Below are 57671 nucleotides of genomic sequence, written 5' to 3'. Positions count from 1 at the left end.
ACAATCTTGATCGCAAGCCTATGGGGTTTGCAATTAGAAAATGAGTTATGGCCCAGCTTATTTGGGTGTGGAGCAATCGATTGGTGGCAAAAGATGGGAGGTTGTCGATTCAGATGAACGCTCTGGTCTGGTCCTTGCCCAGAGGTATGGGCTTCCTGAAATCGTCGGCCGTCTACTAGCAGCAAGAGGAGTGGGCGCGGATCAGGTGGATGATTTTTTAGATCCGCAAATTAGAAGATTATTGCCTAACCCCAGTTCTTTAATGGATATGGATCTCGCCGCTAACTGTTTGGCCGATGCAATACAAAAAGGCCAAAAGGTTGCCGTTTTTGGTGACTATGATGTTGATGGAGCTACTTCTTCGGCACTTCTTAAAAGATTCTGGAGAGCTGTCGGCCGAGATTTAGACATTTACATTCCAGACCGACTTACAGAGGGCTATGGTCCGAATTTGCCTGCAATGCAAAGAATGAAGGAACAGGGCATAGAGTTAGTGATAACAGTCGATTGTGGCATTGTTGCGTTTGAAACTCTCGCAGGTGCTCGCAAAGCTGGTATCGATGTAGTTGTGGTAGACCATCATCAAGCTGAACCGCGGTTACCTGATGCAGTTGCAGTAGTTAATCCAAACCGCCTTGATGATACATCTTCGGAAGGTCATCTTGCAGCCGTCGGTGTAACCTTTTTATTGGTCGTAGCCTTAAATAGGGTTCTTCGCCAACGCGGATGGTATAATGATCGCGCTGAGCCAGATTTATTACAGTGGCTGGACTTGGTTGCCCTTGGCACTGTTTGCGACGTTGTCTCACTCACAGGCGTAAATAGGGCTCTAGTCAAACAAGGACTCAAAGTGATGGGTGCTCGCAGAAATGCTGGTTTGAGAGCTCTTGCTGATACAGTACATCTTACTGAACAGCCGGCTGCGCACCATGCAGGGTTTATCCTTGGCCCTAGAGTTAACGCGGGAGGTAGAGTTGGTGAGTCTTGGCTTGGTGCTGCTCTACTCTCCACAGAAGATGAAGGCAAAGCTGTTGAAATAGCTCAACGGTTGGATGTCTATAATCAAGAGCGCCGCTCCATAGAAGCAGCTTGTCTTCAATCCGCAATTGATATTGTTGTAAGCAATGCCAATAAAAATTTTGCCTATGCTGGCTCTACGGAATGGCATCCAGGTGTAATTGGGATAGTTGCCGGTCGTCTTCGAGAGCGATTTAATCGCCCTTCTTGTGTTGTGGCATATGATGGAGATCACGGTAAAGGCTCGGGAAGATCAGTGAAAGGCTTTGATCTGGGAGCAGCCATTGTGGCAGCACGGCAGGCTGGATTGTTAAGCTCAGGTGGTGGGCATGCAATGGCTGCTGGGTTTGTAATCCAGCGCAATAATGAACAGTCATTCTGTAGTTTTATGACAGAGCGTATTGGCGATCTGCAAAGGGAACTGACTCCAGTTTATCGAATAGATGGCGCCATTCAGCCCATAGGGGCGAATAATGAATTTTTGACTGCCATTGAACGTTTGGCGCCGTTTGGATCTGGGAATCCTCAGCCGAGGTTTGTCCTTCCTAGAGTTCGAATCGTCAAAGCTCAGCAAGTTGGGTCAGACCATGTGAGTTGTATTGTGGCTGGAGAAAACGGTGGTCGGCTAAAAGCAATTTCTTTTCGTAGTCTTGGGCAACCGTTGGGTCAGGCATTAATCCAAAGTAGCGGTAGTCCACTACATCTTTGTGGCACCTTAAAATTAGATCATTGGCAAGGGCGTGAAACTCCTCAACTCACAATTGATGATGCTGCTGCTGTATTTTAGTCATGTTATGAGCGTTCTATTGTTTAAGGTTAGTAGCTGTTCGTGTCATCTCTTCTGCCACAGTAAATGCTCGAACATTGGATGAATAGGCATGTTGATTTTCAATTAGTCGGCTGAATTCAAGTTCCATGCTTGTGGTTGATTCCTCTAGAGAGCCAGGAATGAAACTGCCTTGGTCGGTCGCGTCAGCCTCATATAACTCCGCGTCACCTGAATTTGTTGAGAGGGCATAATGAGTATGGGTTCGAAGGTCCATAAGGTTCGGGCTCGTCACTACTGTAACCGGCAATTTATAGAGGCTCTTACTCTCACCATTACTGAAATTGCCCGAGATTATTCCATCTTGGTTAAAACTTATGGTTTGAAGAGAGCCCTCTACATTGCCATTGCGGGTTATTCGACGTACTATGTTGTTACCCGCGTACTGGGTTACGTTCGATATATCCAACGTAATTGTGGTTGACCCGCCATCTGGATCGGTAAATGTAGGGGTGATATCAGTAGTCGTGTCAGAAGTTAGATTCCCCGAAGCATCAAAGGTGAGTGCCGTTGTCGGTACTACCCCTGTGGTGAGATCACTATTTGCTACCTCGATATCAAGATCCCATGCATTTGTACCAGACTTGGTGAACGTCAACTTCATCGCATTTTCATTGCCATCTTCGTCAAAAACTCCAATTTTACTAGCGTAAGTCGACCCGGTCGCAGCGTCGGCGGCAAGATTAGCATTATACAAGGCAGTGGTGGTGGCATCTGGTTCATACACATGGGCAGTTTCGTCAATCTGCAGTGCAACAAGTGATTCCAAACCCGTGCCGGTCGTAAATGAGGCGCCGTCACTATCAGCAGGCCACCCAAAGACAAATTGACCCGATACGTCGGTTATATAGGTTTCTTCAGTGCCGCTGGTGTCAATCATGGTTAATCCGAATTGCCCGCTACGCGTGAATTGGAATTCGTCACCACCAGATATGTCAGCATTTGTCACAAAGAAACCTTTTCCTTGGATCGCGATATCAAGTGGCCCGTTTGAACTGCTGACTTGTCCAGCTTGATCTATAAATCGCTGCAATACGGGCTTGACGCCCCCAAATGAACCGCGAGCGCCATCACTTTTGCCTGCAATTTGTTCAGCAAATCGGGTGCTTGCAGCTTTATAGCCTGGAGTTCGTGAATTTGCGATATTTTCGCCTATAACATCATATGACTTCGCATTAGAGCGAATTGCCGAAATTGATGGGGAGAAATTACCAAGCAAAGTCATTTGGGATGCCTTAGAATAAACACCACAAGAAGTTCTTTCCAGCGTGGTTAAATTGAACTACCAAGAAAAATCGCAATAATTGTGCCACCCTTATTCACTCACAATGTATGATTATCAATACTATTTTTGCCAAGTCTGATGTTTTTAGACGGAGATAGGAAAAAAAACCGGCAAAATTTGCCCTCAGAGCATTTTTTGCCTACTTTGACACTTTTTAGATAAATATCTCTAAATCCATACTTGACGTTAGAAGCTGCTTAAGACTAAGTAAGTTTGCCCAGATGACCCCATCGTCTAGAGGCCTAGGACACCGGCCTTTCACGCCGGCAACGCGGGTTCAAATCCCGCTGGGGTCACCACTCTTTTTCCCAGAAATCCGGTTCTTTAGGCGTTTTATTTGTAAGAGTGCCCTCAAAGTGCCCTCATAGCTTTTTATTTTTTGTTGCTTAGATGTTCGCTATTAAAATCAGCCATCATCTCAGCATCAGAGTTTGGCATCAAATGTCCGTAGATTTGGTGCGTAATATTTGCTGATGAATGCCCTAAACGACCAGCAACAGTTTGCGATGCTTTGCCTTGTTGCAGTAGGGCACTAGCATGAATATGTCGCAGATCGTGGAAGCGGACGCGCGGTATACGCAACTTTTGCACCTAGTCCCTCATCCAAACGGTTTCGGATTTGTACCGTCATATTGACGATACCTTGATAGAAAATGATAGGCTTTCTCAACACCCTTTGTATTTCTTACGGACACATTCACGGGCAAGGTCTTGTGCTTTGGAGATGTCGGCAGGGGTCATATTTTTAGCAGCGATGTCTCGCACCTTACCACCACCTTCATTCCCATTAGAGGCAGCGATATTTCCCCACATGTGGGCATAGACCCAATCCCGTATGACCCCTTTTCCCAATCCGTACATCATACCCATATTGGTCTGGGCATTGGCAAATCCTTGTTCAGCAGCAAGTTTGTACCACTTCACCGCAGTCTTATCGTCCTGTGGAACACCTTGTCCTTTGTCGTACCTCAAACCCAGACTGTACTGGGCATTGGCATATCCCTGTTTCGCAGCAAGTGTGTACCACTTTGCGGCAGTCTTATAGTTCTTTGGAACACCTTGTCCGTCTCGGTACATCACACCCAGATTGTACTGTGACTTTGCGTGTCCCTGTTTCGCAAGAGGTTTCCATTCACGCACAGCAGTTGCGTAATCACCCCTCTTGTATGCGGCAGCACCCTTTTGGAAATCAGCACTCGCACTCATCCCCACACTTCCAAGAAGGATGGCGAGGGTCAGGCAGAGTGTTGCGGTCAGTTTTCTCATAAGCGCATTGTGCCAAATAACAAACGAGTTGTGTAGGGGAGGGCACCTCCCACCAAACTCAGTTATCCACATCTGCCCGTATTGACAGTTTCGCTGTGTACTGGAGAGTCCCCAGTACACGCATTTGCATTGAAATTGTTACGGGGAGCAAAGAACAATGCCTTTACTTCATTCAAGGGGGACTTCTTACTTATTGGCTGTAGCCTTTATGTTCGGGATTGCCGGAAATGTATCGGCGGCTACCAGTCCAGTCACGTTAAGTGATCTAAGCACTGACCTTAGATTGCTGGTGCTCGGTCTTAAATCAGAGGTAGATCGATTAAGTAAAGAGAACAAAAAACTATCTCAAGAACTTAACAATCTGTAGCTTCATTGTTTTGCCGAAAATTTTGGCGAAGTTCACAGGCAACAAAAAGGTGGTACTCGAAGACGACGACTAAATTTATTCATCTGTCTATATCTCGAGATATTTAGTAGTGGAGGGCCGAATAATGGGCAAAAATGTTCTCTTTATCATATCTGATCAGCATCAGAAAAATGCTCTTGGATGCTACGGGCACGAATTTGTTAAAACACCGAATATGGATAAACTTGCGAGCCGTGGTACGCGTTTTTCAACCGCTTATACTAGTTCACCAGTTTGTGTGCCGGCTCGTGCGGTAATAGCTACTGGGAAATATATTTTTGAAACAGGTTATTGGGATAATTGTTTTGCATACGATGGCTCGGTGCGAAGCTGGCACCACATGCTGAGTGAAAATGGGATGGAGGCAATATCAATAGGTAAACTTCACTTCACTCGCGAAGAAGATCCGTTTGGATTTACTCGTCAAATAAATCCCATGCACATCCACAATGGTGTTGGTGACCTTAGAGGATCAGTTAAACGTCCTATGGCTCCACCGTATACAAAATGGCGAGGGATCGAGAGGCTGGGCCCCGGAGAGAGCACTTACACAAAATACGATGCTGATATAACTGAAACTACATGCCAGATAATTAGAGAAAAGTCATCCAAGATTGACGATAAACCATGGACTATTTTTTCTTCACTGGTCTGTCCACATCCTCCTTATTGTGCACCGCAGGAGTACTACGACCTCTACCCAACTGACATAATGCCGAAGCCCAAATTGATAGATCCCGACTCAGAATTACATCCCTGGATGAGAAATTTGCAACGTAACCGTAACTTCAATGACTTCGTAAATGAGGATATCCGGCGTCGTATTATGGCTAATTACTATGGGTGCATTAGCTATGTTGATGCAAATGTCGGCAAAATTATTGATTGCCTTGATGAATGTGGTTTAAGCGATGACACAATTATTATTTATACTTCGGATCATGGTGAAAACCTAGGAACTCGCCAAATTTGGGGTAAGTCAAATATGTACGAGGAATCAGCTTCAATTCCGTTCTTGATCGCCGGAGGTGAAATCCCGGCGGGTAGGATTAGTAATACTCCCGTAACTTTGGCTGATGTTGCACCAACAATCGTTGATGCTGTTGGCCTTGCACCTTTGATTGAAGCAGAGAGTCTTCGCGGCATCTCACTTATGAATGTTGCCAGACAAGCAGATAATTTAGAACGGGTTGCCTTCAGTGAATATTATGGACCGGGTGCTGATCGTGCGGCATATATGATCCGCAAGGCGAAATATAAGTACATACATTATGTTGGCTACGAACCTGAATTGTTCGATCTAAATACTGATCCAGATGAGCTTATTAATCTTTCTGGACATCCAGAGCATCAGGAGGTTGTAAAAAAATATGAAAGAATTTTGCGACAAATTGTAGATCCAGACGATGCAGATAGGAGAGCTTATTTAGATCAATGTTCATTGATAGAAAAACACGGTGGCCGCAGCGAAATTATTAATAAGGGAGCGTTTCAAGGAAGTCCTGTGCCTGGTGAAAAGCCCATTTTCGTAACTTAATTTTTTAGTCTTCAGAGAGCAGCTCTGACTTCTAACTTTTATGTTACTCTTTTGTCCGGTTTGTCGGCTGATATAGGATATAGGTATTTGTATTTGGGTGGCTTCGGTTATGAAAATGACAGTGCCCTAGCGGCGACTGATGACGCCTATTTTAAAGGCAGACTTGTCCGACTGCAACGCCACGACTTCCGGATGGGTTTGAGATACGCGTTCTAAACGCTTGAGTGCGTCAAAGCTTTTGTGAGGCGAGGAGGCCGTTTTCAAAATTCAATTACGACAATCCGACGACTATACTTTTTTGATAACACAATGATGATGATTGGTGTTCTACAATGGAACTACTTCTAGAAATTCTGAAAAGCTTTTTATTTATGTAATCTAAGCGACTGGGGCTCGGGCATAGTTCCTGATACTTGAGGAGGCTCATATGACTAAGAAAACATGTCTGGCAATTGGCGTGTGGTTAGTGCTGGTGTCGTCGCCAGTGGTTATCGCGCAAGAAAAGCATTCTTGGCAGCCTGATAAGAAAAAATTTTGTGAAACCCTGAACAGCGAAATGAAGATTACTATGGGTAATTGGCTTTCCACTCTAAATGTTTGGACACTTTATGAAGATGCAAGAGGCAAGGCAACAAAAGCGGATAAGGATGCGCGAGCACAATATTTTGCTGAGCGCCGCAACACAGTAATAAAGACCCATCAGGACAATAGAAAAAAACTAAAAGATGAGGCGATTATCTGGGATGCTCTCTGCAAATAAGTTAATCCTAAAATGGGTCACATTGGGTCACGAACAACAGGGTACTGGCTGTAACAGGGTGTGATACCGAGAAAAATAAATCTCAGAAAACCGAGCTATTTGTAACCTTTTGATACTGAATAAACAGTATTGTGCTGTTTCAAATCCCGCTGGGGTCACCACTTTTTTTTGAAGGAATTCGCTACTGAAAGCGGTTGATTTGTATGGGTGCCCTCAAAGCGTTGCAAGTTGATGAACCTACAACTCAAAAAAAAGAGGTGAGTTAATCGAGGTAAGGAGCTAGGGTGTAAATGTGCTCTCAAAAGGGTCCAAAAACATTGCACTGCCTTTCATATCATACTTCCCAAAAATGCATGCTAATCGATTCTTTTTCAAAAATACCGTTCGCCTCAGAATGTTTTTTTAGAGGGCCAAGTATGTGAATGGTAGAAGTATATTTAAACCCTTCACAATCAGTACCAACAAAAGTGGAAAGATTATAAAGGCAAACAATATCGCCCGACTTTTTGAAGTGCCCCTAGCAATATGTTTTATTATTCTTGAGATATGAGAAAACATCCAAGGTCCATCTATATAATTAACTTATAAAGCCCTTTATCCGTTATTAGGTATTCCAAACCCATCCGTTGCATATTGACGTAACAATCAAAGTAATCACCTACAATCGGATCGCCCGATATATTAAATGAAGTGTTCAATAATATTTCGTCTTCCGCCAGCTCTAAAATTTCATACAGGGGGCTAATGTCTTTTTTTAATATTTGCAACCTCGCAGATCCATCGACATGTAAACAACAATTATACTGCGATGGCAACTCGGGTTTTGCAAATGCAATTAATCCCATCCAATTATAATTTCTAAGGGCATTTTTATTTAGGTGAAAATAATTTTCGGCGGTTTCAGAAGTCATTGCGGGAGCCAAAGGCCGAAAAGATTCCCTCTTTTTTATCAAGGTATTTAATCTTTGTACTACCGGAGCTTTACCGGCCGAGCAAATGATCGATCTAAAACCCAAGGCTCTTGGCCCGATTTCATTACCGCCGAGGAATGTACATATAATGTTGCCGTTGTTTATAAGTTCAGCAACTTCAACATATGCATTTTCTTTAGCTACCAGCTGAAAAAGTTCTTCAAACAGCCCGCTTTTCGGTGGCGAAAAAGATCCCCCAAAAGCAATGTCATGTATTTTTACGGGTGACCTGTTTGCCATAATTTCAGCAAAATTTGCGGCTCCGATTGCCGCACCAGAGTCGCCAGGAGAAGGTGGCACAGTAAAATCACAAGCGCCCATTAGTTTACTTGCAGAGTGCATTGCGACACAGTTTTGAGCTACTCCTCCGCTTACGGTGATAGATGTTATGCCCGTTTGTTCAATGCCCCAAGAAATTGTACGGCATATTATTCTTTCTGTAACATCTTGTGCAGATGCTGCTAAGTCTGCAAAATCTTTAAATCTATTGGCATCTTCTATTAAATCATTTTCTTGAGCTGCAGGACCAAATTTCTTTAAAAACAAGTCAGAGTAACTCGTAGTGACAGATCTATGAAAATTAAACCATTTTAGGTTTAATTTAAGTTCTGGACTGCTAAATCGGATGACATTTTTCAATAAAAATTCTGAATGTATTGGCTTTCCGTAAGCTGCCAAAGCCATAAGTTTAAATTCCCCCTCATTTGTATTAAAACCACAGTATTCTGTTACTGCTGAGTAGAACAATCCGAGTGAGTTAGGATACTGATCTTGTCTCAAAATTTGGAGGGAGGACGGAATTCCATAAAAAATTGATGAGCAGATTCCATCGCCTACCGCGTCGAAAACAAAATGAAGTGATTGTTGTGTGGAGGGACCTTTTTGAAAAGGGGTAGCACTTAATACATGGCTAAGGTGATGAGGAGCGAACAAAATCTTTTGCTCATCTATCTTCAAAACCTTTAATATTTTCTGGCTAACATTTGCAGGGCCACTCCAGAACTGTTTTAGCTGATTTTTCAGCAACTCCATCCTATCAAGTGGGCGTTTGAGAGAAAAATTAACGCTAGAAAACCAACCTCTGAGAGGTTTTTCATAAAAACAAATAAAATCTACATTCGTATCGTCCAAATTATATTTATCGATAAGGAAACGGAGGGCTCTGTGAGGAAACTGGTTGGTGCCCTTTACACGAGTTAGGGTCTCCTCCCTAACAAACTCAATAATAGACCCGCCCTCTAATAGACATACACTACTATCATGAAAGTATCCAGATAATCCTATAGTGTAATTCATATCATACTGGATGCATTTTTACTTGAATATATTTCTTTATTATTGAGTGGACGTATTCGGAATACTTTAGAAAAGGGGAAAATTAGCATAATTGCAAAGAACATAAAGAAATTTTCAAGTGCTGTTTTCAAAAACATTTTACGAGCTACTAGGTGACGGATTTTGTTAGTTACGAAGTATTTCTTTGCCAATACTGCATTAGCGAATGGCCTGCCTAGCTTGTCGAGAAAACCGAATGATAATCTTGCATGGCGTTCTTCATCCAACAATAATGCCTTGAAGTCAGAATTGAGGCTTTGTGCTGTTTTCTCGTGTTCTACTTCATCTGCAATGATTTGATTTAATTCTTTATTAGTTTCTGGTTCAATATCTCCTATGTCACTTGAGAGCTTAGTAAATAGTTTTTTTGCTTCCTGTTCGTTAACTGCGACAAAAGCAGCAAAAGCTCTCAAATTCATTTTTTCAAATAGAAAATATTCCCCGTCTATAAACCCCCGCGCAATTGTAAATCGAGGCTGGAAATAAGAGGTTGAAGATTTTTCTTTTACTACTTTCAAAAAAAAACTTGTGTGTCGATATTCATCTAAGCAATGATTAAGAAAACCTTTGGCTAAGCCCCTGCTTTCAGTGAGTTTGGCAGCATGGAGCATTTCAATGGCCGAGGAGAATTCAGCGTAAGCGAAGTCAGTTAGTGTCTCACTACTGATTCCTTGTTTTTTATTACTAGCTCTGGAGTTTGTAATTTGACCATGCACAAACATCAGAAATCCAATCTCGATCTATTTTGGGTAGTGGTATTTTCTTTTTTTGTTTTTAACTTGGTAATTTTTGTTAGAGATGCTGCCTCTTCCTGTTTTTCCTTTATACCATATGGTTATAACGGAGAATACTCGCATCTGCCTTCTGAGCGAGATTTCTGTTATTTTTTTGGTGGAAAAAAAGTTTATATGCAAACATCGGGGCAGAGTGGACGATATATTGGTACCGGTGCCTTGAATAACATTACTGCCTTTGGTGAAAGCCAATTACTTGGCATGGATTGGTCAGACAGGAATGAAAAATATCCACATGATCTGACTAGGATATTAAAAAATAAAAATATAACTATTTTTGCGGCACCTAATAACGGGCCTTTGCAATCATACAACCAAATGAAATTTTTAATTCAAAATAAAACCGTAAAAAGTAATGACATTATAATAGGATTTAATTTCGGAACAGATATTTTTAGAGTAGATCCACTCTGGGATCCGGATAATTTTATACCACTAACTTCAACTGATCTTGTCCGGATATTTAAAATCCCATTTTATCACGATTTAATGCTAGCTGCAGCTAGGATACAAGGGAAATACTTTGGATCTAATGTGGGTAATTCGAAATCAATCCGGAAACACTATTTCTCCAAAAATTTCAGCCATCGCTTAACGCATGTCCGTACGTGGCTGTCTCGAATTAAAGAATTACAAAAGACTGTATCTAATAAATTCAAGATTATTATTTTCCCTCCTTACTGGTACCTAGGAAGCGAAAACGCTGAGAAAAAAAATATTGAAGCCGACTATCAAACGCTAATTTGTTCTATCCACAAAAGCAAGGTCTTCGACGTCATTCACATCTCTAAGCTGAATTTTAACTCATTTGATATGGCATATGATGAAAGGCATTTTAAAACTGGAGCTTTAGATATTGTTATCAGCGATACATGTCAACGGTAGTGCATTAAACCGCCTGTTAAATTTCTTGCCACGCACATGAAAGACCGGTTACGGCAATGCCGTAACCGATCAGAAATGTTGCTAGCAGCCGCCGCCACCGCCACCGGTAGCTTTGCATGCTGTTAGTACTGCAAAAGAGGCAAGAACACCTGCCACATACAATTTTGGATACAATTTTTGTTTAAAAACTTTCATGATAACCCCTCTTAAAGTTCCATAAAAGATAGGATTATATTTTATTTAATCCAATCTAGTTCTAGATCATACCACAATCGGTGCTTTTTGTTTAGAACATTAAAAATAAGTAATTAACTTTTTCGAAATGCTTATACTTAATGTAGTGATTTGAGATATACGGCTATAGCCTCAACATCAGCAGGACTTAGCTTTGAAGTTGAGTTTTCTATAACTTCAGCCATTTTCCCGCCGGCAAAGTCGCCCTCTGGTGTCATTCCGCTAGATAAGTACTCTTCAATATCTTGTTTGGTCCATGAGAATATTCCTTGACTATTTTTAGATGTTAGATCTGGAATTTTTCCATCAAGATCGCGAGGATTGCCACTGAGTTCCAACTTTAAGTTCATGGCGCCAAAAATGTTTCTAGGCGTATGACATTCTCCGCAATGCCCAAGTACTTTTACTAGATAAGCCCCACGTTTCCAATCCGCAGGGTTGAGATTATCAGGAATCACTGTGGGTCGTGTTTCAAAAAATAGGAATTGCCAGATATACATTAAGGTCCGAATGCTGAATGGAAAATCCAGTTCGTGCGGTTTGTTTGGCTTAAAATATGCCGGCTGAGATCTTATAAAGTTCCAGAGGTCCCGTAAATCCCGTTCTGTCATTGATTTATAGGACGTATATGGAAATACAGGATAATAAGGCATGCCATCTGGTGCTTTGCCTTCTGTCATAGATTTACGGAATTCTTTAAAAGTCCAACTTCCTATTCCAGTTACTTTATCTGGCGTAATGTTTGGACTGTGAAAAACGCCGTATGGAGTTTTTATGCGCCGACCTCCTGCCATCGGGAGAATATTGGCGCCAGCTCTTGTTTTTGTGTGGTCTTCAATTCCGTGGCAGCTACCGCACCCAGATGAGTTGTATATATATTGTCCTCTTTTTAATTCTGTTGCTTGCGGTTTTTTGTTTAGCATGAGGGAAATAATCGCTAGGAACACAATACCGAGGATCTGATGGAAGGACATATCTTTTAGTTTTGATCTAATTGCATCAGCCTCATTTTAATTTGCTTTGGGTCCTCGGAACTGTTTGTGGCACGCTCTACAAGCTTCTTTGCCCAGTAATACAAATGTTTGTCCCAGCTCATCAGTCAGACCTTCTGAGGCCTGACGAACAATATTGTTTGCATTCCTGCGCATTGCATCATTAGCTTTTTCGAAAGCCGGCCACTCATCCCAAATCTCTTGAATTGACCTTGTTTTTGTTTCATTAACATCAGGTCTGCCCGTTCCTTTAACAAAAAGAGGTAGAAATTTGTCGGCTGCCGCGGCAAGAACTTTGGCAGCTGCACTAACCTCCTCGATTGATCCTTTACCTTCCTTCACATATGCCTTTATCACTCTGAAGTTAACAAGAACATCTGTGCGCATGAGTTTGATACGCTGCTCAATCACAATGTCTGTTTCTGCCCTTACTGGACCAATATCTATAAAATAGATAATTGAAAAAACTAAAAACAATATCGTGTTCACTTTAATCACTGAGTTCATTGTTTTGTCCACATTGTCTGATAAAGAAGTTCATTAATCCCAATAAAACTATAATTTTCTCCCTGAAAAGAGATAAGGAAAAAGTTATTCGTGACCTATAATAATTACAACAATGATTGTAGATCCAGTCTTTCTAATGAGATCAGTCCCACAATTTTTTGCGTACAAATCAGGATTATTCCGTGCTTTCGCATACAGAGTAAAAATTTACCAACTCAGCTAATATCTTATCTTTGGCATCGTGTATAAGCTTTGCAAAATTTAAAATTTAATGTTTGATTATATGCTCAAGTCTTTTGATCAGAAACGCTAAAAATAATTTCGTACCAGCAAATTGCTCCCGCTTGCAAGGACGCAAGAAGCACTGTCAGAGTTTCTCGTCAGTAGGTTTTAGCATGAGTCGTATGTAGTTGATTATTCAATAAACTTGCAAAAATTGTGGTCAATTGATCTCGTAAATGCCGACCGTACCCGTCATTTCGTATGCAATTGCAAGGAGTGGCCTTCCGGTTGGGCTGTCTTTAGCTGCAATGAACTCAAGACCCTCTGGCGATTTGTGATTGGCGGAAGGCATCATGTAGCCAACCATATGAGGATCAGATGGTAGTGTGATGTCATACGCGAAAATCGCATTATTTCGTTCCATACCAATGAAGGCATAAATCCTGCCTTCGATCTCGCCAAGCGCCAGTGCCTCTGGCTCGGGACCTTTGTCATCCGATCTGTCGTCTACTTCCTTTACACCACCATTAGCATTGAAGGATTGTGGAGACCGCTTTGATATGACGCGCTCAAAGGCGTTACCACTATCGAACACAAGTGTGCCGTTTGCCATCCAGATCGAAAATGACCGCCCACCGTAGGCAAAGATGAGATCGTGGTCGCCGTCGCCATCCGTGTCACCCATAGTCTTTGTGGTCTTCAGTCTGCCAAGATGCTCGGGCTTCTGTAATTCCTCGGCGTTTGGAAACATAGTGCTATCCAGAGTGAGTTTTGCTACGCGGGTCTCTTCAGAAAAGCCATTATAATTCTTTGCATCACCTTCATTGGCGGTCACAAAATAAGTAGCTCCTTTCACATTATAAGCTGCAATAGCATCTGGCTGATACATCATTAGCACAGGCCAACGCCTCATATTTATACCGCCATCCTTATTGGACATATCGTGGCTCGTTCGAGATACATTCTTCACGCCAAGGCCGACCACTTTCAAGATTTGTGCGGACTCGACATCTATTACAGCGACTGCATTGTTTTCCTGAAGTGTTACATAGGCGGACTTTCCATCCGGGGCGAAGGCTACATATTCAGGTTCGGCATCGATAGCAAAGCTGCTGCCGGTCTTAACAATCCGACTTCCAGCCGGAGCATCGACACCTGCCATAGAAAGCTGCGTGACTTTAGCTTTGTCTACACCGGCTCCAAGATCAACAAGAGTAAAACTACCCTCTGGATCAACCGCGTAGTCATCCGAAGGCTCGCCCTCGTTGGCAGTCAGCAAATAGCGTCCATTTGGTGAGAACGCCACATTGTCCGGGAGTGAGCCTGTTTCGAAGGCGGCTAGCAAATTACCGTTAGTGTCGAAAAGTTTCAACATTCCTGGTGCATCAGCTGTTTTGGCTTTTATCGTTGCAGCAACAAAATCGTTATGCACTGCAACCGCAGTGACATCGCCGCCGCTCAGATCTAAAGGATCCATCATTCTGAGCTTGGTTGGGTTCGCTATTGATATCCGCTCTATTGTCCCTGTTTTGGAAGCTGTAACCATGAAGCTTTGTGATCCGCCGTGGTACTTGATCATTTCCGCATAGCCTTTACCATTTCCGATTTGGATTTGGCTGATTTCTGTCATTTCAAGTGCTTTAGCAGCCAGAGTCGAAGAGAGGAGAAGAGCTGTTGCGAACGTAAGCGTTTTTTCTATGAGAAAGTTTGACATAATTGGCTCCGAAAATATCATTTTGCCGATACAACGAAAGAAGTATTTCGATTTGGTTTAATTATTTTTAAGATTTCGTGATTTTCGTCGTAAGTGTAGTCACTCTTCCAACAAATATTGGTATAAATGAGTAAGTTGGACTTGCTACACAGTTGATAAGTTACTGATTTTATGGGAAGCGCTAAATCCCGCTTGGGTCACTACTTTTTCTCAGAAATCCGATGCTGGCACTTTATGTCGTTCTGGATAGATAGACATAATTGTACCCGCACTAGGGCGGCTCGAAGATTTGCTAAACAGTAGGAAAAAGTGATGTGTCTCTTGCTACAATTTGACAAATAAAAGTAAAATGAGAGAGCGTCATAGCTCTTCGAGGTGGAAGCGTGTCGCCATAGATTGGTTTAATGTAGGGGGAGACTGCATGATGGCCACCAAATCAGAATTAAATGTTACTGAGAAACTGATTGAAACACACCTTGTTCATGGCAGTATGACGCCGGGCGACGAGATCTCACTTAAGATTGATCAAGGGCTTTGTCAGGATACACTTGGGCTTCCCACAGCATTAGTACTTGAGGCGCTGGATATAGAGCGCATTCAGATGGAGGTTGCTTGTCAATATGTTGATCATAATCTACTGCAGACCGATAATCGTGCTGCAGAGGACCATCAATTTTTGAAGACAACTTGCCAGAGATTTGGCATGCACTACAGTCCAGCTGGCAATGGTATAAGTCATCCGGTGCATATGGAGCGCCTTGGTCGGCCCGGTGCAACGTTAATAGGTGGTGATAGCCATACTTGTTCAGCCGGTTCACTTGGAATGCTCGGTATGGGGACCGGGTCAATTGAGGTTGGCATGGCACTAGCTGGCATGCCGATTTCTATCGTTATGCCAAAAATATGGGGTATAGAGCTTACCGGAGAATTGAATGATTGGGTGAGTGCTAAGGATGTAATTTTAGAAATGCTCCGACGATATGGTGTCAAGGGAGGGGTAGGCCGGATTATAGAATATTATGGTCCGGGTCTTCGCTGCCTGACTGCGATGGACCGTCATGTAATCGCAAATATGGGGGCTGAACTAGGCGCAACGACCACCGTTTTTCCTGCTGATGGTGAAGTGCAGCGATACCTCAAAGCAGTTGGCCGACATGAAGAATTCACTGAAATTATTGCCGACAACGGAGCTACATACGACATTTATGATAAAATCGAGCTTTCGGCACTTGAACCTCTAATAGCTAGGCCCTCAAGTCCTGGAAACGTTGTTCCAGTGCGAGATTCTGCTGGCGAAAAAATATCGCAGGGTTATATCGGCTCATCAGCTAATCCTGGTTATCGTGATTTTGCTGTAGCTGCGATGATGGTAACAGGTCAGATCAAGGCGGAATCTGTATCTTACGATGTCAACCCGACGTCGCGCGAAATGCTCGCTAATCTCCTTGATCAGGGACATCTCGCTAGCTTGATAGCTTTTGGTGCCCGTATGCATCAAGCCGGTTGCAATGGATGTATGGGAATGGGGCAGGCAGTAGCCAGTGGTACTAATTCACTTCGTACTACACCACGCAATTTTCCTGGTCGCTCTGGTGTGAAAGGTGATCGTGTTTGGCTTTGCAGTCCAGAAGTGGTCACCGCAGGTGCGATAACGGGAGAAATAACAGATCCCCGGGAGCTAGATATCGAGTACCCAAAGGTCACACAGCCTGACCAATGGATTGCTCTACCGGATGCGCTTATTCAACCGTTGCCGATTGAGGAGGCAAAAAGGATAACAATACAAAAGGGGGTCCATACCGCACCCTTACCTGAGATAAAGCCTTTTCCAGAACGTATTGAGCTTCCTGTTTTAATCAAGCTAGGTGATAATATCGATACCGATGCCTTGGCACCAGCAGGAGCGGAGGTATTACCTTATCGCTCAAACATTCAGAAAACCGCTGAATTTACGCTTATGCGCGATGATCCAACCCTAGCCGAACGGGCTCTTGCTATTAAGGATGATGGAGGGCATCTGTGGATTGGAGGGGAAAATTTTGGTCAGGGGTCTAGTCGCGTGCATGCAGTTTTAGCGCCGCAATATCTAGGATTAAAGATAGTCATTGCTAAGAGTTTTGCGCGTATCTTCTGGCAAAACATGATAAATGGTGGGCTATTGCCAGTCACCTTCGACGATCCCCGTGATTTTGATAAGATAGAGGTGGGTGACATTCTAGTCCTTGAAAAGGCGCGCGAAGCTATCGCTACAGGAACCAAAATTAAATTAATTGTAAAAGACAGAGATTTAGTAATCCCCATCAGCCATATGCTTTCGCCGCGACAGGTGGAAATTTTACTTGAGGGGGGGATCATCAATTGGGGTCGAGCAAAGTTGCCAGGTGGGAAAGGCTCAAAGGCAGCATAACGAATAGCAAAAGCTTGCTGGCTTTCGAAATTAGATTAGTGAGGCATGCAATAGGCACCATTTAAATGGATGCTTTGACCGCTAATGTATGTCGCATATGGGCCAACTAAAAAGCGAATACAGTTTGCCATATCTTGCGGCACACCGCGTCGCCTAAGAGGAGTACTATCGGATAAATCGGGCGTGGCCAACTCACCGGAGCTACCCATTCTATCAGTATCAAAAGAACCCACGACGGCGATATTACAAGTAATGTTATATCTTCCTAGATCGCGCGCCATACCGCGTAGCATTCCGGCTTGCGCGTCTTTGGCTGCCGGATTCTTACCATAAGCAGCTGTGTAAGCCTGCATACCATGCACCCCTACTATTGCGCCGCCCCCGCGATTAATCATCGAAGGAACACATGCGGTGGAGAGACGAAAACTACCGTCTACTGCAACTGCCGTGGCACGTCGCCAGTCTTTAAAACTTCTTTCCAAAAACGGAGTATCAATGCGGATCGCCGCATTGAGAATCAAGATGTCTACTCCGCCAAAAGATTTTGTAGTCTGATATATTAAATTATCCACGTGTGCCTGGTCGGTAATGTCGGCCATGACTGGTATAGCCCTTCCGCCAGAGTTTACTATATCTTGGGCTACCTCCTTGCATGCTTTTTGATCGTCTACTGCGTTGATTGTGACTGCTGCTCCGGCGCGAGCGAGTTCTTCTGCTACCGCTTTACCAATATTGCGAGCACTCCCGGTAACAATCGCCACTTTCCCATCAAGTTCCTTATTCCGATTCATCTTGTCTCCCAGGTAAATTGTTTATGCACGGGAATGTACCTTTTGGTACCGCAATTGGCTCTACAATGGTAAATGAGAAACGCACTTCTCTCCTTCCTTTGCCGATCCCAATGCTAGTCTTAACAGTTGGTATTGCAGGAACTTGGTCACGTTAATGCGATTTTTACAGAGTAGTTCCTGCCTGCTATTTTTTGAGCAGCACTCGAGTAACAACACCATAGTGATCCGATGCATCCCAATACTCTTTATCCATTAAATATGTATCTATGACCTGATAAAATTTTGGATCAATCCAGATTGCATCAATTCGTCCACCGTGATCGGGATGATGAGAGCCGTTCAATGTACCAACCCGTTTCAAAAGCCTGCTACCGGGAGTGTTGACTTGGTCGGCGCTGTCAACAAGCTTAAGCGGCATCTTCCGCATTATTGGATCATCCGGCCAAAGGTTGAAATCACCCATAACCGATACCGCGCACGTGAATTCATTAGCAGTGTCGGCTGTACGCTCAATTGAGACCCCGTCACCAAGATCCTTATCTTTGTGGATATTAATAAAGACGTGTGATTTGCCATTAATCTCCAAAGTGACTACAGCGTTAGATCTAGTATTACCACTGCCGGTGCTTAGGGAATCACGAAATGCAGAGGTGATCGGAAATTTTGAAAATATTGCGACGCCCCACCAGTCACCCGGGCCAACGGTGCCGTGCGGTGTATATGCGTAATTCATTTCAAGAAGTTCACCTAATTCTTTTTCTTGCCCTTCGAGTAGCTCCTGGATTGCGACAACATCTGCTCCAGTAGAACGAATAGCCTCTGCTATACGCGGTAGATCTTTTTCCCATGCCTGGGTCTGATAAGGGCTTGTTCCCGGTGAAGCCATGCCGATACCCGTCCTTATATTGTAGGTTAATAAAGTTAATTCATTAACTTTATGCCTCTTTGCTCCGTGAGCGGGCTCCGGTGAAGGCGCTATATTATAATATGTCTGACATGAGGACAGGGGTAGCAATAATACAACCAAGACTATTATCTTAAATTGTAGCAATGATGCTTGTTGCCAAACTTTCGCCCAAGCTAGCATTTGCATGTCCCATCTAAGATGCAACTGTATTTCGCGCAAAAGGTGATTGAGGTCTTCCTTGGTAAATGAAATTTAGGTGTTGTATTGCATTTAAAATATTTAAAAAAACAAGCCACAATGCACGTATTCATTCTGTTGATCCTTCATGTTAATTCTTACTAATTTTTGTAAATGCCTTGAAGGCGGATCCTGTTAACGTCCTGGAGACATTATTGATATTCACATTTTAAACAAATAGCTATCGAACATGTTTTGATGCGCTAGTTTTATGTGATTGAATCATATAGCCGAATTGGAGCCAGAGAGCATGACCGAGCGAGGTGGGCATAATTGTTAACACCAGTGAAAAATTTTCTTCTGCGCAAAGACATGGACGTGTGTCTGTCCAACTTAATTGATTGTAAACGTTACAGATTTTGGTAAGGAATTTTTTCCGCTCTGTACCATTTGATAAATTTTTCGCTTCATCAAACCAATTCAACATTTGAGCTAAGTCAGTTGCCAATCGAAACAGTGTGTTTTCTGGTTCACCGCGTCCGGCCTCAAATTCACTCGTCAAACCTTTGGCGTTTGCAAAATTTAGTATTGCGGCAAGCCAGTCTTGCTTTGTTATCGTAAGAGCTAATTCACGGCACGGGTTGTGATCTTTGGGAGCGAAAGGTCTTACGGTTTCTTGTTGTTGACCCTTTGGGAATAGCCATAAGGCTCGGTCGAGATCAGACAATTCCTTTATGGACATTTGAAACTTGTCTGTTATTGGATTTCTATCACCGTCGGCAATAAATTATCTGGATACTGATCGTTGCCAATTAAACAATACCTGCATCGTAAATCCTACTATTGATCTAGTTGATATGGGGTCCGCATACGTTCATCACAGGAATACTGCATTCCGTCAGCTATTTGACCGTGTCTTAGTATGTTGGATAAAAAAAATGATCACAGCATATATATAGGATGATGCCCCTAAAATTATTAAAAAATCTGCAGGCTCTTTTGGCTGTGATAATGAATTGATCTGATCATTGAAGAATAGAAAAAATAACAACGGACCCGATAATTGTAGAGGCACAACTAAAAACCACATCATAATATTTTGACGCCACCTATTTTTGAAATACGAAAGGGGGAATGTCACAAGAGCGACTGCAAAGATGCAGCACAGGATATGTATAAAAATATTTATGAAAAGATTTGCATAAAACCCTGCGTACAGTGGATAGCCCCAAAATGCAGTAAGCGCCAGAGGAGCTGCAAACGGGTAGCACATAATAAAATATGATGTGATTCTGGCCACTGATACTATTCCAAACAATCATAAGCTTTTTTGATATTTCATAGAACTACTCACTAATGCCACGCTCATTTAAGCTATGGAGTAAAAGGGGGAAATGTTACAGAGAAAATTCTAATTTTCAGTATTTTCATATTCTTATGTTCAACGGTTAAGGAAGGTAATTCTGAAATATGGAGTTTAATTTACCAATAAAAGTCAATAGATATTGTGGTAGGCGAACGTGCTATTTTCATTAATGATTGCTCTCGGACTTATTTTTATGACGGTACTCGTCACGCCGGTTTTAGCATTGATTGGCTGGGGAGCGATGGTATGTGAAAGGTTACAGCTGATGCCAAATTATGTAACAAATATGTGAGTTGCAAACTGCCATTTGTATGTAGTGGCCACGATGGTTTTTACTACTGATGGATGTACAAGGTTCCCGGCTTTCCTAATCAAATTCAATATTAAGGGAACAGATCGGGCAATAACCGTATCGTGGTCTTTTCAGACATTGAATGACAAGACGGTTAGTTTGGAGCTTTTAAGCCTTCCATACATTTAGTAATATTGCCAGCAGTTTGTGCAATGAAAATTTTCAAATCTGGATTAACCAAAGAAATTTCAAAAACAAATCGGTACGACAATAGAGCTTTGCTTATTGTTGTCAGCCAAATCACAGGTTATGTCAGATTTACCATATCAAAAAAATTATGAGCTTATCGAAAGCCTTAAGTTTTATCCGTGAACTTTATCTTTGCCATAATAAAGCATTACTACATGTTCTGCTTCGGCAAAAAACAACCAACGTTCGATCGTAACACCAACCTGACCCAATACTGCAGCCGTAAATGCCAAAATAGTGACGTAGTAGCCAGCTGCCAAATAGATAAGAATGTAACAACTAATCGGAATGCCAAAAGCGGCAAACAGACACAGGGTCCGTAACTTACTCGCGTGCTTACGGGCCACTTTGTAGCCCATTTCCTCCAAGAGGTAATTTCGACCTGTGTGAGGTGGGTCAAGCAATCTAGTTTTACCCTTAGCCCCAAGGCCTGTTGCAGTCTCCGCAGTCGACAGAATTGGAGCACTGTCTATGTATCGCCAGTAACAATACTTGCACGCGTATGCTACTGTGATTGAAACTAACGCAAATGTGCTTAGTGCAGTTGGAACAGGAAAAAAGAACGCCCAGATGGCAACGAACCAAAGGGCGCCGGTCATCAAGGATAAACTCAAATAGACGACGGATACCCATTGATTATTCCACCGTGGTATGGATTTTAGGGATGCATATATCATTGCAGTACAAAAAACAGTTGCAGCAGCACCAATCGCTAGAATGAAAGAAACAGCTCGCCATGCGAAAAGGTGCTGTTCAAAAAGAATCCAACCAGCGCCGAAGTAACAAGCGGGGCCGTACAATAAGATTGCCATAATTCCCTCGCGAGAGAGCCAGGAAGAGCGCCACTGGGTGATTGCGCGCCATGCTCGCTCCGGGTGACCGAGATGAAAGGTAGAGGAGAGCAGACCAATTGACACGGTGCTAAGAGCAAGCCCGATAGTTAGCATGGCAAATAGAGTGCTAGATGGAAGCCATCCGCATGATGCTGCCAGTCCCAGTACGAACAAAAGTCCGTAACCGAGACCAGATGCGGTTGTAAAAAGAATTATAGAGGCAGCAGGATTCATTTAATCTGACAATAAGTCATCAATCCACCCAAGAAAACCTCCTTCCGGATTGGCTTCCTCGAGACGCTGAGGAGGAGATCCAGCGGCGGCTTTTTCATCGCGTCTTGGCCTAGGTGGTAAATATTTGTTTGTTGGGGAGCATTCCATTTCTGGCATTAAATCGTATCCGCCGCGTTCTTTTACTAACTTAGAAACATTTGAATCCGGATCCGAAAAATCACCAAAGTGTCGAGCGCTTGCAGGGCAAGTTGATACGCACGCTGGTAAACGTGTTTCGTTGTCTAAATTCTCGTTATAGATACGATCAACACAAAGCGTACATTTCTTCATCACGCCGGCATCATCATCAAATTCTCGCGCTCCATAGGGACAGGCCCACGAACATAACTTGCATCCGATACATTTAGACTCATCAACAAGCACTATCCCGTCTTCTGAGCGCTTGTACGAGGCCCCTGTGGGGCAAACTGTTACACACGGCGCGTCCTCGCAGTGGAGGCATGACTTTGGAAAGTGCACAGTTCTTTGCCCTGCTTCGGTTGTTTCTTCGAAAGTGTGGATGCGATTAAACCAAACACCTAATGGGTCATGACCGTACGGATCTTTATCGGTCATAGGGGCGTGATAGCCGCTCGAATTCCATTCTTTACAATTTACTGCACACGCATGGCAGCCCACGCAAATATCTAAATCAATGACGAGCCCCAATCGACGTTTTGACTGTTCTTTTGGCAAAGAGGTCATTAGTCGTTTCCTTGCTCAGCGCGAAAACTCGTCCCAAACCGAGAAATGTCGACCCGCTCGCTTATTTTTGTTTTTGGAGCTAAAGGAGGAAATTGCGGAAACGTTTCCTTAGGACCATCTTGATCAGCCCTTTCTACGCGAACACGAAGGTCATACCATGCGGCCTGCCCTGTAACCGGATCCGAATTGGTAAATCGATAGCCGCACGGTTGCTCGGGCAACAGTTCGTCTATCAAATGATTCATTAGAAAACCAGATTTTGCCTCCGTCCCGCCTTCTTTTAAGTTCCATGCGCCTGATCTCTTGCCAATAGCATTCCAAGTCCAAACGGTATTGGGATTCACGCCATCCATCAAACGGACTTGCACTTTTATGCGTCCGTTTCGGCTGCTCACCCAAGCCCATTCATCGTCAGCCAGACCTAAACACCCTGCTCTCTCACGCGAAATATAAAGGCGATTTTCACCATGTATTTGCCGTAGCCATGCATTTTGTGATCCCCAGGAGTGATACATCGCCATTGGTCGTTGAGTGATGGCATGCATTGGATATTCATCAACGCCATTGATGGTATCCTCGAATGGCGGATACCAGATGGGCAGCGGATCAAAATAGCTTTTAATTCTATCCCGGTTTCTTTCCGGCACCCTGACTGATCCGTGTCCATCGGCAGCTAAACGAAAAGTTTGCAGTTCCTCTGCATATATCTGCAAAATTATAGGGTTATTGCTAGCCACAAAACCCATGTCTTTTGCAAAGTTGAGGTAATTAGCATTAACATTTTTGTAGTAACGTTGATTTGGATCCAACTCATGGCGCCAAAAACATTGATTGTCGATATACTTTTTCAATTGATTAGGATTCGGCTCCCCACAGCCGATTTTTGAACCATCGGCCCCCCGCCAACCTGCGAGTGGCCCAATCCCCGGCTTCCTCTCATGCAAAACCATATACTCTTTATACCCATTAGGGTATTTCGCAGTTCCGTCGTCGTTTACTAAACCTTCCAGGCCAAGGCGAGCCCCAAGGTCGATAAGAACATCCTGAAAGGGTCGAACATTTCTATCGGGTTGCACAACCGGGTGACGAATAGAATCAGCTGCCCCATCAGCATCACAAATGGGTCGATCGAGGAGTGAGATGCAGTCGTATCGTTCGAGGAATGTGGTATCAGGGAGGATAAGATCCGCATATGGAACCATTTCAGAGTAGAAAGCATCTGAATAAATAATGTGGGGAATTTTATATTCGCCGTTTTTGTCTTTGTCGGTGAACATGTTGATAGTATCAGTTGTATTCATGGCAGAGTTCCACGCCATGTTCGCCATATAGTAAAATAGGGTGTCTATTTGAAATGGGTCTCCTTGCCAGGCGTTGGTTGTTACCATGTGCATGAGACCATGAGCTGCCATTGGAGCATCCCAGCTGAAGGCTTTATCAATGCGTTGCGGATTACCTTCAGCATCGACCAAGAGATCCTCTGGGGAGCGAACAAAGCCTAGATGGGGGCCCGGTAAGGGTGTGTTTGGGCGCACGTCCTCGCGTTTCCCTGTAGGCTTGGGTAACGAATCTAATCCTTTAGGATAAGGTGCTTTATATCGCATGCCGCCGGGCACATCTATACTGCCAAGCAAAATCTGTAAAACATGGATAGCTCGGCATGTATGAAAGCCATTGGAGTGTGCTGAGATACCACGCATCGCATGCATGCTAACTGGACGCCCTATCATTTTGGTGTGGTGTCGACCAACCCAATCAACCCATGGCACATCAATCTCAATTTCTTGTTCAAATGCCACCTCGGCAATTTCCAAGGCAAGCCGCCTTATTGTGTCAGCGGGAACACCGGTTCTGTCAGTCACAGCGTCAGGGGAGTAACGTTTATCCAGATATCGTTCAGCAAGTATCACGAAAGCAGGTTTTGTATTACGGCCCTCGGGTGTTTCATAATTTCCTTTTAAAGCAGGTTTAGCTCCGCTTGACAGAGGATCACAAAGTTTTCCGGATAGGCGATCCCAACATTGTGGTTTACCCTCAGAGTCACGGACGAACAGGCCGTGATCAGCTGCGCCGGGTTCATCATACACTAACCACGAAGCATTGGTATACCTAGATAAATACCCTACATCCACTTTGCCAGCACGCAGCAATTCGTGGATTAGGGCGAAGACAAAGAGCCCGTCTGTACCAGGGGTAATACCGATCCATTCGTCGGCAATTGCTGAATAACCTGTGCGTACAGGATTAATCGAAACAAACTTTCCACCCTGTGTTTTGAGATGACCCAGACCAATTTTAATTGGATTACTGTCGTGGTCTTCAGCAACACCGAACATCATGAAAAACTTAGTTAATTCCCAATCAGGTTCTCCAAATTCCCAAAAGGCGCTTCCGATTGTGTAAAGTCCGGCTGCAGCCATATTTACTGAGCAAAAGCCGCCGTGTGCAGCATAATTTGGTGTGCCAAATTGCTGCGCCCACCAACTGGTTAGTCCTTGGCTTTGGTCTCTGCCAGTGAAAAAAGCAAGCTTTCGGGGGTCTGTTGAGCGGATATTTTGAAGCCACGTTTTTGCAGTTTCTAAAGCATCTTCCCAACTCACTTCTTCAAATTCTCCGCTTCCACGCGGACCGACGCGGCGAAGAGGGTTAGTTAAGCGCGCCGGTGAATTAAGGGTCATTATCCCAGCCGAACCTTTTCCGCAGAGAACTCCTTTGTTCACTGGGTGGTTTGGATTTCCATCGATGTAACGAACAGTACCATCTTTCATATGGACCCGTATTCCACAACGGCATGCACACATGTAACATGTTGTGTATCGGATTTCGTCCGATACAACCGGGTTAGTTTCGAGAGGTCTATCTAGATTTGCTTTTAACATACCCACACTTGAATGCTATCTCCCAACCCTTTGAGGTTTAGACTGAATGTTACTTAAAGAGAATAGTTTTTATTCGCAATAAAAATGATTGACTTCAGTAAGAATCCGGAGATGCGAAATATTCTTTTAAAAACGATCTGCCAAAGAAAATTTTGATAATATATCAATTGTGTATTTTTTTTTTTCGTTTCAATAGAGGAACCAGAAATATTGACAAAAATTATAGTGACTCGTCGCCGCGTCGTAAATTATCTATTACTGCGTCGTTCCAAGGCGGCATATCTTATGCCATGAACTGTTGGCATAAAGCTGGGTTAATCTTTAATGGTCGTGTACATCATAGGACTGGTAAATGACTGAATTTTTGCAAACCAAGATATCGGGTCACTGCGTTCATTTAGTGCTAAATAATCCAGAGAAAAGAAATGCTGTTAATCTCGCGATGTGGCGTGGGTTACACAAGCAATTTAGAGCTTTTGCAGGTGACCCGAGAATCCGCGTGGTGATAATCTCTGGCGCCGGTGACAAAGCATTTTCGGCAGGCGCAGATATTTCTGAGTTTGCCGAGGTTCGCGCAACGCCTAAAGATCGCGAAAACTATGAGGTCGCTGTCCAAAGTGCTTTTAAGGCACTCCGAGACCTCCCGCAAATAACGATTGCAATGATTGATGGTGTTACCATTGGCGGCGGAGCAGAGATTGCTATGGAGTGCGACATTCTGGTGGCATCAGAACGTTCACGCTTTGGTATCACTCCGGCCAAACTAGGTATTGGCTACAACGAAATGGATGTGGATCGATTGGTGAAACATATTGGTGCGAAAGCTGCGTTGGAAATTTTAGCTACTGGGAAACTCTACTCAGCAGCTGAAGCTCACAATTTGGGTTGGGTAAGAACCGTAGTAGCTGCAGATGATTTGGAAAATGAGGTGTTTAGCCTTGCAGGCATAATTGCCAGCAATGCACCGCTAACGGTAAAGGCAGCAAAGCTTATGATTAAAGAGGTTCTGAAACCTCCTGAAAAGCGTGACAAACAATATTGTACAGCATTGGTAGACGCTTGTTACGAGAGTGCAGACTGCAAGGAAGGGCAGAAAGCATTCAGTGAGAAGCGAAAACCCGTTTTTCGTGGAATATAAGCGTAGGGACACTTTTCAATTTGGCCTTACAAGGGCCAAATGCAGATTTCCAAGTCGTTTGGCAATAGTTTCGTGGGGTGACTAAACGTAACCTACGTTTAGAGCGGTTGTTGTCAATAAAGACATAGGATTTTTCCTACAACCCAATTGTTGACTACAACCGCTACAACTGTCTTGTGCGTGTCTTTTTTCATTCCTAGGACTGGGTCATTATTGAGGCCAATGGAGTTAACGCATTAATAAACGTGAGGGTCAGATAATTTCTAAAAATAATAAAGTTCTTATTATGTTACTTATGTTTATAACAACAGCTGTGAATGCAAATGATCACAAAACATATGAATCAAGTATAAGATTCTGTCGGGCACTTTTTGATAACAGAATTGAACCCAAAATGAACTTGTTTTGGCTCAATCATCTTAATCAAAAACGTTTAAAAAATATCAAAATAGAGCAACTCGGGGAAAAAGAATTGAGACAAAAAGCGCAGCGCTTAAACACATAGATGCAAGTTCTAGAAGATAGATTGCGCGAATTAGCGGTCGTTTGGAGTGCCTACTGCAGGTAGTGCAGTCAAGAAACTATTATTCTTTAAGCTTTGCTATTTGCTTTGTTAACGCAGTTACCAGCTCTTCATAGTCCCCGATAGCCCCATATCTTGAAAAATTAAACATTGGTGCATCAGGATCGTTGTTAATTGCAACGATGTTTTTCGCATTTGCGCAGCCTGCCATATGATGACTGGCCCCCGATATTCCAATTGCGATGTAAAGCTCTGGCGCGACAGTTTTACCAGAAAGACCAATTTGATATCCCGGGGGGCACCACCCCTGGTCGCAAGCAACCCGACTTGCTCCGACAGCACCACCTAGCACACCGGCGAGTTCAGCGGCAATTTCAAACCCTTTTGGTCCACCGAGGCCGCCACCTCCTGCAACAATAATGGAGGCATTTTCGAGTTTAGGCCCATCACTCTCGACATGTTTTCGCTCGACTACATTCACACGGACATCGTTCTCCTTAATGGACAGGGGTTTGGTTTCAATACCCCCGCGCCGCTCGATGTCACGAGCAATTGGAGTTTGTGATTTGGGTCTGATAGTTGCTATTGCTACTTCGTTTTCAAATGACAATACTTCTCTAGCTTTTCCGCCATAGCATGTTCGTGTGAGGAAGGTTTTTGTTCCTTCAATTGTAATTTTTTCGCAGCTGGTAGCGATGCCACATTTCAGCTGAAAGGCAAGGCGCGGCGCGAGGTCTCCACCCGTACTATTATGACCCATAAGTATAAGGCCGGCTTTAGTCTCCTTGGCTATTGCTGCTATGTCTGGCAACCATGCGTCCGCCCGATAAGGAAGGCACAAGTTATCTTCAAACAAGATTACTTTGTTTGCACCAAACGAGATCAAGTCTTCTCCAAGTGTCCCCAACCCGTGACCAAATACTACTGCAATAACATCACGTTTATCATTTTTACCAGAGAGTTGCCGCGCGCATCCAAGCATTTCCAGAGACAGATCGCTCACCCTATCCTGATCCATTTCTACTAAAACCAAAATGTTACCCTGATCAGTCATTTGATGTTCTCTCTATATGTGAGTCAAATCAAGTTAGCTTCTTTGAGCCGAGTAGCTAATTGAAAGGCTACATCGTCAGGCGTGTCACCCTGAATGAGTTCACAATTTACTTTGTTATCTGGGATGAACAGTTCTTCAATATGCTGTCTGCCGTATCCAATGTCGGTATCTATTCCAAGATCACTAGCGTTCCACACATTAATCGATTTTCGTGCTGCACGCATAGTTTCGCGTAATCCAGCGTAACGCGGTTTCCCTAGCTCATGGGATATCGTAACCAATGCAGGAAGCTGCGTTTGAACTTTCTCGGTGCCGTCCTCGAGGACCCGCTCTACTAAGACTGTTTTATTATCAATCTCTATGTCACATGCATATGTAATGGCGGGTATATCAAGCAATTGCGCTATACCGAGACCGACAACACCAAGATCTTTATCCGCTGCTTGACGTCCGGCAATAATAAGATCTACATCACCTAACTTTCGTATTGCCGTAGCAAGGATATTTGCCGTTAAAACAGCATCGGCGTTTTCAAACAATGGATCTGCCAGGAGCAACCCCTCATCTGCGCCCCTAGCAAGCTCTCCTTTTATGGCGACACGGGCAGTTTCTTCTGCCATTGTAACAACAGTCACCCGCACGTCATTTTTTTCACTCTCCAAATTTTGTCCATATGTATCTTTTATTCGCATGGCCGCCTCAACTGCCTGCTCATCAAATGGACTTATTACAGGAGAAACACCAGGCAAAGGAACTATAGCCCGTGCTTCTTCGTCTATTCGAAAAACAGTGGTTGCTACATCCGGATCGAAGATCTGCTTAACTAGGACAACGATATGCATTGTTGTTTACTCAACGACTGCAATTTCTGATGGTATAACTCCATCAAAATGTTTAGCCAAATAATTCCATTCTGTTACTGGCTGCATACGTCCAGCTTCGTCGTAAGCACGAGCCATGATCGAGTAATTCCCGGGTTTGTTTACGTTCCAGAGATAGGACCAACGTTTCCAGAGCCATTTGTCCGGCGAATATTCAACATGAGCGTCAGTCCAAGTCTCACCATTATCAAGACTAACTTCGACTTTTTCAATTGCGCCCCCGCCTGACCACGCTAATCCGCGCACCAAATGTTCGCCTGTTTTTATCGGTGAATGATTATCTCTGGGCCATGTGATGATACTTTTGCAGCCTAACTCCATGCACATGGTTTTGTTAGGATCTTCATATGACTTTCCAAGAACAAAGTACTCTGTCTGGTGATAACAAGGCACCATGTGGTCATGAACCTCTATCTTCTCTAGCCATTTTACCCACCAATTTCCGGCCCAGCCAGGTACAATAGCTCGTGCTGGTGCTCCATGAACATGTAATAACGCATCACCGTTATGCGCCCATGCAATTATTGTGTCCTCATGAAATGCTTTGTCCATGGGTAATGCTTTGTCAAAATTTATTGCGCCTGGTTTGGCTATCTTTGCATCTAAAGAGCCCGCGGCACGGTAGAGTTTCATCTCATTAGGTGTGCCAACATCAAATCCTACTAATCGTACGCTAACTGCAGTGGATTGTACCCCAGCTCGATCAAGAATTTCCTTCAACGGAGTACCAGTCCATTCCCCACCGCTGCACAAGTTGGTAGCATGAGGGCGTTCCAGTATCTCTTCAAACGTCATATTGTTATTTTTGAATTTGTCCACATTTGGGTCTACTGCATCATTTGCCCTGGCAATTTGTGGTTTTACATTTGTGGTGCCAGCAAGCCAATCAAAGTAATCTCCATCATTACCTGCGCACTCTGTTACAGCACGTACGGTGCGCGCTGGAAGTTTTTTTAGCTCTTCAAGAGTTAGGGTAAATGGATTGTCTACCTCGCCACAAATTTCGACTTTCCAATCATCTGGATGAATAGGTTCTGGCATCTGTACTTGGGCATTTACAAAGAATGCTTCAGTCGGAGTGATTAAGCCCTCCTGTTCGAGTATGGGAGTTCGGGCGTAGATTACTCTTCCTTCTGCGTCAGGGCTCTCCGCATGCCTTAGCCGTTTACGGTCAGGCCACCCCATAATGAATTCACCCTCAAGGTCTTCATCTTCAATGGACATAAACTCCTCCCTTTGTGTCTTCCAAGCTCGGTGGAAGAATGAGTGACAGTACACGATAGCGCAAGCTTATTTTTGTAAAGTACAACGTGGTTTCGAAGATGTGCTTTCGATTGGCTAATGATCACAACTACTCCTCATGTGGAATATCGGCTACGTTAAAGTTAGCCTTAACAGCGGATCAGTAGAGGAGTAATGGCCAACAACGGGTCAGGTGCTATGTCCTGAAGTTTGTGCCTTCACGTATAGGGGGGTTAAAGACAGTTTTTTTCTTATATTTGGTTTTCCAAAAGACTTGATACATGTGTTGTAGCAGGTAGTGGACGAACAGTCAGGCAGTAAGGAAAATACGTTAGCATTTGTTTAAACATAAAATATTGATACCCCCTGGCCAGTCCTGTCAAACAGTATGAAGAATGGTAGAGGTCAGTGAGTTAATATTTGGCTTAAAAAAAGCTGAGTTCGAGGATTATCTGGCGCTGTGAAAAACTTGCCGGGGGCAGCTTTTTCAACGATCTCACCTGCATCCATGAAGACCATAGTATCAGCAACAGTTTTTGCAAAACCCATCTCATGGGTTACCACTATCATTGTCATACCGTCCTCAGCCAACTCGATCATGACATCAAGAACTTCTTTAATCATTTCTGGGTCAAGCGCTGATGTTGGCTCATCAAAAAGCATGATCTTTGGCTGCATACAAAGAGATCTCGCAATAGCAACTCTCTGTTGTTGACCTCCGGAAAGCTGGCCAGGATATTTGAATGCCTGTTCTGGTATTTGAACACGCTCAAGGTATTGCATAGCCAACTCTTCAGCATCTTTTTTTGGCATTTTTCTGACCAGCATAGGTGCCAAAGTTAGGTTATCGATTACAGACATGTGAGGGAATAAATTAAATGATTGGAATACCATACCCACTTCGCTGCGTATGGCTTCAATGTTCTTAAGATTATTTGTAAGTTCGATGCCGTCGACAACTATTTTTCCACGCTGATGAACTTCCAATCTATTGATACAACGTATCATGGTTGATTTTCCTGACCCAGAGGGACCGCAAACCACGACCCTTTCACTGCGTCGTACCGACATGCTGATATCAACAAGTGCTTGGAAATCGCCGTACCACTTGTTGACACCTGTTAATTCTATGACAAGTTCTTCATGCTTTTGACTTGAGGTAGAACTTTTCGAGTTTTCCAACGACTTTCTCCGAGATAATCTAGCGACGCCCTTCATCTAGCCAACGCTCAACATTTTGACTGTACTTGGAAAGCGCAAAACAAAATATAAAATATATAAGAGCAACGAAAAGGTAGGCCTCTATGGTAAAAAGACGCCACAACGGATCCTGCATTACAGCCGTTGTTGCACTTAGGATATCAAAAAGGCCAATGATTAAGACGTATGAAGTGTTTTTAAATGCCGCGATAATGTGATTAACAATTCCTGGCAAACATACCCTCAAAGCTTGGGGCAGAATGATCCGGATCATCATCTGCCAGTACCCGAGGCCGAGAGCCTCAGCTGCCTCATACTGACCGCGCGTGATGGCTTGCAAACCGCCTCGAATAACTTCTGCTTGGTAACACGCAAAAAATATTGCCATTCCGACCATCACTCTGAGCATCACATCGAATTCTAAGCCTTGTGGTAGAAATAATGGAAAAACATTAACAGCTACGAACAGAATAGTTATAAGCGGTACGCCCCGCATGCATTCGATAAAGGTAACACAGATTGCTTTAATTCCTGGCATATGAGATCGACGTCCGAGTGCTAATAACACAGCAATTGGCATGCCGAACACAACTGTTCCTGTAAATAATACCATTGTTAGCGGCAGCCCTCCCCATTGTTGGGTGTCCACGTACTCCAATCCGAAAAGACCACCCCACATCAGCAAAGAACAAATGCCGAGATTGGCAATCCACAGAGGGGCTAAAATTTTAAGTCTCCAGAAGCGTCTCGAGAGAGTTATGCAGATCACGCTTACAAAAATTATTAGTGCAACTATCAACCGCCAATGTTCGCTATAGGGAAACAAACCAAACAACATAGGCCTATGCTTTTCGGCAATTACCGCCCAGCATGCACCCGCTCCTTCTGACCGGCAAGAGGTGTGGTCTTGTGCTCCCCATACCGCGTTTAGAACTCCCCATTCAAAAAAAGATGGTAACGCTTTAAAGAGGATTAACACGATGAGAATGGTAAGCAATGTGTTCCAAGCAGAGCTGAAAAAATTATCACGCACCCACCGAACTACTGGCACTCTCTCTGCTACGGGCGGAGGTGTGCGCTTTGATTGAATATCAACCAATGTCAGCGCTCCCTAATAGCTACAAGTTTGTTGTAAAAATTCATAAGAATTGAGATCGTGAGGCTTATCGTTAGGTATACTAGCATCATGATTGCAATCGCCTCCACCGCCTGGCCCGTCTGATTTAGTGAAGTATTTCCGATATTGACCAAATCAGGGTAGCCTATCAGAACCCCTAAAGAACTATTTTTGGTAAGACTTAGATATTGGCTTGCTGTGGGTGGTACTATTACCCTGAGAGCTTGCGGAATTGTAATATAGCGCATGATGAAACTATGGCGTAGCCCAAGGGCACGAGAAGCTTCAATCTGTCCACGATGAATTGACTCAATACCGGAACGAACTATCTCGGCGATGAAAGCTCCTGTGTACACTGTTATACCGATTAGTAGAGCTATGTATTCTGGGGATAGGGATATCCCTCCTTGGTAATTAAACCCTTTCAATTCTGGATAATCCCACGACAATGGAGCGCCGCCTAAAGCCCATACCAACAATGGTAATCCAATAGTTATTGAAGTGCTGGGCCAAAAGACAGCAATGTATTGTCCGGTGTGTTCTCGACGGTAACGTGCCCACCGAGTAAAAATCAATGCACCACCAATTCCTAGAACTAGAGTAAAAGCTACCCAAGGGTAAAGTACGTTATCAACCGGGAACGGCAGCATAAGACCACGATTGGATATAAATGCTCCATTAAACGGTTCTAGTGCTTGGCGTGGATGGGGCAGAAGTCGGATGATGGACGACCAAAAAATCACATGTAGAACGACGGGTACGTTCCGGCAGATTTCTACGTAAGCGGAGGCTAATTTTGATACTAGCCAGTTACGTGATACGCGGGCTATTCCCATTATAACACCCAGTAAGGTAGCAAGAAAAATACCAACAAACGCTATATGAAGAGTATTAAGTACGCCGGCGGCAAAGATACGGGCGAAGGTTTGACTTGAGTCAAAAGGGATAATTGACTCGCTTATGTCAAAACCTGCTGGCTCACTTAGAAAACTCCAACCCGTTGCAATATTCTGGCGATCGAGATTTTCATTAATATTGTAATAAAGATACCAGCCAAGAAAAATCAGCGCCGCAGCAAGTAGCAGTTGATATGCAACGTTCCGGAACGCGATACTGTGGAGTATCGAACGATTGGTTTTTGGCGGGTGCGCCTGTTCGGCCATAACCTATTTCGCAGTTTCGGTTAAAAAAAAATTAGGATGTGCCGCCCTGCAAAGGCTGGGCGGCACATCTAAAGAGTCTTACTTCATCGGGAAGCCGTACATCAGGCCCCCTTTTGTCCAAAGTTTATTGACGCCTCGCGCAAGGTTCAACGGCGGGCCCCAGTTTCTATCGTATACTTCACCATAGTTGCCAACCGCTTTGATTGCGTCATAAGCCCATGATTTGCCTAGTCCTATCTTTTTGCCAAGATTACCAGTTGCACCAAGCAGTCGTGTAACATTCGGATCTTTTGACGCTTTCATTTTGTCGACGTTCGCTTGAGTAATTCCCCACTCTTCTGCATTGAATAGTGCATGTACAACCCACTTTGTAATATCGAACCACTGGTCATCATCAGCTCGTACGCCAACGGCGAGTGGTTCCTTGGAGTAAACTCCATCCAAAATGACATGATCGGAGGGGGTTTTAGCATCGTATTGTTGGTGACCCGGAAGTCCGGCCTGATCCATAGCAAGAACATCACAACGACCCGCCATATATGCACTGACAAGTTCTTTTGAATTTTCGATAACAACGGGGGTCATCTTCATTCCTTTTGATTTAAATAATGCAGCAATATTCTTCTCTGTTGTGCTACCTGGGAAGACACAAATTGCTGCGCCATCCAGTTGGTCGACTTTTGTAATTCCCAGTTTCTTGCGAACCATAAAACCGGTTCCGGTGTAGAAGGTTGGGGGGCCAAAGTTAAGACCAAGAGCTGAGTCTCGGGTAAGCGTGATAGTTGTTGTGCGTGAAAGCATGTCAACTTGCCCCGACTGCAGGGCAGGGAAGCGTTGCACGCTTCCTAATGGAATATATTTTACCTTGTTACCATCACCAAGAACTGCTGCTGCTACTGCTTTGCAGATATCAACGTCGAGCCCTTTCCACTTACCTTTTTTGTCAGCGATAGCAAAGCCATAGCGACCTTGATGGACGCCGCATATCAATTCACCACGTTTCTTAATTGCAGTGAGTGTTGGGCCGTCAGCAGCTAATGCTGGCTCTGTCCCAATTAAAATGTTACCGGCAAATGCCACTAAGGCAGCCGCCATCAAAAGCTTTCTCATGTTGGATACTCCCATTGTTTTTGCTTAACGAAAACTATCAATTGGTTATGTCACGTTTATGGGCAACACTGAAAGTCCTTAAATGGTGGAAATACATGGTAGGAAAATCAGCATGGCCAACATGACTATTTTTCGATTATACAACATCTATGACATCGGATGAAACCCGCATAACAGAGTACCTGTTTCCAACTCTCATTCAGGTTACACAGCATCCAAGTGCTGATATCTTTAATGCTGACTTGATGAGGGAAATTTTAGTTATCCGGGATGAAGTACCCAATGGGAAACCAAGTAACTGGTCATGTGACCACTATACAACAATGACGACCGAGGGCCGTTTACATTCACGTCCTGGTTTAAAAAGTTTTGCTGAATTTGTCACGGCGTGCGCAATACATTACGGCGAAATAATGCGATACCATTATGGAGAAAAAAGACTTCATCTCAACGATTGTTGGTTAAACATTTACGGTCGCGGACATTCACAAGATATCCACAATCATCCGAACCACATTTTAAGTGGTGTTTATTTTGTAAAAGTACCAAAGGGTGCATCGAGTCTACTATTTTATTCGCCTCACTATAAAACAATGATCCGTCCCCCGTTTATTGATGAAACGCCAGTTAATTGCCTAAGTATGCCTTATCCACCGAATGCCGGCGACTTTGTAATTTTTGAAAGCTCTACAAAACATAGTGTCCCCTATAATGACATTGATGGTGATCGAATTACGCTAGCCGTGAATTTTTCACTCGAACCGTTGGCACTGAAATAATCAGATGGATATTGACAACTTAACCCATCATTACGCAGTTTTTCCTACAATAATACAGTCTAACTTTTTTCCTAGATATAGGGATTTGAATAGCTCTATGCTCATGGAACTGGATAGACTTGGCAGAGTAGTTCCAAATAGCCTTGCCCCGCGCGTTACCGTTCCTCATTACACTACAATTGATAGCTGCAACGATTTACACAGGCGTCCTATATTCGAAGCACTTACTACATTTATAAAAAAGGAGTTGACTGTATTTGCAAGCAAACAAAGTATTGATGTAAATAAAAATGGACTAGAAATTAACAAAATGTGGTTCAATATTTACAAAAAAGGTGAATGTATTGATATCCACAATCACCCAAATTCAAATTTTACTGGTGTATACTTTTTAAAAGCATCACGAGGGTCTTCTCCTATTATAATTAAGTCTGAAATAATTGATAACATGATCGCTTTACTTGTTGATGAAAACAATGAATATAACAGCCGCGGAAAGGTCATCACGGCTGAGCCAGGTAAATTAGTAGTATTTAACAGCAACGTTATGCATAGCACCTTGCCTCAAGATATTGATGAAAGCCGGGTAACGATCTCTTTCACAGCGTTAGTATAGGCATCTGCTACAGAATTATGCTCGACGGTGGGAACTATCTGTAAAATTCAATGTTTGAAACGGCTAGATCAGGCCTAAAGGGACGACCTATGGCCACCAAACCAATGCGCTTAAGACGTTTAGTGTCGAGCTTCGTCTCCAGCCTGTAAGGTTTGAAGCTCTCAAATGGAAGCTCAATAACGTGCCACATTGATTTTGCCACAAAGTGTGCCCGATATGATTGCCATGGCCGGTAATTGTCGAGTGTGCGCAGATGGATCGAGTAATCCTCATTATTTCCGTATACCGTTAGGCGAATTCCAGAAAACAGTGATGCATCAAATAATTTGTTGTCTTTTGATAAGTTCAGTGCGGCTTGTATGAAACCGCCATTGTTCTCAACGCGTACATTGCCTGTGAGATGTAAGCAGCGCCGCTGGTTTACTATTGTTGTTTCTATCTTTACCTCAGAGATTCCCCCCATCACTTTATCAGTCACCGCAACCCACGACGTTCCCACTGCTGAAATGAAATTCTTTTTACTAAAATCATCGATTAGCATTTGGTTGTCCTGCGCTGATAACTCAAAGGGCATGGAAAGTATAAGGCCAACCAATCCTACACCCATTAATCCATAGACAACACGTCGTCTATTTTTCCTCACAAACGATGGTTCCTTCCGTAACTTGGTCTATATAGGGTAAGTGCTAAAGATATGTTAATAAAATATGTTGAAAAAACTTAAAAGTAAGCATCGATCTCATAAACTTTAAAAGTAGTTATTAAAATGTTGGAACTAATTTTATATCTTTTTGGTCTGGTGATGACATCCATACTAGCCGGTTCAATGGTATTTTTTTCGTGCGTAGTTGCACCATTGATCTTTATCAAATTAGACGGAGACACCGCTGGTTATTTTGTACGCAGCATTTTTCCCTGGTACTATCTTGTTATAGCCAGTCTTTCAGCTATTTCTTCAGTGAGTTTATTCTACGGATATTTTTTAGAATCTTGTATTTTGGCAGGTATCTCGGCCGCTGCTGTGTTAGGGCGCCAAATATTAATGCCATGGATAAATAGATGTCGCGATAATATGTCGGCTGATAATAGTGAAGCTGAGCGTTCTTTTAAAATACTACATGGTATGTCCGTTTGGATTAATGTGCTTCAATTAATTGGCTCAATATCTGTGGTGATCCTATTAGGCTATGCAGAATATCGTTGATCATTTATATCCTAAGCCATAGTTTGATGTGAAATATGGTGAAGCTGTTTCAGCTTGTGCAGAGCACAGCGATTGGTCAAACTATATAAGATGCAATTCCGAGAGTATCTTCGGTATGTGTTTTCGAAGCTTAAAAAAACCACGCGATGAATGAGGCCATGATATCAAATCCCAGTGGTTCATAACCTGATAAAACTTGATCCCATTCAATTCTAAATCCTTTGATAATTCTCCCAAGATATCCTGGGTCGGCCCTACTGAGATGTGTGGGGTGACAACTTGATTAAGATCATTGCGGACTGCCCACTCACAAATTTCTTTAACCGATTTACATCGAGCAACCGAGGAGTTTTCTAGGCATTTCATTTGTTTAAAACGCATACTAGCATCTTTATGTGCGCCGTGGACAAAATTTAAAACATTTGGCGATATCGGAAGCGACGAACGTTGTTCTACGCTACTAAAGTTGGCAACAGCCACTAGTGGTCCGTTTTGCTTGATAAGCTTTGCGGGATTTAAGTCTTCGTCCGTCAGCAATAACCCCGTCGGCCCGATGCTTTTAAATGGTTCGTGGATGGGTAAGGGTAGTAGGGAAGGCGTTTCCGCCACAGACGCTACCGGTAAAGCTTCATTCGATAGCTGGGTAATGTTGGTATAACGACCTTTAGTGAATTTCGAAATGTTGTCTGATTTCGCGAGGTATGTTTTTCCTTTCGTATGAAGGCCGGCAACCCATCGCCACGACAACGTATTTGAAGCCGGATCGCCATCTAATAAATGCCGAAGGAAAAAATCTGCTCCAAGCTCCCAAGGCAGTTTTAGAGTGAAAACCCATATGCTGGCAAACCACATCCGTGCATGGTTGTGGAGGTATCCACTTTCAATAAGTTCGTGCGTCCAATCATCGAAACATGCAATGCCCGTTTTTCCCTTTGTAGCCGTCAAAAACTGCCCTCGTAATTGAGCATTACTCTCGATTTCTGCAGCGAGTTCAGACGCACGGACTGTGTAATCTGTCCAAACGCTAGGGTGTGTTTCAAGCCAGCCTTTCCAATAGGTCCGCCAAAAGACTTCTTGTACGAATTTTTCTGCGGCGCTTAGAGTATGGGACTTAAGTACGGCAGTGACCACCTCTTCCTCAGAAATAATACGATGCCTTACCCATGGGGATAGCTTAGACACATGCTCATGACCATTCATGCCTAAATCAAAATTTCGTTGCGCAGCGTAGCGTTTTCCAGAACGCGCTACAAACCGCTCGAGCTGTTCTAATCCATTTATACGCTTGGGATACCACATAGACAAAAAATCACCGAATAAGTCAAATTGCACGAGCAATGTTGACCGCTACCGACGATCCGGAGGCTACTAGCTTGCACCAAATTTTCAAAAAAACATTGCTCGCTCCTGCTGAGTGGTTTCGGGCTTCATCCCGATGCTGCACTTCCTCAAGGCGACAACGTTCCAAAATATTAGCGATGCGCAAATGTCGATGATGATGGTTCAACCTAATGACTTGTTTTTTATAATGATCATCGACAAAAGTCTCAACCGCATTAATGGTTTGAAACACTGCTTCAGACCCAAACAATGCGGGTAAAGCCCCTGTAATGTAGCCAGCAAAATTCCAGAGCGGTAATGACATACTGCGATCCGCGGTTGGAAGAATAGTTTCAATCAATCTTAGATGGTTACTTTCGGTTTTAAGATGTTCCGAAGCAAAGGTGCGAACATTATCGCACGGGGAGACAGCTAGAATGCCTTTATACATCGCCACAGCACCCGTTTCACCAGCGTGATCTGAACGTAAATCACGAGTCAGCCATTGGGGCAAACGAAAAAACGTTTCGGTGTCTATTAAGGCCTGAGACCGATTATCCTCTGTTGATCCAGACGATTCATTAGGATTTTTTGCCGTACCTCTAAGTATCATTATGGAATCTTACACTCCCTTCGATAACGTATATATTCGTTACGGTTTTGTATCTCATTTAGATCTTTCAAATTTATTCGATGGAAAAAGACTTTTTTTCGTTCTAAAACATCACCTGAATTTTTTACTTACAAAGGTCGAAATTTTTGTCTGATTTCTGCTAATATCTGAGCTTGAATACTAGGTATAACAGAAGTGAGGCGAGATGAATCACGAAACTTCACCCCTGAATGGAAGCTTTGGCATCCTGATCAATGGTGTTACGAGGCAGAACCTGAGTGATAAAACTTTCCAAACGGAAGCATATGATATTTGGCTCAGTTGCGGTGGTCTCGTTGCGGTGCGTGGGGAAGACTTAAGAGATATTACACCGTCTGAATTGGTCGCATGGTCCAATGTTTTCGGAATTGTTGAAAACAAAACACAGACTGCAAGAGAGGACAAAACGGTGCCTGGCTTTCCTATTCTTAGAATAGGGAACATAAAGGACGATGCGGGTAAGCCTAGAGCTCAATTCGCTATTGTGCCGCAACTTAGAGATGATAGTGATATTCGCTACAATCCCAAAACGCGGCGACCTGTATGGCACACTGACTCAACCTTTCGAGAATTTCCACCTATAGGATCTGTATTTCATTGCAGGATTGCACCACCGGCAGGTGGTGAGACGCTGTTTGCAGATATGCGGACCGCCTACGCACGACTAGATAACGAGAAAAAACTTGAATTGGAAAAACTGGAAGCAGTGTGCTCCTTGGCCCATCACGACAAAAAAATCAATGCTTATTCGCCAGAATATCCGGTCCTGTCTCCTGAGCAGCGCAAAGCGAATCCACCTAATAGGGTGCCGTTGGTGCTTGAACACCCTTTGACTCGGGAAGTAGCTCTTTATGGATTAAATAGTTCCACGTGCGCCATTGTTCCGGCCGGCAAAGACGTTTCGAATGAAGACCTAGATATCTGGGATTTAGAGGGTATTGAGGATAAGAGCGTGGGTATTTTGCGCGATCTTTTACCTTACCTAACCGGGCCGGATTTTACAGTGAAGTGGGAATGGCAACCGGGTGATATAGTTGTTTGGGATAATCGTTCTACGATTCACGCTGCCACTGGTTTTGAGTATGAAAAATTTGACCGTGAGATGTGGAGGCTTACCTTAAATCAAGATAAAAACTGTATAGCAGCCTGAGGAATGCACGCCCTTCTGTTTTAACATTAAAGCGTGTCATTTTTTTCAAGGGCCCAGCATTTAGGTTTACAACGGATATTGTTTTGATGGAGCTGCGTAATCATCCGTGACTGTTTATTATGCTTAGCTAGCAAGAAAAAAATGCTTTGTCAGAAAGACGCTGTTCCCAATTTGATTTGCCGTTCCAACTTTTATGTCGTGAGATTTTATCGCCACCATACCTTATACGGAATAATATAGTTCTCGTGTCACCATTCAAAAATTCATGGATTTCGCCCGGGGGGTGAAATGTAAACGAACCGGGTTTTATCTCGACTGATGCCTCTGATGTTCTCATAACTCCACCACCTTCAAAGCAAAAATAAATTTCACTTGCGTTGGGATGGCAGTGATTAGGGCTGGTCTGTCCTGGCTCCCAACAGGCAATAGTTGCATCACCGCCTTCGATCTCGGCAAGAATTTTGTGGACGTGATGATCAGCATTGTACTCTTCTTCGTCTTTTAAATTATGTATCTGCATCAGTTATTCTCACCAATAAGTTTCCGCTAATTTTCATGTAATTAATATAACTTTTGTATGGAGCAATGAGGTGTTTGCAAAGAATATTTTGTGCTAAACTGATCAAGATCCATCATTATAATTCTGACGTCAACCGTCAGCGCACATTATGATAAAAAGATAGAGGGGGTATCCGATGGACCTTGGAGGAGAATTAGACATTGACTTTGACAATGCTTCCGGACCACTTTCTGATAATTTAGTTGTGCGCCCAATAGGTCGTGTGGCAGGCGCAGAGCTTCCCGGTTTAGACCTTCGTTCACCTCTAGCTGAAGAAACCATAAATTTCATTCTTAAGGCATTAGTCAAATATCACGTGCTCTCATTTCCAGACCAGGATCTTACAAAGGATCAACAAGTTTTGTTTACTAAACAGTTTGGTGAATTAGAGGGCCACGTGGCGCTTGACCACAGCGGCAAACCTTTCCCGGCAGTACATATAGTATCTAACTTAGACCCAGACGGGCAGCCAACTGCCAAGCCCCGAAGCCATGGAAATTATTTTTGGCATTCAGATAAGTCGTATCATGCGACGCCCTCGCTTGCCACGATCCTTTACGCTAAGGAAATACCTCCCAATGGTGGTGCCACGCAATTTGCTAATATGCAAATGGCTTATGATGAATTGTATCCAGAGATGAAACAAATGATTGATGGTCTAGAGGTGGTGCATCACTGGGCGCAGAGTAGACGTAACTCATGCAATGCGCCGGCAACTCCGGAGCAAGAAAAAGAGAGCCCGCCAGTTGCCCATCCCATTGTGCGGGTCCACCCTGAGACAAACCGAAAAAGCATTTACCTTGGCATCCATGCCTCACATATTGCAGGGATGAATTGGCATGAGGGGCGGGAAATTATATATCGGTTAACAGATATGGTAACCCAACCTCGTTTTGTATACACACATGAATGGAAAAAAAATGAAGTGGTAATGTGGGACAACAGGTCGTTAATGCACCGCGCTACTGGTGATTTCGATCAAGCCTTACACCCTCGTGTTTTGCATCGCACCGTATTACGCGGCGCGAAACCAATATCGCCTTGATATTTTGGCACGATGCATTTACGCCACTTTTCAATGCATGATGAAGAGGCACATTTACGTTGCTAGCGCTTTAAACTCTTTGCGCCGCATGTGGAGGATATACTCAGTATATCCATTGGGCTGTTCAGCTCCTTTGAAAACGAGATCACGAGCTGCTTTAAAAGCAATGGAATTCGTCAAATCTGGCGTCATTGGCTTGTAAAGCGGGTCTTTAGCGTTTTGTTGATCTACTACACCTGCCATCTTTTCCAAGGTTTTTTGAACCTGATCCGCGCTACAAATGCCATGGCGTAACCAATTAGCCATATGCTGGGACGATATACGAAGGGTTGCACGGTCTTCCATTAAACCCACATCATTTATATCTGGTACCTTTGAGCATCCAATTCCTTGGTCAATCCAACGGACTACGTATCCCAGTATCCCTTGCGCATTATTATCAAGCTCTGCTTGTATATCATCTTCCGACCAGTTGGGTCGTTCAGTGATCGGAATAGTCATTATATCGGCTATCGATGCTTGGTTTCGGGTTTTGATTATTTCTTGGCGGGAAAAAACATCGATCTCATGATAATGCATTGCGTGAAGGACTGCAGCGGTGGGTGAAGGGACCCAAGCTGTATTAGCTCCAGCCAAAGGATGATTTTTTTTCTGTTCGAGCATGTCATTCATCATGTCTGGCATTGCCCACATGCCCTTGCCAATCTGTGCGCATCCCTGTAAGCCCGCTGCAAGCCCTACATCAACATTCCAATCCTCATAGGCACTGATCCAGGGTGCTGCTTTCATGTCGCCCTTGCGAATCATAGCACCTGCATCCATGGATGTGTGTATCTCGTCACCTGTTCTATCCAAGAATCCGGTATTGATAAATACTACCCGTTCTCGAGCCGCACGAATTGACTCTTTTAGATTAAGGGTGGTGCGCCTTTCTTCGTCCATGATACCCATTTTCAAGCTAAACCTTTTTAAGCCGAGCGCGTCCTCGACCCTACCGAAAAGATCGTTAGTGAAAGCTACTTCTTCCGGTCCATGCTGTTTCGGTTTAACTATGTAGACAGAGCCTTCGCGACTATTTTTTATTGGCCCTGAACTATTTAGATCATGTATTGCGATAGCGGATGTAACCATTGCATCCAGTATACCCTCTGGCACTTCATTACCATCTGTATCGAGTACAGCATCCGACCACATGTGGATTCCGACATTTCGATTTAACATTACACTGCGCCCATGAAGAGTGAGTTCTTCACCGTTCGGCGCGGTATATTTGCGATCACTATTAAGTGTTCGAGTGATTTCTTGGCCATTTTTTTGGAAGGATGCGGATAGGTTACCTGTCATAAGGCCAAGCCAATTACGGTATGCAATGACTTTGTCTTCCGCATCAACGGCCGCTACGGAGTCCTCAAAGTCCTGGATTGTTGTTATGGCTGCTTCGAGGATTACGTCGGATATGTTTGCTTTATCGTTACAACCAATGGGGTGACTGCTGTCTATCTTTACTTCAATATGAAGACCGTGATTTTGTAGCAATATTGAACTGAGATTTCCTGGTGCTCCCTTATAACCAGCGAATTGAGAAGGAGTTAGCAGTCCAACTTCCACATTATCCAGTAAGGCGATAAGTTCACCATTGGCTACCACATATGATGAAACATCCGAATGGCTTCCTTTGGCAAGAGGTGTAGTCTGATCTAAGAATTTACGGACATATTGTATAACTTTGTGGCCGCGCGCCGGGTCATAGCCATTTGAGACATCATCATTATTTTCAGCGATCGCGTCAGTACCATATAGAGCATCGTAAAGTGAACCCCAGCGTGCATTTGCTGCATTGAGTGCGTAGCGTGCATTATTAACTGGCACTACTAACTGCGGCCCGGCAACATTTGCGATTTCGGAATCTACATTTTTTGTATTAACGCGTAATTCTCCACCATCCTGCACCAGATATCCGATGTCTGTAAGGAAAGCAGCATAATCTTTATCATTAAGGTCTTCATGCCTATGTTTCACATGCCAATCGCTTATTTGCGATTGCAAAAAGTCGCGTTTTTCCAGAAGCTCGCGATTCCGAGGTGTCATATCTTTAAGAATGCATGAAAGTTGATCCCAGAAGTGCTCGGGTTTTAAGCCTGTTCCCGGAACGACTTCCTGATCAATGAAAGAATAAAGTTCGGCTGCAACTTTCAATCCAGCTACATTTATGCGTTCTGTCATGATATCTTCCCCGATCGATATAATGTTGCGGTATCGCCCAAAGTAGGGTTGGGTCAACCTAACTTGCGTGAATTAGTATTGCGATTTTTCTTATTTTTAGAAGTAGTTTTTTGTACCATGAGCTTTATTAATTGAATTAGAACACAAATATCTGATTTGCCTCATAAATTTATGCCGTATTGGGGTAATCAATTCAGGCCACATTCTGATATTATCGATAAAAAAATAAAAGAACCATATATGATGTGCAGACGCCTTCTTTGAGTTACTCAGTATTTAGCATTGTTCCAAGATGGTCTGAGAATTGACCCTTTGGCAGAGTCGGTAAGTGCCCTTTTAGAAATCATTATTTTCAAATGGTGGTAGGAAAAAAATTTTAATTTGGTCGGCTACCTTTTAGAGTAATTCTATGCATTTGACGACGTTGACCCTGGTAATCATTAATTGCTTTATGTTGGGTGCATCTGTTGTCCCATATTACTAGATCACCTTGTTTCCATCGGAGCCTGCAAGTAAATTCGGGGCGCACGGCATGAGTAGTAAGGTAACGTAATATTGGAAGTGTTTCTTCTGGTGTCATGCCCGCAAAATTAGTCGTATGAGAGAAATTCACATAGAGGGCTTTTCGCCCAGTTTCCGGATGTGTGCGTATAACCGGATGAATCGCCTCTATAGCCTGAGTTTCGGTATACGCCTTATTCATACCAGTTAAGTTTTTCATTTTGGCATTTCGACCACCAATGTTTTTCTGAGCAGAGCTGTAGTGTGCCTTGACCTGGTGGAGCATAGCCTTCAATCCTGGTGAGAGTGCATCGTATGCTTTGTACATGTTAGCGAATAGAGTATCACCGCCATATCTCGGGACATCGATGGCGTAAAGAAGCGTCGCCATGTTTGGTCTTTCCATATAAGTAGTGTCAGAATGCCAATGAACACCAAAATTAATTTTATCTTTTGGTGTTTTTAATATTTCAATGACCTCTGGGTGCCCATCTATTCCATCTAGAAACGGATAGATGTCTGGCCTACCAAACTTTCGTGCAATTTTAAGTTGCACTTTCGGTGTAAGCTTTTGGTTTGGGAAAACTAAAACCAGATATTTGAGGAGCGCTTCTTTCAATAAATCGGTTATTCGCAGATCTAACCTACTTGCCAGGTTCAAACCGTTGACACGTGCTCCAAGCGCTCCTGAAATAGGCGTTATGTTAAGAGGATCAGCCATACTGCTATAGTCGCAGAAGGAACCGCATCGGTCAATTCATCCGGCCACCAGCGGTATGATATTCCCCCTAGATGAAAATCTGTCAAACAAATTTGGACATGAATTGGGTGCAATATGCAAGAACCCATGGAGACTAGCCTTCGGTAACCCGTATCTCACAACTGATCCATCCGTTGGATCAAATTGCCAGAAAAACTATAAACGGCTTTTAATGACGAAGCAGCTTTGGTTTCGAGTTCGAAGTTGTTTGCAAATCTCAACTGCTTGAGAAAACGTTGAGTAAGGACCGGTGCGTAACCTTTGAAAAACGCCCTTTGTACCCAAGTTTGCCTTTACAATTATTGGTTTTTTCCGACCTATAATATCGCCGTGCAGTTGAAAAATATCATCCCAGGCCCGCGATGCTATTTTGAGTGGAGAATCTCTAAACGCTCCTAATTGTATTAATATTTTCGAGCCTACTTTTCTTTTTAATTTTTCGTTTAATGCCGCTGTTTCTAAAACTCGGCCCTGCATTGTTTGATCAGATGAGCCGTCATTAGAAAGAATGGCTGAATTATTTTTAGTTTTATTAAATTTAGGCGGAATCACAGCGATGGTTGTCGGTCGGCCGTTTCGACTACCAGGTAGTATCTTTTGCGCAACAAACGGCTGTTGGTCAATACCTGCGAGTTCTTGGGGCTCTATTTTATTTGGAGCGTTCTCAGGCGTTCGTTGAGTGGATCTTTTTTCAATTAGACTTAGATTCATCGCATTGTTATCTATGGCGCTCTCTGAAGATTTCAAATTATGGTGCGACACCGCCCTCGCATTTGATGGTTTTTTATCAATGAACGCAGTCTCTAGAGTGACAGTATCGAGACTCAATTCAGGTTCTTTCGCCGTTTTTTTGGCAACAGAATTATCTTTATATGCTTGCTGCCTGTTTTCTTCATTGGCATCAACCAGACGCTTTGCCTCAGCTAGCTGTTCTTCATTCATGCGCCTTGCCAATACCTTCCTATTTTCAACTGCTACGGTTCTAACAAAAACGTCTGGTTTCGGTTTTTGCTCGGCTGCCAATGTAAACCAACGATGGGCTTCAACGTCATTCTGTTCGACTCCTTGCCCCTTTGCATAGAGTAACCCAACACCAACACGTGATTTGGCATCCCCTTCGTGGGCTAATGGTAAAAACTCTTTGTAGGCGACTTGAAAATCGCCACGTATGTATGCGTTACGCCCTGCCGCAAAGTCTGCGGCACTAGCCACACTAGCCACCATGCTCGGTATAACGAACAATAATGCTAATTTTTTCATAAATCCCACCAAAGATTTTATAAAGACACTTAATCAATACTTAACTAAAAAGCATATAATTTTGTTTCATTACAATTTTATTTATTATATTTGAAGTATGAATACAATAAATATTTTACGGCAAGTAAATATTTACTAAATACAATAATTTTAAATCAAATAAATCGTTCTTTTTCATATGGATACGATATTTCGTGCGCTAAATGTATTTTCACACTAGATCTCGATTATTGGTTTGCGTTAAGTACTTAAACAAAACAAGATCTACTTCAAATTACTAAAAATAATGTATTAGGCCTCTATGGCTGAATTAAGGCACTGAGCGCCCCGAATTTAATGATTGATAAAGCTCAAAAAGCGGCTCAAATCGTCGTGTTGAATAAAATATTTTGATGATAGAGGTAAGCGGGACTATCCGTTCAGTGCTCGCCAAATCTTTTCGGGTGTAGCCGGCATATCAATCATATTGGCATTAGAGACACCAGCAGACTTAAGCGCGTTAACAATCGCATTCATAATAGTAGGCAGCGCGGCAATTGTGCCAGATTCTCCGGCTCCTTTGACCCCAATTTCATTGGTGCGACACGGAACAGGATGAAAACCCAATTTAAAATTAGGCATATTATCTGCACGTGGCATAGCATAATCCATATAAGATCCACTTATGAGTTGGCCATCATCATCATAGATTGAATCCTCCATAAGCACTTGCCCCGCTCCTTGTGCAATGCCTCCATGGAGTTGCCCGTCGACTATCATGTGATTTATTACCCGGCCAGAATCGTCAACCCCCGCGTATCGGTCTAGGGTGAGAGCCCCCGTTTTTGGATCTATCTCTACCTCAGCAATGTGACACCCATTTGGATAGGTAGGGGCATGTGCTTCATAGTCTACTGCTGTATCAAGAGCACCACGGGGTGCGGTATCAATAATTCTTTCAAGTGTAACCGTTCGATCTGTACCGGCAACCACGAAAAAACCGTTTTCGAATTCTACATCAGCAGGTGCACATTCGAATTGGTTGGCCGCCAGAAGGCGGGCTTTTTCTATTACTGCGAGCCCGGCCTTGTGGAATGCACCACCCCCAACTGCCATTGTTCGTGATCCCGTCGTTGATCCTGCCGACGGAGAAACATCACTATCCCCTTGAACCATCGTAACGCGTTCTGGGCTTATCCCGAGAGTCTCAGATATCAGTTGCCGAAATGCATCAATGTGCCCTTGACCCTGGGATTGGGCTCCACTGAATAACACAAGACGATTATCCTCATCGAAACCAATTCTTGCAGACTCCGAAGTATTTGCTCCCGCATGTTCCAGGAAACAAGCGATACCTAAACCACGCAGCAATCCCATATTTTCTGAAATCGCGCGCCGCTTCTCAAAACCATTCCAATCAGCAAGCGGGAGGGCTTTATCCAATATTTCATTAAATTCGCCAGAATCATAGGTAACTTTAAGAGGCGTGGAGTAGGGCATATCCTCCGAAGGGATAAAATTGCGTTTTCGGATTTCCGTACGCCCGATACCGGTCTTTTCAGATGCCATATCCATAAGTCGTTCAATAACATAAGCGGCCTCTGGTCTTCCTGCCCCTCGATAAGGGCCGATTGGAGCAGTGTTTGTAAATACACATTCCACCTGAATATAAATTGATGGTATGCGGTAACAGCCGGAGAGGCACATTGCCGTGTTGCGTGTGGGGCTGCTGGGACCACTGGCAGATAGATATGCCCCCATTCCTTGTATTGAGTGATACCGAAGTGCTTGTATAACTCCGTTAGTGTCTAATGCAATTTCAGCAGTAAGTTGACTGTCGCGTGCAGAGTTATCGCTTGCAAAGCTTTCTGCCCGGTTAGCAACCCATTTAACAGCTCGGCCTAGGCGTTCAGCTGCACGAAGGATGACAGGGTACTCGGGATAGCATTGTGTTTTCATACCAAAACCACCACCAACATCTCCTGTTACAATGCGAAGATCATTGGGGTTATTGAGTTTTAGTGCCAGCGACGCAAGCTGTGAGTGCAGTGTCTTAACTCCCTGGCTGCATGCATAAAGCGTAAGCCTTCCGTCCTCTACGCGACCGATGGCTGCCCTCGGCTCCATTGCAGAAACAACAAGGCGGTTATTACGTGTTACAAGCTTTACTGTATGGGTAGCCGTTTTAAATGCTCTATCTGTTGCTGATTTGTCTCCGTCGTCCCAGTCCAATATCAAATTATTAGCAACCTTTGGCCAGATTTGTGGAGCCCCGTCTAAAATGGCTTTTTCAGGCCGGACTATTGCGGCCAGTGGCAAATAATCCACGTTTACAAGCTCGGCAGCATCCTCAGCCTGCGTCTTCGTCTCTGCGATTACGACAGCCACAGCTTCTCCCACATGCCTAACTCGTTTTTTTGCAAGGGGCCAGCGATCGGGACACACGGGTCGTTCCCCGTTGCGCCCTTGGGCTATACGGGTGCATGGAATGGGGTAAATATTTTGGAGGTCATCAGCAGTATAGATAGCAATTACCCCCGGCTCGGCTAACGCTAAAGAGCTATCGATACTCGAGATTTCTGCATGCCCATGAGGTGAGCGAACAAAGACCGCATGAGCCATATTAGGGAAAGTAAGATCGGCGGTGAATTGACCTTTTCCTGTCAGTAACCTTGCGTCTTCACTCCTACCCGGTGCTTCAGAACGGCCGTATTTTTCAATTTCATTCGTCATACATTTACCTTCTAACACCATTCACCGCAGTTATGTAGACCACCATCCACGATTACCTAAGCGCGATAGTGTGTGATAGTGACAGAGCACATTAACTCGGGTATTTTTTAGACGTGATAAAATGTTTCATTAGTACATATAGCGTTTTAAACTTCGGAAAATAGTATCGCATCTGCATCTTTTCATTTGTAAGCAAGACCCGAAAGGGAATTGGTGCCCGGGCTTTTTGGCATCAAAATCGATGGAATTAGAATATTTGTGTGAGCTAAGCCTCAATACGCCGGAAATTTGAGTTAACTTCGGAGTCATGTGTGGGTTTTAACTTTTCAACCTCGGTTTGAAATCAAATAAAAATCAAGGGGTATCTAAAATGACTATAAGTTTCGCGTTTATCGGTTTTGGTGAGGCTGGTTCCAATGTTTCGGAGGGGCTTTTAGAGGCTGGAGTAGAGCGGATAAAGGCGTATGACATCTTATTCGATGAGGAGATAGAAAGGGTTCGTTTGCATGAATTAGCGAATAAGATTGGTGTTGAGCCTTGCGACTCAATCGCTGACGCTATTTCTGATGTCGATATTGTATTCTCTACAGTAACTTGCTCTGCATGTCTGGATGTAGCGGAAGAGGCAGCCAAACATCTCCATCCTCAGCAGTATTATCTTGATTTCAATTCGATTTCCCCAGGGAAAAAGAGAAAGGTTCGTGATCTAATCAAAGTTAGCGGGGCGCGCTTCGTAGAAGGGTCAGTTATGTCAAATGTGCCGGGGAAGCGACACACAGTACCTATGTTCATCGGTGGAGACGGAGGCGAAGCCTTTGTCCGAATGGTTCAGCCTTATGGTATGGATGTAAAATTTATTCAGGAAGAAGTAGGGCAGGCGTCTGCGTGTAAAATGGTACGCTCCATTACTATGAAAGGTATAGAGGCTCTTTATCTTGAGTGTATGCAGGCCGCTCGACACTTTAATATTGAGGATGAGGTTCTCGACTCCATTATAGAGTCAATGAAAGGTATGAATTGGCGCGAGAAGTGTAATTTTAATATGCCACGCACCATAATCCATGCTCAGCGACGTTCGGATGAAATGGAAAATGTCGCTGAGACGCTTAATGAAATAGGACACACCCCTCGTATGGCAAAGGCGACTGCAGATACTCTTCGTTGGTGTGCATCGCTTGGGTTGCGTGAAAGGTGTAAAAACCGTCTCGCATCCGGGTATACAGAGGTATTAGACCTCATAACTGAAGCGCGTGATAACACACAATAAAGGTTATCTGGAGTTATCGACAAAACGACGCAAGCTCAAAAGCTGCGCCGTTTTGTTACGATTGTGCCAAATTTATATATCTACGCCTGCAGCTTTCGCACCTGCTATACGGCCGAAGACTGAACCATTCATAAGGCCAGTGCCACCCGCATAATTGAAATAAAACAGGCCTCCCACAAGCTCTCCGGCCGCATGTAAACCATCGATTGGCCGCAGGTCGCTATCAAGAACTTGCCCCTGGCTATTAATACGAAGCCCGCCGAAGGTGAATGTAATACCACATGTAATAGCGTAAGCCTCGTAGGGAGGTTTATCGAGTTTGTTGGCCCAGTTTGTTTTTGGAACATCAAGTCCCTTTGTCCCTCGCCCATCAAGAACTGCAGGGTTAAACCGAACGTCCTCCATCACTGCATCGTTAAACTCATTGATAGTCTTAAGGCATTGTGCGGCATCCACACCTTCTAGTTGCTCGACCAAGCCTTCGAGAGTGTCGGATTGAACCTTGGTCATTTGCCGAATACGATACTCATCTCTCAAAAGCTCAGTTACCTTTTGATCGAATATTTGCCAAGCAAATTGGGCTGGCTGATTGAGTATTTCTTTCCCGTACTTCGCGTAAGTATAATTGCGAAAATCTGCCCCCTCATCCACAAACCGTTTACCAGTAGCATTCACCATTATTCCAAGAGGATAGGAATGCTTCTGAAAATTATCTCCAACTGACAAGTCACCAAATTCAGGGGCGTTGAGGTCCCACCCAACAGCATGACCACCAGACCAGTTACCGTACGGCATTGCGCCTATATCTAAAGCCATCTTAATCCCAGCACCCATATTATGGCGGGTGCCGCGAACTTTGACCAGATCCCAACCTGGACCCATGTAGCGAGTGCGCCAATCCGAATTCGCTTCAAATCCACCACACGCAAGCACAACTGATTTCGCCCTGATTTCGGCAACCTTTCCGTCATGCTTTACCTTTACTCCGAAAACTTTTTCGTTGTCATATAGAAGTTCTATTGCTCTATGTTCAAATAAAACAGGGATACCTTTTTTCTGGGACTCCTTATATTGCATCTCCCAAATGCCGTGTCCCCCTCCCCAGAATTCAAGGACCAGCCCCCCCCAGAACTTCATTTTTCCATCAACTTCGAATGCTTGACGCTTATACATGGGCATAAACCTCATTCCATTATCACGAAGCCAATGCATGGTCTCATTTGATCTAGTTACAAGCGTTTCACAAAGTTCTGGGTCTGTACGATATTGTGTAACGCGGAACATATCATCGAAATACTGATCTGTGGTGTAGGTGCCAAAGTCATTTTTTTCTTTTTCTTCGTCAGTAAGATCCACCAGTGCAGCCACATCTTGTAATCCGTTGTGTGCAAAACGGACAGCTCCCGCCGTGTAACGACTATTTCCACCAGCTTCGTCTTCGGTAGCACTCTCTAACATAATAACGCTAGCGCCATGTTCGTGAGCGGAGAAGGCGGCGCACATGGCCGCATTTCCTGCACCGATAATTACAACATCATACTCTTTATCAGTCATATTTCCTCCAAAATTTAACCCGTCGGTGTTCGTTACAAACGAAAAGACGTTGCTTTAGCCTTTATAGCATAAATCAGCGAATACACTATTTCGAGTGTTACTAAAAGGTACTATGCGAATATGCCGCACCATTGAAGCACCACCTTTTTAGTAATTGTACAATCTTTTAGAATTTTTCAAGAGATATGCTGTGGTATAAATTTTACATCGAGCAACCAAATCTTAAGTGTGACCGATGAGGATAAAGGGGTGAAGCTAATTTTGACAAAAAAACCGAATGTATTCACTCAACGAAAAGGGGCTTCATTTTAAAAGTTATTTGTTGTTACTCGGAACTTTGCAAGGCTAACCGGTGAATCAAAGAACCTCAATCCTACATATAATAACGGGGCTAGATACAGGTGGCGCAGAACGTGTGCTTGCTTCGTTGGCGCTTGAAAAAATGCGCGTTGGCGAACACCCGTTGGTAGTGTGCTTGGTCGATGGTGGATCGCAATTTGATAAGCTTCAGACTGCTGGTTGCCGCGTGATCGGTTTGGGCATGCGGCGAGGTCAGCCCAGTATTAAAGCGTTAATGCGTTTGGTACGTCTAATCAGACGTGAAAAACCCCCGGTGATACAAAGCTGGATGTATCATGCTGATTTAGCTGCTTTTCTCGCGGTATGCTTGTCGGGACGGCGTTCATGCACGAAACTTTTTTGGGGTATACGATGCTCAGATATGGATGATAGCCGGTATCGATACCTAAGAGGTGTTTGTTCCTGGCTATCCAAATATCCCGATGGGATAATTGCAAATTCACATTCAGGGCTCAGATTTCATACTGAAGTGCTTGGTTATAGGCCAAAGAGTACAGCTGTTATTCCTAACTTCTTCGACACTGAGCGTTATTGCTTCAGAGTGTCGGCACGTAGTCGTATTCGCAAAGAATTAGGGCTCGATGAGAATGACTTCGTTATTGCTGCGGTTGCTCGAGTTGACGCTATGAAGGATTATCCAAATTTTTTATCAGCACTGGAGAAAGTTGATGGAGTTACCGCACTTGCGATTGGTAAAGGAACAGAGACACTGCCGGTTACGCGAGGGTTGATAGTTCTAGGGGAACGTGATGACATCCCGGACTTATTATCAGCAATTGATGTTCTCGTGTCTGCATCAGCTTTCGGCGAAGGATTTTCAAATGTCATTGGAGAGGCCATGGCCTGTCAGCGTGCTGTGATTGCAACCAATGTTGGTGATGCTGATAGGCTTGTAGGCAGCGCAGGTATCATCGTGCCTCCGTCTTCACCTGTGTTACTGGCAGAAGCAATCGCCAGGCTACAAAATGATGAGAAACTGGCACGGAGTATGGGTCATTTAGGGCGAGAGCGGATTATTGCCGGGTATCGTATAGAGAAGGCCGTGGCTGCTTTTCAGGCAGTCTACGGATGCAGTAACAAAAATGAAGAATGCTAGGAAAATGAACGATAGAAACTGGTGTGTGGATGCTAAAAAACCTACCGGTTTAGTTACAAAATTTGCTTAGCATGAAGTGAGGCGACAGTCGCCATCCACTATTGCAGCCATGCATATGTCGGGTGTGAATGTGATCGTCTGGTTTTTGTAATCAAGAGAAGCGTTACCAGCCTAACATACCTGATTGACGACGAGGATCAGCGGCGCCAAAGAGCCTAGATTTTTGGTCCCGGTAGATAGCGCAGACTGCTCCTGCTGCGCGAGTAAGTGCGGGAAAGTCCTCTACTATATGTCCGCGATTTGCAAGATCATTGCGAACTGTCAGAGGCACTCGACTTTCAATCTTAAGTTTCCCAGGGTCTGATTCATGTGGCTCAAACGAATTGGGGTGACTGTAGGTAGCAAAGCGCGGTGCTTCAATTGCTTCTTGCATGTCCATGCGAAACAGATTGATGTTAAGGAAGGTCTGAGCCATGGCTTGACATTGTACATCGCCACCTGGCGTGCCGAACGGCATAGTAGCTGAACCTCTCTTAATCGCTAAGGCCGGATTGGGTGTCAGTCTAGGACGTTTGCCAGGAGCTATACACGAAGCATGTTCTGGCACGGCCCAGTTTTGTGAACCACGACCAGAAGCTACACAACCGATGCCGGGGATTATAGGCGTCTGACTTGAATTGTCGCTGGGTGTGATTGAAAAAGCATTTCCCTTCTTGTCGACGGCGCAGGCATAAGATGTGTCATATGAATGTTCCACAGGCCCATGCACCGTTGCTGGTGTTGGCCCGCTTCCTTGTCCTTCATAACCAGGAACATTACCGAAAGGCGGCAGTTCAGGAAAAGCAGTTGCCATATCAATCATGTTTCGCCTTGTGGAGACATAGTCTTCAGAGAGCAAATATTCTATGGGTACATCAACAAATCGAGGGTCTCCATAGTAGCGTTCTCGATCAGCGAATGAGAGTTTTATGCATTCCGCGATTGTGTGAATGTAGTCCGCCGTATTGTGACCCATTCCTTTCAAATCAAAGCCGTCTAGTAGAGACATGATCTGTAGCAGTACGGGTCCCTGACACCATGGCTGACATGTGTAAATCTCAAAATCAAAATAGTTACGCGAAATGGGATCCTCAATTTCCACGTAGAATTCTTTCAAATCCTCCGCGGTCATTAAGCCATCATTTTCTTTATGGTACTTAACAATTGCCTGCGCCGGGTCTCCCTCATAGAAAGCTTTGTGAGCAGCAAGAAGCCGTTCCTCTCGGCTGCCTCGTGCTGCACTTTCCTCATCTGCTAGATATTGGAGAGTTTTCGCAAGATCTGCTTGTACGAAGTTATCTCCAATCTCGGGTACTTTGTCATTTGGCAAATATATAGCGGCGCTTTGCGGCCAACGACGAAGATTATCTTGAGTGTTCACCAAAGTGCTATGCATCGTGGGATGCATCGCGAAGCCGTCGCGAGCGTACTTGATCGGTGACTCTGAAACCTCAGCGAAACTCATTGTGCCATATTCTCTGAGTGCTGCGATCCAAGCAGCTGGGGCAGCAGGTATTACGCTCCGCAGTACTCCATGAGGAATCGCTCCACCATTATCAGAAATAAACATGTTTATATCCGTGGATTTTGGCCACCAACCTAATCCACTGATTGACTTTACTTCATCGGTATCAGCAAGATAAAAAATCATGGGGGCTACCCCACCGACATTTACTATATCGCTTTGCAAAACAGCCAGTGCCATGCCAGCCGCTACGCCCGCATCAATCGCGTTACCGCCAGCCTCCAGAATTTCATATCCTGATCGTGCGGCTAAATAATGACCCGCCGAGCACATGTGCCTAGTGCCGAGTTGCGTGGGTTGGAAAGAAACCATTTTTTCCCCTTACTCGCGCATATCGCGCGTTAAGATTTTGGACCAGTATGCACAAAACTTCCTAAAAATGGAACATGAGAAGATAAATACGCTTGTTCGAGCGAGACCATGCTCCGTATCAATCGCTCAGTCGCGACCCCCTGTTTATCCGCGGATAAGTCGTTTGGGTATTTTTTCCTCATACATAGCATAAATCGTATTTGCTATTTAAAAAATTATGTCGCGATCATAAAAATTTGTCTCATTGCCGATCTAAATACGGTTAAAAAAAAGAGACAAGTTATTCGCGGGCATTTGCGTAATTTTAGTGAGAGAGAGGCTGCCAGACGCAGCTGTTTTCTCAAGTAGTGCAATATCTCTCAAACCCCATTCAGGATTTTGATGTTGAAGGTAAACATCGAAATCGCTATTGCTCGGTGCTGTATGCGTGTCATTAATTTTAAATGGGCCATAAATATATAAAAGGCCTTCTGGCTCTAGCAGTTTGCCGGCATGTAGTAAAAGCCCCTCCGTCAGGGCCATGGGGGAAATGTGTAGTACATTTATACAAATCATTGCCGAGAATTTTGCTGCAGGAACGCCATCAGTGATGTTAAGTTGCCAATTAGCGGATAACAGATCAAGCGATCGGGCAGGTCGTAAATTCGGGAGGGCAAGTGTTTTTCGCCAGTCATCGATGCTAGCACGGTGATATGGATTGGGGTCTGTTGGCCAAAAATTTAGCCTGGGAAAGGCTGTTGCAAAGGCTGCCGCATGTTGGCCTAAACCCGAACCGATTTCCAAAACATGGCCAGTGGAGCTCGAAAAGACTGGTCGTAGGGCCTCTGTAATTGGTTTTGTATTCCGGTCTCCGGCAGGTGTGGTGCGGCAATTCATGGATTAAGATGTATACTCAACTAGCGGTTAGAAAAGATAGAAAGACTTCATAAAAAAAATGAAAGAACTTAGCTACAATGATATAAAGTCCTCGATGAAATATTTGTGATTGAACTCATAAGGGGTAGGCCGATGGCAGAAACTGAGGACGTGCTAAGCCCGGAAACGGTGCATCAGAAATTCAAAGAACACGGCGTAACGCATGTAATCTGGTTGCCAGACAGTGAAACCAATTTTCTTTTTACGCTACTTAATGGTGACCCAGATTTGCACATGGTTGGTGTCGGACGTGAGGGAAATGCAGCCGCAGTCGCCGCAGGACTCTACACCGGCGGTGCCAAGCCAGTAGTATTAATACAAAATACCGGCCTTATGGAGTCTGGTGACTCGATACGTGGATGGCTGAAGAGCCTTAAAATTCCATGTGTAATGATGGTAGGCTATCGTGGCTATACTCGGCATGGAGTTACCACTGACACTGCAGCAGATTTTACAGAACCATTTCTTAATGCGTTTCAAATAAAATATTATCTCGTGGAGAGTGATCGTGATGCAGATCGCATTAGTGTTGCTTTCGATGAATGTGAGAAAGTTAATGGCCCAGTTGCTGTGCTGGTTGCTGATGAATTTCACGGTTTCAATAGATAAAAAGGGGTCTTAGACCATGATGGAAACAGCTGATGTTATGAAACTCTTCCTTAAATACAGAGATGATGCAGTAGTATTATCTGGTCGTGGTGGTCGTCATTGGGTGCCTATTACTGACAACGAGAAACTCGATGCGACTATGGGAGATCCTGCAA

At 43.9% G+C, this 57671-nt stretch carries 49 protein-coding genes and 1 tRNA gene (2 of these 50 cut by a window edge); 18 read left to right on the top strand and 32 right to left on the bottom strand.

The features are described from left to right. A protein-coding gene (gene glpX, locus VX941_09110) for a class II fructose-bisphosphatase (GenBank protein ID MEE2933567.1) crosses the window boundary here: on the top strand, positions 1–44 show its 3' portion. It extends 949 nt beyond the left edge of the window; 44 of the gene's 993 nt are visible here — the last part of the coding sequence; the start codon falls outside the window, past its left edge; it ends in the stop codon at positions 42–44. Next, positions 41–1804 carry a single-stranded-DNA-specific exonuclease RecJ gene (recJ, locus tag VX941_09105; protein ID MEE2933566.1) on the top strand — a complete coding sequence of 588 codons (1764 nt, stop codon included), beginning with the start codon at positions 41–43 and terminating at the stop codon, positions 1802–1804. The genes glpX and recJ overlap by 4 nt, the downstream gene beginning before the upstream one ends. 16 nt (positions 1805–1820) lie before the next feature. Here recJ and VX941_09100 read toward each other — a convergent pair whose 3' ends face one another. After that, entirely contained in the window at positions 1821–3068 is a 1248-nt protein-coding gene (locus tag VX941_09100) for a flagellar hook-basal body complex protein (protein ID MEE2933565.1), read from the bottom strand. A 283-nt stretch (positions 3069–3351) separates the two neighbouring features. On the opposite strand from VX941_09100, the gene VX941_09095 reads away from it, so the two are divergent. After that, positions 3352–3427 (top strand) — tRNA-Glu (locus VX941_09095). A gap of 73 nt (positions 3428–3500) precedes the next feature. Here VX941_09095 and VX941_09090 read toward each other — a convergent pair. Together VX941_09090 and VX941_09085 are read right to left on the bottom strand one after the other, a co-directional pair. After that, positions 3501–3710: a tyrosine-type recombinase/integrase gene (locus tag VX941_09090; protein MEE2933564.1), complete on the bottom strand. Its 210-nt coding sequence runs from the start codon at positions 3708–3710 to the stop codon at positions 3501–3503. Positions 3711–3794: 84 nt separating this feature from the next. Further along, complete coding sequence (locus tag VX941_09085; protein ID MEE2933563.1) at positions 3795–4394, bottom strand: tetratricopeptide repeat protein; 600 nt, start codon at positions 4392–4394, stop codon at positions 3795–3797. Between the two features lie 157 nt (positions 4395–4551). Here VX941_09085 and VX941_09080 point away from each other — a divergent pair, with 157 nt between their 5' ends. From VX941_09080 to VX941_09070, 3 genes are all read left to right on the top strand, one after another. After that, positions 4552–4761: a hypothetical protein gene (locus VX941_09080; GenBank protein MEE2933562.1), complete on the top strand. Its 210-nt coding sequence runs from the start codon at positions 4552–4554 to the stop codon at positions 4759–4761. 124 nt (positions 4762–4885) lie between these two features. Beyond that, positions 4886–6337 carry a sulfatase-like hydrolase/transferase gene (locus tag VX941_09075; GenBank protein MEE2933561.1) on the top strand — a complete coding sequence of 484 codons (1452 nt, stop codon included), beginning with the start codon at positions 4886–4888 and terminating at the stop codon, positions 6335–6337. Positions 6338–6764: 427 nt separating this feature from the next. Next, entirely contained in the window at positions 6765–7097 is a 333-nt protein-coding gene (locus VX941_09070) for a hypothetical protein (GenBank protein MEE2933560.1), read from the top strand. 569 nt (positions 7098–7666) lie between these two features. Here the strand turns inward: VX941_09070 and VX941_09065 are convergent. After that, positions 7667–9364 carry a carbamoyltransferase N-terminal domain-containing protein gene (locus VX941_09065; protein ID MEE2933559.1) on the bottom strand — a complete coding sequence of 566 codons (1698 nt, stop codon included), beginning with the start codon at positions 9362–9364 and terminating at the stop codon, positions 7667–7669. After that, on the bottom strand, positions 9361–10125 hold the full coding sequence (locus VX941_09060; protein MEE2933558.1) for a ferritin-like domain-containing protein: 765 nt from the start codon (positions 10123–10125) through the stop codon (positions 9361–9363). Before VX941_09060 ends, VX941_09065 begins: the two co-directional genes overlap by 4 nt. On the opposite strand from VX941_09060, the gene VX941_09055 reads away from it, so the two are divergent. Then, entirely contained in the window at positions 10108–11082 is a 975-nt protein-coding gene (locus VX941_09055) for a hypothetical protein (GenBank protein MEE2933557.1), read from the top strand. The genes VX941_09060 and VX941_09055 overlap by 18 nt on opposite strands. 332 nt (positions 11083–11414) lie before the next feature. On the opposite strand, the gene VX941_09050 is transcribed toward VX941_09055, so the two are convergent. From VX941_09050 to VX941_09040, 3 genes are all read right to left on the bottom strand, one after another. Continuing rightward, on the bottom strand, positions 11415–12239 hold the full coding sequence (locus VX941_09050) for a cytochrome c (protein MEE2933556.1): 825 nt from the start codon (positions 12237–12239) through the stop codon (positions 11415–11417). Between the two features lie 87 nt (positions 12240–12326). Next, positions 12327–12815, bottom strand: a complete 489-nt coding sequence (locus VX941_09045; GenBank protein ID MEE2933555.1) for a cytochrome c — start codon at positions 12813–12815, stop codon at positions 12327–12329. 442 nt (positions 12816–13257) lie between these two features. Then, positions 13258–14751 (bottom strand): choice-of-anchor I family protein, encoded by a 1494-nt coding sequence (locus tag VX941_09040; protein ID MEE2933554.1) that lies wholly within the window; start codon positions 14749–14751, stop codon positions 13258–13260. Positions 14752–15172: 421 nt separating this feature from the next. Between VX941_09040 and VX941_09035 the strand changes: the two genes are divergently transcribed. After that, positions 15173–17158, top strand: coding sequence for an aconitate hydratase (locus VX941_09035; protein ID MEE2933553.1), 1986 nt, complete (start codon positions 15173–15175; stop codon positions 17156–17158). A 35-nt stretch (positions 17159–17193) separates the two neighbouring features. Here VX941_09035 and VX941_09030 read toward each other — a convergent pair whose 3' ends face one another. The 6 genes from VX941_09030 to VX941_09005 form a co-directional block, all read right to left on the bottom strand. Further along, the gene (locus tag VX941_09030) at positions 17194–17949 is read right to left on the bottom strand and encodes an SDR family oxidoreductase (protein MEE2933552.1); all 756 of its coding nucleotides are present in this window, start codon (positions 17947–17949) and stop codon (positions 17194–17196) included. A gap of 184 nt (positions 17950–18133) precedes the next feature. Next, on the bottom strand, positions 18134–19036 hold the full coding sequence (locus VX941_09025; GenBank protein MEE2933551.1) for an endonuclease/exonuclease/phosphatase family protein: 903 nt from the start codon (positions 19034–19036) through the stop codon (positions 18134–18136). Positions 19037–19274: 238 nt separating this feature from the next. Next, positions 19275–19775: a hypothetical protein gene (locus VX941_09020; GenBank protein ID MEE2933550.1), complete on the bottom strand. Its 501-nt coding sequence runs from the start codon at positions 19773–19775 to the stop codon at positions 19275–19277. A 1278-nt stretch (positions 19776–21053) separates the two neighbouring features. Then, complete coding sequence (locus VX941_09015) at positions 21054–22007, bottom strand: DmsC/YnfH family molybdoenzyme membrane anchor subunit (protein ID MEE2933549.1); 954 nt, start codon at positions 22005–22007, stop codon at positions 21054–21056. After that, positions 22008–22751, bottom strand: a complete 744-nt coding sequence (locus VX941_09010) for a 4Fe-4S dicluster domain-containing protein (protein ID MEE2933548.1) — start codon at positions 22749–22751, stop codon at positions 22008–22010. Continuing rightward, positions 22751–25630, bottom strand: coding sequence for a molybdopterin oxidoreductase family protein (locus VX941_09005; protein ID MEE2933547.1), 2880 nt, complete (start codon positions 25628–25630; stop codon positions 22751–22753). The genes VX941_09010 and VX941_09005 overlap by 1 nt, the downstream gene beginning before the upstream one ends. A gap of 352 nt (positions 25631–25982) precedes the next feature. Between VX941_09005 and VX941_09000 the strand changes: the two genes are divergently transcribed. Further along, entirely contained in the window at positions 25983–26768 is a 786-nt protein-coding gene (locus VX941_09000) for an enoyl-CoA hydratase (GenBank protein ID MEE2933546.1), read from the top strand. 584 nt (positions 26769–27352) lie between these two features. On the opposite strand, the gene VX941_08995 is transcribed toward VX941_09000, so the two are convergent. The 7 genes from VX941_08995 to VX941_08965 form a co-directional block, all read right to left on the bottom strand. Next, complete coding sequence (locus tag VX941_08995; GenBank protein ID MEE2933545.1) at positions 27353–28345, bottom strand: electron transfer flavoprotein subunit alpha/FixB family protein; 993 nt, start codon at positions 28343–28345, stop codon at positions 27353–27355. Between the two features lie 23 nt (positions 28346–28368). Next, positions 28369–29187 (bottom strand): electron transfer flavoprotein subunit beta/FixA family protein, encoded by an 819-nt coding sequence (locus VX941_08990; protein MEE2933544.1) that lies wholly within the window; start codon positions 29185–29187, stop codon positions 28369–28371. Between the two features lie 6 nt (positions 29188–29193). Further along, positions 29194–30450: a molybdopterin-dependent oxidoreductase gene (locus VX941_08985; GenBank protein ID MEE2933543.1), complete on the bottom strand. Its 1257-nt coding sequence runs from the start codon at positions 30448–30450 to the stop codon at positions 29194–29196. 423 nt (positions 30451–30873) lie between these two features. Continuing rightward, positions 30874–31650: an amino acid ABC transporter ATP-binding protein gene (locus VX941_08980; GenBank protein MEE2933542.1), complete on the bottom strand. Its 777-nt coding sequence runs from the start codon at positions 31648–31650 to the stop codon at positions 30874–30876. A gap of 19 nt (positions 31651–31669) precedes the next feature. Continuing rightward, positions 31670–32758 carry an amino acid ABC transporter permease gene (locus VX941_08975; protein ID MEE2933541.1) on the bottom strand — a complete coding sequence of 363 codons (1089 nt, stop codon included), beginning with the start codon at positions 32756–32758 and terminating at the stop codon, positions 31670–31672. 11 nt (positions 32759–32769) lie between these two features. Continuing rightward, positions 32770–33948 carry an ABC transporter permease subunit gene (locus tag VX941_08970; GenBank protein ID MEE2933540.1) on the bottom strand — a complete coding sequence of 393 codons (1179 nt, stop codon included), beginning with the start codon at positions 33946–33948 and terminating at the stop codon, positions 32770–32772. A gap of 78 nt (positions 33949–34026) precedes the next feature. Beyond that, positions 34027–35058, bottom strand: coding sequence for an amino acid ABC transporter substrate-binding protein (locus VX941_08965; protein ID MEE2933539.1), 1032 nt, complete (start codon positions 35056–35058; stop codon positions 34027–34029). Between the two features lie 149 nt (positions 35059–35207). Here VX941_08965 and VX941_08960 point away from each other — a divergent pair, with 149 nt between their 5' ends. Then, positions 35208–35837, top strand: a complete 630-nt coding sequence (locus VX941_08960) for a TIGR02466 family protein (protein MEE2933538.1) — start codon at positions 35208–35210, stop codon at positions 35835–35837. A 4-nt stretch (positions 35838–35841) separates the two neighbouring features. After that, the gene (locus tag VX941_08955; protein ID MEE2933537.1) at positions 35842–36453 is read left to right on the top strand and encodes a TIGR02466 family protein; all 612 of its coding nucleotides are present in this window, start codon (positions 35842–35844) and stop codon (positions 36451–36453) included. Positions 36454–36487: 34 nt separating this feature from the next. Here the strand turns inward: VX941_08955 and VX941_08950 are convergent, their stop codons facing one another. After that, positions 36488–37096 carry a CIA30 family protein gene (locus tag VX941_08950; protein MEE2933536.1) on the bottom strand — a complete coding sequence of 203 codons (609 nt, stop codon included), beginning with the start codon at positions 37094–37096 and terminating at the stop codon, positions 36488–36490. A 123-nt stretch (positions 37097–37219) separates the two neighbouring features. Between VX941_08950 and VX941_08945 the strand changes: the two genes are divergently transcribed. After that, the gene (locus tag VX941_08945) at positions 37220–37657 is read left to right on the top strand and encodes a DUF4149 domain-containing protein (protein MEE2933535.1); all 438 of its coding nucleotides are present in this window, start codon (positions 37220–37222) and stop codon (positions 37655–37657) included. Positions 37658–37738: 81 nt separating this feature from the next. Here the strand turns inward: VX941_08945 and VX941_08940 are convergent, their stop codons facing one another. Beyond that, the gene (locus VX941_08940; protein ID MEE2933534.1) at positions 37739–38989 is read right to left on the bottom strand and encodes an FAD-binding domain-containing protein; all 1251 of its coding nucleotides are present in this window, start codon (positions 38987–38989) and stop codon (positions 37739–37741) included. Beyond that, on the bottom strand, positions 38979–39590 hold the full coding sequence (locus VX941_08935) for a demethoxyubiquinone hydroxylase family protein (GenBank protein ID MEE2933533.1): 612 nt from the start codon (positions 39588–39590) through the stop codon (positions 38979–38981). The genes VX941_08940 and VX941_08935 overlap by 11 nt, the downstream gene beginning before the upstream one ends. 205 nt (positions 39591–39795) lie before the next feature. Between VX941_08935 and VX941_08930 the strand changes: the two genes are divergently transcribed. Further along, positions 39796–40779, top strand: coding sequence for a TauD/TfdA family dioxygenase (locus VX941_08930; protein MEE2933532.1), 984 nt, complete (start codon positions 39796–39798; stop codon positions 40777–40779). A gap of 127 nt (positions 40780–40906) precedes the next feature. Here VX941_08930 and VX941_08925 read toward each other — a convergent pair whose 3' ends face one another. Further along, positions 40907–41299 carry a cupin domain-containing protein gene (locus VX941_08925; GenBank protein ID MEE2933531.1) on the bottom strand — a complete coding sequence of 131 codons (393 nt, stop codon included), beginning with the start codon at positions 41297–41299 and terminating at the stop codon, positions 40907–40909. A gap of 175 nt (positions 41300–41474) precedes the next feature. On the opposite strand from VX941_08925, the gene VX941_08920 reads away from it, so the two are divergent. Next, positions 41475–42383: a TauD/TfdA family dioxygenase gene (locus VX941_08920; GenBank protein MEE2933530.1), complete on the top strand. Its 909-nt coding sequence runs from the start codon at positions 41475–41477 to the stop codon at positions 42381–42383. Between the two features lie 54 nt (positions 42384–42437). Here the strand turns inward: VX941_08920 and VX941_08915 are convergent, their stop codons facing one another. The 4 genes from VX941_08915 to VX941_08900 all read right to left on the bottom strand — a co-directional run bounded on the left by VX941_08915 (position 42438) and on the right by VX941_08900 (position 49839). After that, positions 42438–44606 (bottom strand): malate synthase G, encoded by a 2169-nt coding sequence (locus VX941_08915; GenBank protein ID MEE2933529.1) that lies wholly within the window; start codon positions 44604–44606, stop codon positions 42438–42440. A 376-nt stretch (positions 44607–44982) separates the two neighbouring features. After that, on the bottom strand, positions 44983–45828 hold the full coding sequence (locus VX941_08910) for a TauD/TfdA family dioxygenase (protein ID MEE2933528.1): 846 nt from the start codon (positions 45826–45828) through the stop codon (positions 44983–44985). A gap of 195 nt (positions 45829–46023) precedes the next feature. Then, positions 46024–47127 (bottom strand): SPOR domain-containing protein, encoded by a 1104-nt coding sequence (locus tag VX941_08905; protein ID MEE2933527.1) that lies wholly within the window; start codon positions 47125–47127, stop codon positions 46024–46026. A gap of 411 nt (positions 47128–47538) precedes the next feature. Beyond that, positions 47539–49839: a xanthine dehydrogenase family protein molybdopterin-binding subunit gene (locus VX941_08900; protein ID MEE2933526.1), complete on the bottom strand. Its 2301-nt coding sequence runs from the start codon at positions 49837–49839 to the stop codon at positions 47539–47541. A 370-nt stretch (positions 49840–50209) separates the two neighbouring features. On the opposite strand from VX941_08900, the gene VX941_08895 reads away from it, so the two are divergent. Beyond that, positions 50210–51106, top strand: coding sequence for a DUF1932 domain-containing protein (locus VX941_08895; GenBank protein ID MEE2933525.1), 897 nt, complete (start codon positions 50210–50212; stop codon positions 51104–51106). 72 nt (positions 51107–51178) lie between these two features. Here the strand turns inward: VX941_08895 and tcuA are convergent, their stop codons facing one another. Beyond that, positions 51179–52660, bottom strand: a complete 1482-nt coding sequence (gene tcuA / locus VX941_08890) for an FAD-dependent tricarballylate dehydrogenase TcuA (GenBank protein MEE2933524.1) — start codon at positions 52658–52660, stop codon at positions 51179–51181. 352 nt (positions 52661–53012) lie between these two features. Between tcuA and VX941_08885 the strand changes: the two genes are divergently transcribed. Further along, positions 53013–54116, top strand: coding sequence for a glycosyltransferase (locus VX941_08885; GenBank protein ID MEE2933523.1), 1104 nt, complete (start codon positions 53013–53015; stop codon positions 54114–54116). A gap of 163 nt (positions 54117–54279) precedes the next feature. On the opposite strand, the gene VX941_08880 is transcribed toward VX941_08885, so the two are convergent. Both VX941_08880 and VX941_08875 read right to left on the bottom strand, forming a co-directional pair. Continuing rightward, a complete protein-coding gene (locus tag VX941_08880) occupies positions 54280–55992 on the bottom strand; it encodes a gamma-glutamyltransferase family protein (GenBank protein ID MEE2933522.1) in 1713 nt (570 codons plus the stop codon). Positions 55993–56244: 252 nt separating this feature from the next. Then, complete coding sequence (locus tag VX941_08875) at positions 56245–56868, bottom strand: DUF938 domain-containing protein (GenBank protein MEE2933521.1); 624 nt, start codon at positions 56866–56868, stop codon at positions 56245–56247. 132 nt (positions 56869–57000) lie between these two features. On the opposite strand from VX941_08875, the gene VX941_08870 reads away from it, so the two are divergent. After that, positions 57001–57516 (top strand): thiamine pyrophosphate-binding protein, encoded by a 516-nt coding sequence (locus tag VX941_08870; GenBank protein ID MEE2933520.1) that lies wholly within the window; start codon positions 57001–57003, stop codon positions 57514–57516. Positions 57517–57532: 16 nt separating this feature from the next. Then, positions 57533–57671: the 5' portion of a thiamine pyrophosphate-dependent enzyme gene (locus VX941_08865; GenBank protein MEE2933519.1), read on the top strand. It continues 446 nt past the right edge of the window; the window shows 139 of its 585 coding nt (coding positions 1–139); it begins with the start codon at positions 57533–57535; its stop codon lies off the right edge, out of view.

Source organism: Pseudomonadota bacterium (assembly GCA_036339585.1).
In the GTDB taxonomy this organism is placed as follows: Bacteria; Pseudomonadota; Alphaproteobacteria; order UBA8366; family UBA8366; genus UBA8366.
Note: the sequence above shows the minus strand (reverse complement) of the source record. Positions and strands in the feature narration are given on the sequence as shown.

Coding starts and splice junctions, on each gene's coding strand:
- recJ (MEE2933566.1), top strand. CDS start 41: ATGAGTTATGGCCCAGCTTATTTGGGTGTGGAGCAATCGATTGGTGGC.
- VX941_09100 (MEE2933565.1), bottom strand. CDS start 3,068: ATGACTTTGCTTGGTAATTTCTCCCCATCAATTTCGGCAATTCGCTCT.
- VX941_09085 (MEE2933563.1), bottom strand. CDS start 4,394: ATGAGAAAACTGACCGCAACACTCTGCCTGACCCTCGCCATCCTTCTT.
- VX941_09080 (MEE2933562.1), top strand. CDS start 4,552: ATGCCTTTACTTCATTCAAGGGGGACTTCTTACTTATTGGCTGTAGCC.
- VX941_09075 (MEE2933561.1), top strand. CDS start 4,886: ATGGGCAAAAATGTTCTCTTTATCATATCTGATCAGCATCAGAAAAAT.
- VX941_09070 (MEE2933560.1), top strand. CDS start 6,765: ATGACTAAGAAAACATGTCTGGCAATTGGCGTGTGGTTAGTGCTGGTG.
- VX941_09065 (MEE2933559.1), bottom strand. CDS start 9,364: ATGAATTACACTATAGGATTATCTGGATACTTTCATGATAGTAGTGTA.
- VX941_09060 (MEE2933558.1), bottom strand. CDS start 10,125: ATGTTTGTGCATGGTCAAATTACAAACTCCAGAGCTAGTAATAAAAAA.
- VX941_09050 (MEE2933556.1), bottom strand. CDS start 12,239: ATGCTAAACAAAAAACCGCAAGCAACAGAATTAAAAAGAGGACAATAT.
- VX941_09045 (MEE2933555.1), bottom strand. CDS start 12,815: ATGAACTCAGTGATTAAAGTGAACACGATATTGTTTTTAGTTTTTTCA.
- VX941_09040 (MEE2933554.1), bottom strand. CDS start 14,751: ATGTCAAACTTTCTCATAGAAAAAACGCTTACGTTCGCAACAGCTCTT.
- VX941_09035 (MEE2933553.1), top strand. CDS start 15,173: ATGATGGCCACCAAATCAGAATTAAATGTTACTGAGAAACTGATTGAA.
- VX941_09030 (MEE2933552.1), bottom strand. CDS start 17,949: ATGAATCGGAATAAGGAACTTGATGGGAAAGTGGCGATTGTTACCGGG.
- VX941_09025 (MEE2933551.1), bottom strand. CDS start 19,036: ATGCTAGCTTGGGCGAAAGTTTGGCAACAAGCATCATTGCTACAATTT.
- VX941_09020 (MEE2933550.1), bottom strand. CDS start 19,775: ATGTCCATAAAGGAATTGTCTGATCTCGACCGAGCCTTATGGCTATTC.
- VX941_09015 (MEE2933549.1), bottom strand. CDS start 22,007: ATGAATCCTGCTGCCTCTATAATTCTTTTTACAACCGCATCTGGTCTC.
- VX941_09010 (MEE2933548.1), bottom strand. CDS start 22,751: ATGACCTCTTTGCCAAAAGAACAGTCAAAACGTCGATTGGGGCTCGTC.
- VX941_09005 (MEE2933547.1), bottom strand. CDS start 25,630: ATGTTAAAAGCAAATCTAGATAGACCTCTCGAAACTAACCCGGTTGTA.
- VX941_09000 (MEE2933546.1), top strand. CDS start 25,983: ATGACTGAATTTTTGCAAACCAAGATATCGGGTCACTGCGTTCATTTA.
- VX941_08995 (MEE2933545.1), bottom strand. CDS start 28,345: ATGACTGATCAGGGTAACATTTTGGTTTTAGTAGAAATGGATCAGGAT.
- VX941_08990 (MEE2933544.1), bottom strand. CDS start 29,187: ATGCATATCGTTGTCCTAGTTAAGCAGATCTTCGATCCGGATGTAGCA.
- VX941_08985 (MEE2933543.1), bottom strand. CDS start 30,450: ATGTCCATTGAAGATGAAGACCTTGAGGGTGAATTCATTATGGGGTGG.
- VX941_08970 (MEE2933540.1), bottom strand. CDS start 33,948: ATGGCCGAACAGGCGCACCCGCCAAAAACCAATCGTTCGATACTCCAC.
- VX941_08965 (MEE2933539.1), bottom strand. CDS start 35,058: ATGAGAAAGCTTTTGATGGCGGCTGCCTTAGTGGCATTTGCCGGTAAC.
- VX941_08960 (MEE2933538.1), top strand. CDS start 35,208: ATGACATCGGATGAAACCCGCATAACAGAGTACCTGTTTCCAACTCTC.
- VX941_08955 (MEE2933537.1), top strand. CDS start 35,842: ATGGATATTGACAACTTAACCCATCATTACGCAGTTTTTCCTACAATA.
- VX941_08945 (MEE2933535.1), top strand. CDS start 37,220: ATGTTGGAACTAATTTTATATCTTTTTGGTCTGGTGATGACATCCATA.
- VX941_08935 (MEE2933533.1), bottom strand. CDS start 39,590: ATGATACTTAGAGGTACGGCAAAAAATCCTAATGAATCGTCTGGATCA.
- VX941_08930 (MEE2933532.1), top strand. CDS start 39,796: ATGAATCACGAAACTTCACCCCTGAATGGAAGCTTTGGCATCCTGATC.
- VX941_08925 (MEE2933531.1), bottom strand. CDS start 41,299: ATGCAGATACATAATTTAAAAGACGAAGAAGAGTACAATGCTGATCAT.
- VX941_08920 (MEE2933530.1), top strand. CDS start 41,475: ATGGACCTTGGAGGAGAATTAGACATTGACTTTGACAATGCTTCCGGA.
- VX941_08915 (MEE2933529.1), bottom strand. CDS start 44,606: ATGACAGAACGCATAAATGTAGCTGGATTGAAAGTTGCAGCCGAACTT.
- VX941_08910 (MEE2933528.1), bottom strand. CDS start 45,828: ATGGCTGATCCTCTTAACATAACGCCTATTTCAGGAGCGCTTGGAGCA.
- VX941_08905 (MEE2933527.1), bottom strand. CDS start 47,127: ATGAAAAAATTAGCATTATTGTTCGTTATACCGAGCATGGTGGCTAGT.
- VX941_08900 (MEE2933526.1), bottom strand. CDS start 49,839: ATGACGAATGAAATTGAAAAATACGGCCGTTCTGAAGCACCGGGTAGG.
- VX941_08895 (MEE2933525.1), top strand. CDS start 50,210: ATGACTATAAGTTTCGCGTTTATCGGTTTTGGTGAGGCTGGTTCCAAT.
- tcuA (MEE2933524.1), bottom strand. CDS start 52,660: ATGACTGATAAAGAGTATGATGTTGTAATTATCGGTGCAGGAAATGCG.
- VX941_08880 (MEE2933522.1), bottom strand. CDS start 55,992: ATGGTTTCTTTCCAACCCACGCAACTCGGCACTAGGCACATGTGCTCG.
- VX941_08875 (MEE2933521.1), bottom strand. CDS start 56,868: ATGAATTGCCGCACCACACCTGCCGGAGACCGGAATACAAAACCAATT.
- VX941_08870 (MEE2933520.1), top strand. CDS start 57,001: ATGGCAGAAACTGAGGACGTGCTAAGCCCGGAAACGGTGCATCAGAAA.